Origin of the sequence: Bacteroides sp., assembly GCF_028690125.1 — a bacterium.
In the GTDB taxonomy this organism is placed as follows: Bacteria; Bacteroidota; Bacteroidia; order Bacteroidales; family Bacteroidaceae; genus Bacteroides.
Map to the genome: position 1 here is coordinate 1 of NZ_JAQVBV010000039.1, position 47835 is coordinate 47835.

Sequence of the window (47835 nt, forward strand, 5' to 3'; positions counted from 1 at the left end):
TATCTAATGTTTCATATCTTTTATCCATAATTTAAAATGTTTTATGCAAATATAAACATAAAGCGATAAATCCAATACGTCAAAGAACAATTACCGATTTTCAGAGGCTCGATTTACCTCATTACTTCTTTGTTATTAGTTAAACCTTCCCTCTTAGAAGTTTAAGGGCTGCTAACGGTTTTTTATTAGATAGTTGCATAATTGCTTTAAATAACTCGTCTTTTGCCGAATAATATCGACACATACGATCGTTCGCTTTATCTACCCTTCCGCTTCCATATATCCAAATCATGCCTTTATACGTTTGGACGTTTTTCATTATTTTTTTCGCTTGTCTTAATTTCATATCTACTTTTTTTATATCTTTGTCACGAATGCAAAAGAGCATTCTTTCGATTTAATTTTTTCGGTTTTGCGTAATCTTTGGAAAAGCGGCTAATTTTTTCTAAAAAGACATTACAGCGAAACCGGATGGTAATTCGTATGTTGTTTAACGACAATATACGTGCCCGTCCGGTTGCATGTAATGTCGGGTCGTTTAGCCGCTTCCTCAAAGATTCTGTAACTGGATTAGGGCACGTTTTTCGTGCCTGATCTCAACTTAAAAATAAATACTATGAGGTCTAAAGAAGCACACAATTGCCCCTGTTCAATGAAAATAGACATGGAATTATCCGAAAATGTCTATGAGTTTCTAGTAGTTTATTTTCCAGAGCTGGACTCTGAAAAAGACTGGAAAAACCTTCTCGACAAGAACCTGGAATGCTCTTTCTGCTTGTTAAATGCTGCTTTAAAAATCGCCAAAAGAAGCAAATATAATCCTGAAATAACGCTTAAATTAGCAAGGTCTAAATGCATTGTAACAAGGATGTATTACACACGCATAGTATTGAAATTCTTCCGCAGGCGAACGGATTAGCCTATATTCAAATGTTTTCATTATTGATCTTCATATTGATTAATAAACTCGTCTTTACTCTCTTCTTCGCTTCTTACAGGCTTCTTTACCGGAACGCGAATTGCCTTTTCTGTGAACTTACTCGATAGATACTGTTTCGCCTCGGTCCAACTTGAAAAATGCAAATCTGGATCAGTATAGAGCGACAGGATCGTTTCGTTTAGTTTATCTAACGCTCCGTATGAGCTCGAGTTTATCGTAACGTCCAAAGGTGAAAATTTGGCTACTAAGCCGTTATAATTCTCTGCAACGAATCGGTCAATATATCTCCGATTCTGTTCATTTACCGCGATGGGATTTACTAATACGTCGCGTAAATAATTTGTGTTTGATAGTTTTCTAATCATATTAAAATCCTCCTAATCGTAATTGTCCGTTCATTTCATCTACCTTGTATTGAGGTAGTTTTCGTTTTGGTTTAACATATTCGAAATGTCGTTCCGCCTCTGATAAGTCGTAAAACATTTCCTTGATTTCGTCCGGCAAAACTTCCTCGTCATCGTCGCCCGGTGTCGGATCGGCGACACGAAGGAAGCAGCCTAGAATGTACTGCATAATTTCATATGTGCTTTTGAAATGATAGTCAGCCCGTATCTTATCAAGCCGCCGCCATTGTTCCAGATCGACACGTACAGGAATCTTTTTGAAGTACACGAATTTCTTTTTTCTTCTTCGCATGGTTTATTATTTAAGTTTACCTTCTACTAGCTCCGTTCAAGTCTAAAACGTTGAACATCTCATTTATTCGATCCGCGATATACGCCCCGTAAATAGTCTGTATTTCCTTGATCGTTAGATTTGTTGTTACATGTGTTATCGCTTCATGTCTCAACTCGTACCGACATTGAAAAATATACTGCATCACGTTCAACTCAGTGCCGAAGTATTTCGCCGGGATTGGCTCGCGGCCTAATTCATCGAAACAGATCATTCGCGGCGAACCGTTGTTGTACGTGTACAACTCTAACGCATCCTTCCCACGCATTGAAAAGCTATTCGCAATGAAGGAGGCCGAATCTACCCTAAAACCGCCGATCGGATAACCGCCCTTCTCTTTACCGCGTGTGAAATACCCGTATCGGTTTAAAATCTGCATGATAGTACTTTTACCCGTACCGATATCACCTCGTAGCAATAGCCCTTTATTTGCGTCTAGCTTCTCGGAATGTCCTTCTGTGTACAAAAAGAGTTGATTCATTAGGTTCTTATTGGAGTCGTCAATCTTAAAACCGGGACAAACGTACTTACAACACGCTTTAAACCATTCCGGGCGTTTTCCTATTTCTATCGGCTCATCATAATACGGTAGTCCGTATGATAGTATCGCCGCTATCGATAGAGTTTGTTTGCTTCTTGTTTCCATATTCATTTTTATTGTTTTTCAGTTCAAAGAATCCCGCCCAATTATTTGCAATCGCCTCATTTATGATTTGAGATGCAATCGCCGGATTATCTTTGCTCAATTTCACTAATTTGCTGTAACACGCTTTAAGTGACTTTTCCGATTTGTAATTTTCCCGTCTGTCTTTTTTGTATTCAAGCCAAAGAATAAACGTCTCTAAAAACTCGTTAGATATAAAATCAAAATCTCCATGAGAGACTTTAGAGAGTATATTTTCGTTTGGTTTCTGTTTTAGTTTATTATAGTCCATACTATTGGTAGTACTATTGGTTGCCTTATCTCCCATCTTATCGGTTGGTTTATCGGGCGTATTATCTACCGTATTATTTACGGTAGATAATACGGTAGTTTTAAACTCCTTCACAAAAGAATAGGAACTAACAACACGTCTACTTTTACCAGATTTATAATAAACCAATCCTGCGTTTATCAAAGACTCGCGAGCTTTTACAAGTGTTCTCTCGTTCACGTTAAGCGCAAAACAAAGTTCAATGTTCGAGCAATCGAAAACGTCCCTCCAATCTTCGCCGTTACAAATAGCCACTAATTCGTAAAATAGGGCTTGTTCGGTGGCGGTAAATCTGAAACGTCGTCTCGCTTTTCTCATCTTCTCAGTTAGCGTATATCCGTCTATATTCATCACACTTATAAAGTCTATCGCGCTACATAATAACTACAAATCCTTATCCCTATGGACCGCCCCACTTTGAGGACGGAGCAATAGCAAATAAAATTCTTCTTTTCTCCGCCGTTGCGACACGTTCGACAATCGTGTTTTACTTGCGCCTGTGTTGTTTTCTTCGCCATTTTATACCTCCTTTATTTTTATCCCATGAATATAAAGCATGAGTTTTCGTTTAATTATATACTCCTTTGTTCGAACTCCTTTCGTATCCTCGACGACATATTCTCCGTCACGATAGTAAACGAAATCCGCGATGTAGTAAACACCTCGTTCGAGAAGCTCTTTTTTACATAACATCTTTCGCGCTCCCTGTACTTCGTAGAAACGATATTGAGGCGAAATAAGCTCGTATCTAACTTGTTCTTGTAGTCCGGTTATAATTCCCTTCTTTTCGAGTAGTTTCAACTCCTTAGCGCGTCGATACTCTTTTTTAGAATCGTATCCGTCTATCTTTACATTGTTATACTTTGCCATATTAATTAGGTTTGTGAATTGTGGATAAGCCCGATTCGAACCGGGATGAAAGCCGCCCGACTTTCTCTGCATAGCTTGTTATTTATTGCGTGGACTTACAAGCGCTTTAGCGTCTACCAATTCCGCCACTTATCCGATTTGCCGGGACTTTCACCCGGCTTGTTGTCAAAATTTAATAGAATCAGATATTAACGAATCGCATTTATATATACGATATCTATTACCCGAAATACTTCTTAGAAGGTATACGTTACCATTAGCGTCTTTAACCAAATGGTTATTTAACCTGTGTCGATCACATGCACATATAAAGAGAATCATTAAAACAAATAGTATCATCTTTTTCATACTTCGTCGTCTTTCTTTGCATCATACGGATAAACATCTACAATAGCCGTTTCTTTAAGAAGAATAGAAATATAATCCGCCATCGTTCCTTTCATACCTTCATCGAGTTTCTTCATCGCGTCGTGAATGTCTGCGGCTTGTACAAGTATATTCGTATAAGTCCGTTTTTCCTTGCCGCTCACCTCATCAAGTGTAATAAATGCGAGTCGCCCAGCAAACCATTTATCGGCGGAATCCTCTTCGCTCGTAAATATCTCGCTATAATGTGCGCGGGAAATGTCTACGACTGTAAACTCACCGGAAATAAACGGTGTCATTTCTTCAATTATCCTCGCCTCTGCTTCGGTAAAACTTAGCGCATCGACTAAGTACGGTTCAGTTACTTTCTTATTGCTTCCGTCCCCTACTACTTTCTCGTAACGGATTTTACATAAAAACCAAGTGTGCATAATAATTCGTGTTTATTAAAGTGTTTATAAAAAAATGTAATTAATCGTGTTGTGTTAGTGTTGTGACGGTACTTTCTTTGTCAGCTTTCGTAATTCTTTCTTTAATTTATAGATTTGATTCTGTACCGGAACGTTTCCTTTTGATTGAGGTTTTAACACCTCGATCTGCAATTTTAAATCTAGGACCGCCCCTGCCTTATCAACGCAATCCAGCAAATCCAGACCGGAACGAATTGATTCGTCTATCATTTCACTAGCTAACCGGATACGATCATAGAGCCTCTTTATATTTTCGACATGATCGGCGCGATTCATCTCTAGTATTCGCCCATCATTAACATATCCGTCATAAATAACATAGTACAACTTATCTACATCCGGGCGACCTAAAAAGTGTCCGAGAAACTGATAGTAATACTCGTCCTTTTCGTTAATAGTATTCCCGAATTGCAATGATTCAATTTTGCCCTGCGACATCGGACACTTGATCTCGCCCAGAGCGATAACTTTTCCGTCAAATCCATATACATAGAAGTCGGGCGAATCTCCGAAGCCTTCAAACGGTTCATTGAAAACGATGTCGTTAAAATCGGTTGTACACGACTTTATCTCATTCAGCAATTGACTGCGTACCCACTCTATTGCAAGTGGTTCGTTCTCATGTCCCCAATCAAACGCCTTATTACTTCCATTCTCTCGTATCATCCCGGTTCTGCGTTCATAGCGAACGATATACATCACATCTAAAGCAGCTTTACCGAACGGACAACCCTTGCCCGATTTCATTAGATCGGGAAGCGTAGAGGCGGTTATTTTTCCGCGTCTCTTTTCCCTCCATTCAATTTCTTTCTCTTCAATTGATTTCATGTGCTACTAATTCTTTGATTTGTTCTTTAGTTAGTTTATATTTCGTTTGAACCTGAGCGACTGTATAACCACCCGCGAGCGCATCGAGAATATTTTTCCAGACGGCGGACCCAGTTTCGACTACAGGTAATGAGTTTTCTATCTTCGGGATGAATGGACGAATACGGAGAGAATCAACTTTTTCGCCAAAAGCGTCCACAATTGCCGATCCAATTTGAATTTGCTTGTTTATCCATTCTTCAAAATTCGGAGTTTTGAAAATCTTCGTCATTGTCTTGCAATTAGTTCGATTTAGAATCATCGGTTTAACGTTCTCGTAAAAGTAAGCGACGAAGCACTCTTCTTTTTTCCCAGATGCGCCGACTACCTGCTCTTTTTTCGTTTCGCGGATGGTAAGAATTATATCTTTACCGTCCGGTAGGCTGTAAGCGCCTAAGTAGTCATAATTAAATTGAGTTTTCCAGTGTGTCATAATTGTATATTTAAAAATTATCTGATACATTTTGATAAAGCGATTCATAACAACGCGCACAAACAGTAATCATTTTTGTACCGCGTCTGCCACGTTCGTACGTCTCGACCTCTAACTCTACCTCTTCGCCCGACTCGATCTCTTCGCCGCAATCTTCGCAATGTAGAGTATCGGAAGGACATGCGCCTAACACTTTGCAAATTCGGCAATTACCGATACATTGAGGATTCGCCATGCTTTTTTACGTTTAAATAGTTACAGACTAGCACATATACAATCGTTAGAAATACGATCAATAGTGCGATAATTAATTTGCCTCGTTCCGGTTCACCCTCTGCGAGACTACACGCTAGAAGCATTAAGATTATAGCGATAGGGCTTTGTTTTAGTGTTAGCATAATATTTCGTTTTAAATTGGATATTCTTCGCTATAAGCGTACCGTAGTACATCGTCCGCCTTACACCGCCATTTCCCATGCTGGTGCGCTGTCGGTTTATCAACTTCAATTTTTCCATGTCCGACTAAATCCTCCAACCTTCGACGACCTCCAACAATTTCTGCCGCCATATTCTTACTAAAAGTTATCACTTTCGTAGCGGAATAAATTCGGTTTATTTCATCCGCTAGTATTTCATTGTAACGTTCTGGTGTTATCATTGCAACCTAGTTAAAAAAATTCCTAACTCTGTTGATTTTGTTTTAAACAGCGCTAAGCCTTTTCTTTTAAGTTGGCTTGCTGTCGCCTTTGCGGTATCTTCATGATCTTTAGTGAAGAAAACCGGATCACCTACGTTTAAATTAAGTAGGTTTTTACGCGTTGGTTTAATTGGTGTTGTGTTCATTGTTCATAATTCATTTATTAGCTTTATTTGCTGATATGCTGAAATGCTGATATACTGATTCATTTATTTGCTATTTATTCATTCATTTATTAACTTTGATGCGACAAAGATAGGTAACAAGAATCACCCAACAAAACAAATAGGTGATTTTTATCACCCAAAATAATAATTTAAAATCGTTCTAAATTATGATTTTAGCAGATAAGTTAAAGAAACTACTTGAAGAAAAGGAAGTTACAGCCTATAAAATTTGGCGAGATACAGGAATTGCAAAACAATCAATAATGCGGTATATGAATGGGACCGCCAAGCCAAGCGGTGATAATTTACACCTATTAGCTAAATATTTTAATGTACCAACAGATGTATTGATAAATGACGATATAGATTTAGATAGTCTTTTCAGTAAAGAAAGGTCTACTATTCACTATGACGATCTGAAAGGCAAGGCTATTCCACATATCGACATAGTAACCGCCTCATGTGGTTTGCCAAATGGGTTCAACTCGGCTATAATGAAAGGAGACTGCGAACGTTTCATCATTCCAGATATGCCCGGTTGTGATTTTACCATTCGTGCAGGTGGTCGAAGTATGATAAATCGGAATATTCCAGAACGGAGCATTAATGATCGTGATATTGTAGGGTGTCGCATTATAACAACTCGTTCACATGTGCGTTGGGGCGAAGTTTATGCCTTAGCAACACAAGACGGAATAATGATAAAAAGAATCGAAGAATCCGACAAAGAAGGGTGTATTAAATGTGTCCCTTTTAATAACGAAGAAGGATTTAAGTCTTATGATGTTCCAGTTAATGAAATATATGATTGGGCGTTAGTTGTAGGTGTGGTGAGCGTAAAGACTTGGATTTAAAATATAAAAAATGAAATAATATGAAGAAACTAATACTTTTATTTATTTTCTTATTGGCGGGATATACTATTTCAAATGCACAGGAAGTATTGACAAATCAATCTGTAATAGATATGTTAGAGATTGGGTTAGGCGAAGATGTTATTATAGCGAAAATAACAACATCGGAATGTGACTTTAGTATATCAATAAATGATCTTAAAGATTTAAAGGAAAAGGGTGTTAGTGATAATATCATAATAGCAATGGTAAAGCAAGAGAAGGACAATAACGAACAAAGTAAGACGCTTTTACCCGGTTTATATTTTAACGATAACGATAGCTTAATAAAAATATTTCCTACAACATTTTCAGGCACAAAAACCAATACATTGGGGTCTGCGTTTTCATACGGAATTGCAAGTGCAAAAATAAAATCAACCATGCCGGGAAGTTCTTCAAAAAATATAGTAAACACAGTTACCCCCGAATTTATATTTTTATTCGATAAAAAACAAGAGAACGCTCCTTTATCTGAATGGTGGTTTTCGGTTGCCTCATCTCCGAGTCAATTTGTATTGGTAAAACTAAATAAAAAAGAAAAAAGCAGGGAGCTAGGTACAGGAAAGGTGAATGTATATGCAGGGTCGTCTATGGGCATAGATGAAGAATCCATTATAAAATTCACCATATCAAAAACTAATGATTTTGAATTTAAAGTAATTCCCGAAGATATATTACAACCCGGAGAATATTGTTTTTTCTATCAGGGCGTAATCCCGCAAGGAGGATACACGAATCAATCTGTATTTGACTTTTCAATTCCTATGAATTGTAGATATCCATCAAAATTTAGACATGGCCAAAGAGTTTGGGTACAAATCGAAGGAAAAATAAAGAATTGCAATATTATTGACATTAAAATAAAGGATGGCGAAGTACATTATGAAGGAGAGATGACTAACTCTCTTAAAAAAGTAGAATGGTTAGAAACTGATTGCGCGAAGTCAAAAAAGGAGCTAGAAGAAATCTCATTAAATAATAACCACTAAAAACAAAACACCATGCAAGTATTCATTGGCTTAATTATCATTGTATTTGGAATTCTTCAAATCATCTTATTCTTCAAAATTTGGGGAATGACGAACGACATTAGGGAGATCAAAGAAAAATATCTTTCCTCGACTGATCCAAAGAAAAGCATATCACCTACTCAACTACCCGAATTTAATATAGGCGAATTGGTGACAGAGATAAAGGCAAATAAGCAAATGCGAATTAAAGAGATCACAAAGGACGGAAAATATAGCTGTTATACAAATGGCGGCGTTTCACATGAAGGTGATTTTGACGCTTCGGAAATTAAACGTTTCAATTAATAAAGTTATGAAGGATTGGATGAAGTCGTATTGGAGTAACTGCCTGTCGATTGCTGCGATAATATTTAGCATAGTCGCTATATGCGTTTCGTTGCCGTCATCACCGGAGTTAGGTATAGATTATATTGGGGTTATAGTAGGAATTTTATCATTTCTGGTTACATTATTGATAGGTTGGCAAATTTATAATGCGGTGACAATAGAGAAAAGGATAAAGAGTGAAGTAGAGCTAGTTAAAGATTTATTAAATAAAAGCATAGATAAGGCGCGTAAGGATTTATCCTTATCCAATTCTAGGGCTTTGACAGAAGCTCTCTTTAAACAAGAATCGAATTACTTGGATTCTTGTTTGGCGACAGATCAGTTTTATTATGTTGAACTAATTTTTGAAAAAATGTTCAAGTATGCAACATTACTAAATGATCCTCTATATTACAGAATCATAGCATCAGATATTTTGTATACTTATAATGTTTTTTTTAACCAACACGACAGTAACAAAGATTATCAATTTATAACTAAGCCACTTTTAGAAATTTCTCAAAAAATTCTAGCTCATTTACCTATATCAGAGGATCAAGATAACATTGTATTATTGATAAGCGAGCTTTTAAAAAATAAAGCTAAGAACCAAGATGACAAATGCGATGATAATGATACCAAACAAGAGTTATTTTTAAATGAATAAAAATGAACATTAAAACAACATTAAAAAATCGTTTTTTACTTCCGCCTGTCGGAGGCTTAAAAATCTATCGTTATAACTAATTAATTATTAACCAGATAAGCCCGTTTTTGAAATAACACTGGCAGTGTTAAGGTGATCGGTTCGAGTCCGATACGCTCCACAAATTCCACAAAAGCATTGACAATCAATCTGAAACCCTGATTATCAATGCTTTTCTCTTTCATCACCTGCTTCAGTTATTTCGCATTTTTAACGACAAATATATAACTTCCAGATTGTAACTCCAATACAGCTTGTCCTTTCATAAATGTAACGGAAGAAACGCCTTCTGATTTCACTGCCGCATGACCATTTTCTTCTATCACGTAATCAAGTGTAGGCAATTGCAAATGAAGTGTTGCAGTAGTATTTGCAGGAACTGTCACCTTATAGGTCACTGTCCCACCACTCTCTTTTTCCCATGCACTCTTAATATCTCCATAGTTTGAATGGAAAGAGGCGTCTACCCAAGTAACTCTTTCTTGTGCATCAGGCACTGTAGTACGATTATCCGGTTCCGGTCGCAATACAATATGCTTGAAACCAGGACAAGTTTCATCCGCGTCGATACCTGCCATAGTTTTATACATCCATTCAAGAACGGCACCATAAGAGTAATGATTGAACGAGTTCATGGTAACTGTATTAAAACCCTTCTCTTTCGTATAGGAATCCCAACGCTCCCAAATTGTTGTCGCACCTTGATCTATACTATAAAGCCAAGAAGGATTTTGTCTTTGCAACAAAAGATTATAAGCAATCCCTGTAGCTCCGTATTGACTCAAGGTTTGATTCAAAGTAGCCGTTCCAACAAAGCCTGTGCTAAGGCGATTACCATTGGCTATTATTTTATTGACAAGTTTTTCCAAACCTCTTTTCGTTGCTTCTTCCGTAGGAAATAAATCCAATTTTAAAGCTAGCAAATAAGCAGTCTGACTTTTTTGTATTAAGTCTCCTTGGCTATCTACATAACGTTTTTGAAATTCTTCTTTAATTTTTTGGGCTAAAGTTTTGTATTCTCGAGCTTTCAAGTCATATTTATCTCCACCAACCACACTTAAAGCCGAAGAAATCTTTGCCATTAACTGTGCAACATAAGCATAATAGCATACGCTGATATAGCGGTTTTCAGTTCCTTCATACGCCAACCAGTCACCAAAGCTGACTCCTGCACCATTATAATCAAATCCATCAGCTTTTTGGCGGGATAAAAACTCCATATATTTTTCCATGGAGTCATAATTATCTTTCAAAATACCTTTATTTCCATATACCAAATATATAGTCCACGGTACAATAATTCCTGCATCAGACCAGGCAGATTGCCCATGAGGCACTCCCCAACAATGAGGAGCTACACTTGGATAAGCACCGTCAGCTGATTGGCAATCACGCATATCGCCCATCCATTTTTCAAAAAATGAAGACACATTTGCATTATAGGAAGCTGCCCGGCAGAAAACTTGTGTATCCCCTGTCCATCCCAAACGCTCATCTCTTTGTGGACAGTCTGTAGGGATACTCAGATAGTTACCACGTTGTCCCCACAATACATTACTATAGAGCTGATTGATAAGAGAACTACTTGTAGCAAAAGAAGAACCTTCTTCAGTAGCTGAACCAAGAACCTGACCTTCAAAAGAAATAAGGTCTATATCTTCATCAGCTGTCACTTCACAATATTGGAAACCGAAAAAAGTCATAGAAGGATGAAATGATTCACCTTCTTTACTACCTTTCAAAATATATTTTAAAGTAGCTTTCGCCGAACGAAGGTTAGCAGTATAAACACTTCCGGCAGGTCCATCATCTCCACGGGACTTATCACCTGTATCATTCAGTATTTCGGCAAAACGAATCTTCATCTTTGCTCCTGAACTACCTTTAACTTTGAAATACACCCAGCCGACCATGTTCTGACCTAAATTATAAACAGCTGTCTCCCCTTTTTTTAAATGGATGGTAGCCGGCCCATCAGTCACATTGAGAATATTAATTTTATTATTTGTTTCACCATGATAAGTCGTGATACTCACCGGTATACGTTTCATTTCCGAACGTACTTGAACAGTGGGACCGGCAAAACCAATAATCTGCCCTTTAAAATAAGTATTCACAGCAGTCTTATTCCACTTGGATGTATTATATCCCGGTTTTGTCCACTCTGTTTCGCGACGCGCATCATAAGTTTCCCCATGATAAATATCTCCTAAACATATTGGACCGGAAGTAGAAGACAGCCACGAAGGATCAGTCACAACTGTTTCTGTACTTCCGTCTGTATAATTAATCACCATTTTAGCTATGAATCCTAAATCATGAATACCATATTCACCATGATTTACATCTCCTGTAAACCAGCCTGAACTTACCTGTGCTCCTACAGCATTTAACCCTTTATGTAGTAAGGAAGTCACATCATAAGTCTGATAATGAACGGTTTTTCTGTAATCTGTCCATTCAGGTTTCAATTCATCGTAAAGCATACTACCATCTTCTTGCGGTGTACCGACCCGCTGACCATTAATAAACAGATCATATATTCCTAATGCTGAACTATATATACGAGCCGAAACAATTTTCTTTCTCAAGTTAAAATCTTTTCGAAACATTGGAATGCCATCTAGGATAGGTTGTAATACTTTAAAATCACCGGAGGCAGAAACAATATTCAACTTATGATTTCCATCAATTGTTATCACTTCTCCACCGTCGAAAGCAGAAGCACCATTCTCAAAATCTTCATCGAGCACGACTTTTGATATAATCTTATCCCCTTTTTTCTCATACTCTGTAAGGACAACATTATCATAAACCGCTGTTTCATTGTCATTTCCCCTATAAGCACGGAAACCAACGGCACCATTTTTCAGTTTGGATTCTTGATCTACGTATGTATCTACCAACACATGATTGATAAATGTCTTAACAACACCATCTTTTGCATCAATTCTCAAATGGAACTCCTTGTTTAGCAAGTCCTTTTTTGAAAAATATTTCCCAATAGGCGTATCACTTGATTGTAATCTACCATGTTCGTAAATATGTCTTCTAATCAACGGTTCTTTCTCATGATCTAATGTATTGATAGACCACATAAATAAATTTGCAGTATTCTGAACGCCAAAAAGCACGGACGCATTACCGAAAGTCACTATCACATCAACATCCAATGTCATCCAGGCTTTTCCTATTTGCGAATTCTCAGGATCTATTTCGGAGTTTTTGTTTATGTTTGTAGCCTTAATCCATTTTGCATCCGCCCATCCTTCATCCAATAATCCGGTTTCAAAAAAAGCTTTTTCAATAGATGACTCTTCACCTGTTTTATTATTCCAAACAGTCACTTTCCAATAATAACGAGTTGATGGCAAAAGAGCCGGTCCTGCATAATCAATATGAACAGATTTATCAGTCTGAACTTTCTTGGAGTCCCACACTTGACTTATAAAATCTTTATCTTTGGCCACTGTTATTCGATATGCCAACTGCTTGATTCCTCTTTGATCAGATTGAAGTTGCCAACTAAACCTGGGAGTCTTCACATCCAAGCCAATAGGATTCGTCAAATACTCTACCTGCAATTTTTTTACTGTGGCATTTAAAGGTAATAAAAAGAAAAAGGATAAAAAGAAAAGTGCATAACGTATCATAATGTTCAAGTATTAGTTAGATCGTGTTTATTTTATACCCAACAGTTGCAAAAATAATAGTTATTTTGTTTTAACATAAAAAATATGATATTTATTATTTCAGAATAGACCTATTTTCATTTAATTAATAAAGAAAAAACCTATCAGAACAATAAATATCATATTTAAGATAAAGATTTATTCCAAATCTTTTTTTACGACTTCATCCATTTCTTTTAAACGTTTCTCACGCTCCTTTTTCGTTAGATGTTTTTTGTCTTTATACACATTATCCGCACGGCTGGAAACTTCTTCACTCCATTCACCAAATTGATTAGATGCTGGACGTCCATTCGGCTCGATGTTTTCTTCGGCAATCGAGTCATGTCTATTAATCATATCATCCATAATGTTATTACTTTAAATGATTTACCGTATTACTACAATAAAACAAATAGAAAAGTTTTCTTTTTTAATCATTTTTGAGAGAGTTTCTTTTGAATACACTCTCGATAAACTTGAGAACGGAATGGAACATAAAGAGTATAATTTGATTCAACCGCCTTACCTTCAGCTATTGCCGGTATCCAGTTCGGCATTTCTTTGACGATACGCAATACTTCTTCTGCAAATTCGGAATGAGTAGACTTTAGGATATGAGGACGAAGGATAGCTCCCGTTTTATCAATTGTAAATTCACAAAGTGCATAACCTTCTACGTTTTTTACCAACAAAGCCTCCGGATAAATCATCTCAGCTTCCACATACTTTTCCGGAGTACCTGAAGAAAACTTAGGCGTCTTTTCTACCAATTTACCCGAAATCGTGGCAAGTTGAGGTCCAACTTGATATATTCCAACATATACCGGACGTTTATAAGCCTCAGGCTGCTCTTTAGTACGTTTTTGCAACTCTTTCAACAAAGCCGCAGCTTCTTTTGTCAAGGTGTCTTCCGAAATATTTTCACCAATAGATAATAAATATGCCGATTGGGAAACTAACACAAGACGTTCCATCAAAGATCCTTTTTCGGACGACCACTTCCGTCCATTTAAAATATTACCTTTGCTATCTGTCGAAGCAAAGTAATAAGCTACGCCATCTAATCCAGCAGTAGAACCGTCCAAGTCTTGTATCTGACTAGTTACTAAACGGAAAATAGCTCCTAAAGACTGATATAAAGACGGATTGATAAAGGTTGATTTCTTTTCCACCTTTACTGTTCCTTTCTCTGATTGCCAATAAGTACGTGACAAAGTATTTGAAATCAGACAAAAACGCCCATTCTTCTTTTCAACTGACATCGCATATTCAGGTGAGAAAGAAGGAATAACTACAAAACGGGCATAAGGTTGTTGTTGAAAGTCTATATTTAATAAAGAGAATACATTTCTATAGTACTCTCCCAGTTCACCCGGATAAGTGCTGAAAGGTTTTACCGGCTCCAAATAATCAATCTGTGCCGAAAGGTGGAAAGAAAAAAACAAAAGTAAAAGAGAGACAACAATCTTTTTCATATATCGCCGGATTTTCGGTGTAAGTCGGCAACAAAGATACAAAATATTTCGAAGGTTCGTGATAAAATTATATCTTTGCACGGTTTTTACTAAGAAACTGAATAACAATATATCTAAAATATGATAGCTAAGATTGAACAACTTCTGAAAGAGGTAGAAACTATGCATGCCTCCAATGCTGAGGAACTCGAAGCTCTCCGCATTAAATACCTTAGTAAGAAGGGCGCCATTAACGACTTAATGGCTGATTTCCGTAACGTAGCTTCTGACCAGAAAAAGGTAGTCGGCATGAAATTGAACGAACTGAAAACACTAGTGCAGGATAAAATCAACGCGCTTAAAGAACAGTTTGAAAGTCAGGATAATGGTTGCGACGGAGTAGATTTGACTCGTTCGGCTTATCCCGTAGAACTTGGTACACGCCATCCACTTTCTATTGTAAGAAATGAAATTATTGATATTTTCGCCCGCTTAGGATTCAGTATTGCCGAAGGTCCGGAAATTGAGGATGACTGGCATGTATTCTCTGCACTGAATTTTGCAGAAGACCATCCGGCACGCGATATGCAGGACACTTTCTTTATTGAATCACACCCGGATATTTTATTACGTACGCACACCTCTTCCGTGCAAAGCCGTGTAATGGAAGTTTCTCAGCCTCCTATCCGTATTATCTGTCCGGGACGCGTATACCGTAACGAAGCGATCAGCTACCGTGCGCACTGTTTCTTCCATCAGGTAGAAGCATTGTATGTAGATAAAGAAGTATCATTCACTGACCTGAAACAGGTATTACTACTCTTTGCAAAAGAAATGTTCGGTGCAGATACAAAAATTCGTCTGCGCCCGTCATATTTCCCATTCACTGAACCTAGTGCGGAAATGGACATCAGTTGTAACATCTGTGGTGGCAAAGGTTGCCCATTCTGCAAACACACCGGTTGGGTAGAAATTCTTGGTTGTGGTATGGTTGATCCGAATGTATTGGATGCCAATGGAATTGATAGCAAAATATACAGTGGTTATGCGCTCGGTATGGGTATCGAACGTATCACTAACTTGAAATATCAGGTAAAAGACCTTCGTATGTTCTCCGAAAATGATACACGCTTCTTGAAGGAATTCGAGGCAGCTTATTAAAAAATCGGAGTGAATAAAACCTTAGTAAAATTTATCTAAGTTGAAGGTTATAACTAACAAGTAGGAAAATTTTGCATAAGTAATAAACAACTTTCTTTCAGGCATAGATTACGCGGATTTCACGGTTCTCGTTCTTACTCCTTAAAACCGTGAAATCCGTGTAATCTATGCCTCATTTTTTTATACGTTCTGCAAAGACGACTGAATACATTATTCATTATGGCAAAAGATAGACTCATTACTTCCAGTTACTGTTTCATCTTGGCAGCCAACTTCTTACTCTACTTTGGTTTCTGGTTGCTGATTCCTGTTTTGCCGTTCTACTTATCAGAATTCTTTCAAACGGGAAATTCGACTATTGGTTTGGTACTCTCTTGTTATACGGTAGCAGCACTTTGCATCCGACCATTTTCCGGTTATCTTCTTGACACGTTTGCACGTAAACCTCTTTATCTATTTGCTTACTTCATCTTTATGTTAATGTTTGCCGGATATCTAATTGCCGGCACTCTCACTTTATTCATTACATTCCGAATCATTCATGGCGTTTCTTTCGGAATGGTGACCGTAGGCGGGAATACGGTAGTGATCGATATTATGCCATCTTCACGCAGAGGAGAAGGATTGGGGTATTATGGGCTTACCAACAACATAGCTATGTCCATCGGCCCAATGTTCGGATTATTTCTACATGATGCAGGTGTAGCTTTTGCCACTATTTTCTGTTATTCACTAGGCTCATGTATCTTAGGTTTTTTAGCTGCAAATCTGGTTAAGACACCTTATAAGCCACCTGTAAAGCGGGAACCCATTTCACTTGACCGTTTTATTTTACTGAAAGGATTACCGGCAGGGTTCAGTCTTTTATTACTTTCAATTCCTTACGGAATGACAACCAATTATATTGCCATGTACGCCCGCCAAATAGGTCTTAATACTCAAACTGGTTTTTTCTTCACTTTCATGGCAATTGGCATGGCGATTTCACGAATTTTCTCGGGAAAAATAGTAGACCGGGGAAAGATTACACAAGTGATTGCAGCAGGACTTTATCTCGTTGTATTCAGCTTTTTTCTACTAGCCTCTTGTGTATATCTGATTCAATGGAACGATAACGCTTGCATGATTATCTTTTTCGGAATCGCGCTATTGCTTGGCGTCGGATTCGGAATCATGTTTCCGGCGTTTAATACATTGTTTGTCAATCTCGCCCCTAACAACCAGCGCGGAACGGCAACATCTACATACCTTACGTCTTGGGATGTAGGAATTGGCATCGGAATGCTGGCGGGAGGTTATATTGCCGAAATCAGTACTTTCGACAAAGCATACCTCTTCGGGGCTTGTCTAACTGTGGTATCCTCCATTTATTTCAATATAAAAGTAACGCCTCACTACCATAAAAACAAACTAAGATGAGAAAAACAGAACGTTATGAAAAGGTTATTGCCTGGTTTCAGGAAAATATGCCGGTAGCCGAAACAGAATTACATTACAAAAATCCTTATGAGTTGTTGATTGCAGTAATTCTTTCCGCACAATGTACGGATAAGCGGGTGAATATTATTACCCCTCCACTGTACAAAGATTTCCCGACTCCAGAAGTACTTGCCGAAAGCACACCGGAAGTGGTTTTTGAATATATCCGGAGTGTTTCTTATCCTAACAATAAAGCCAAACATCTGGTAGGTATGGCAAAAATGTTGGTAAATGATTTTAATAGTGAGGTTCCAGACAATCTGGAAGATTTGGTGAAACTACCCGGGGTAGGAAGAAAAACAGCAAATGTTATTCAATCCGTTGTGTTCAATAAAGCGGCAATGGCAGTAGATACGCATGTATTCCGTGTTAGTCACCGTATAGGGCTGGTTTCTGACAGTTGTAAAACTCCGTTTAGTGTAGAAAAAGAATTGATGAAAAATATTCCTGAAAGTCTGGTAGCAAAAGCTCATCATTGGCTTATCCTGCACGGTCGTTACGTTTGTCAGGCACGAACTCCTAAATGTGACACCTGTGGTTTACAATTGATGTGCAAACATTTCTGCAACACATATAAAGTTGCAAAAGAGACACCAAAAGCCAAGAATAAATAACGATTTAATAGTAGGAAACCGAAATAAATAGTAACTTTGCGGTCAATCAAAAAAACGATGAACTTAAACACTTTTAAATAAAATAGAGTATTATGCAGACAATTGACAAATTCAATTTTGCCGGTAAAAAGGCATTTGTTCGCGTGGACTTCAATGTACCTCTGGACGAAAACTTCAACATTACAGATGACACTCGTATGCGTGCAGCTCTTCCTACTTTGAAGAAGATTCTTGCAGACGGCGGTAGCATCATCATAGGTTCTCACTTGGGCCGTCCGAAAGGCGTTGCCGATAAATTCTCTTTAAAACATATCCTCAAACATCTGTCAGAATTGTTGGGCGTTGAAGTTCAGTTTGCTAACGACTGTATGGGTGAAGAAGCCGCTGTGAAAGCTGCTGCTCTGCAACCGGGCGAAGTTCTGCTGCTCGAAAACCTCCGCTTCTATGCTGAAGAAGAAGGCAAACCAAGAGGTTTGGCAGAAGATGCAACAGATGAGGAAAAAGCTACTGCTAAAAAGGCTGTAAAAGAAAGCCAAAAAGAATTCACCAAGAAATTGGCTTCTTATGCAGACTGTTATGTAAATGATGCATTTGGTACTGCTCACCGTGCTCACGCTTCTACTGCATTAATCGCTAAATATTTCGATGCAGATAAAAAGATGTTCGGTTACTTGATGGAGAAAGAAGTTAAAGCCGTTGATAAAGTATTGAATGACATTAAACGTCCATTCACTGCTATCATGGGTGGTTCCAAAGTTTCTTCTAAAATTGAAATCATTGAAAACCTGTTGAGCAAGGTAGATAATCTGATCATTGCAGGTGGTATGACTTATACATTTACCAAAGCTATGGGCGGTAAAATCGGTATCTCTATCTGTGAAGATGATAAACTTGACCTGGCTTTGGATTTGGTAAAAAAAGCTAAAGAAAAAGGTGTAAATCTAGTATTGGCTGTAGACGCTAAGATCGCTGATGCTTTCTCTAACGATGCTAATACTCAGTTCTGCCCTGTTGATGAAATTCCTGACGGATGGGAAGGTCTTGATATCGGTCCTAAAACTGAAGAAATCTTCGCTAATGTTATCAAACAGTCTAAGACTATCCTTTGGAATGGTCCTACAGGCGTATTCGAATTTGATAATTTTACTCACGGTTCACGTACAGTAGGCGAGGCTATTGTTGAAGCAACTAAAAACGGCGCATTCTCACTTGTTGGTGGTGGTGACTCTGTAGCTTGTGTAAACAAGTTTGGTTTAGCGAACGGTGTATCTTATGTTTCTACAGGTGGTGGAGCATTGCTCGAAGCAATCGAAGGAAAAATTCTTCCGGGCATTGCTGCTATTAAAGAATAAGATCAATTAGTTGAAATAATGTTAAGATCTAAAAGATAGATTATAAAGGGCAGTTCTTTGTGAAAAGAGTTGCCCTTAATTACAAATATGAAGGTATGAAAAAGCTGATACTTTTATTCTGTATCTTACTTTCTTTTCTTTCTTCTTGTCAAAGAAAAAAAGGAGAAAGTTCTTTTCTTACTCCAACAGAATTACAGTCTCTCAAATTAGGTGTGATGCCAACTTTAGAGGGAATTCCTTTCTACATCGCTCAAAAACAAGGTATCTATGATTCATTAAAGTTACAATTAAAGATTCTTCCCTTTTATTCTGCCAACGATCGGGATGCTGCATTTCAGGCTCAGCAAGTAGATGGCATAATTACCGATTATTCAAGTGCTGTAATTCTACAAGCCAACCACCACACAGATTTAGGACTTATTCAGAAAAATGACGGATATTTCTGCTTTATCGTATCCAAAGAAAGTGGTATCAACCAATTAAAAGAACTCAAAAATAAAAATATTGCCGTTTCGCGTAATACAATTATCGAATACGCTACCGATTTATTACTAGATAAAGCAGGAATTAAAACTACACAAATAAATAAACCTGAAATAGGTCAAATTCCTCTCCGTTCACAAATGTTAGACTTTGACCAATTGGATGCCTCTTTTTTACCCGATCCTGCTGCTACTATTGCCATGAACAATGGACATCGTTCTTTAGTAAGTACCCGAGAGTTAGGCATTAACTTCAGCGTCACTGCTTTTTCCCGTAAAGCTCTTAACGAAAAAAGGAAAGAAATCAAATTACTTATTATAGGATACAACCTCGGTGTAGATTATATGAAGACACATCCACAAAAAGAATGGGAACAAGTGTTGATAGAAATAGGTATCCCGGAAAATCTGACTGGATTAATTGCACTTCCTGCTTACAAAAAAGCGACACACCCTTCACCGGAAACAGCAATAAAAGCAATAAACTGGCTGAAAGCACATCACCGTATACCCGAAACATACAAAGGAAATAATCTGATAGACACCACGTATAGCCACCTCGGATTAACCACTATGCAATAAACAACAACTCATGAAAAAAAAAATCCTTCAAATCTCTATTATTGTATTAAGCATACTAAGTATGCAAAATACTATTAATGCTCAGGAAAACAGACCACTCAATCAAGTCGTCAATACTCTAAAAGAACGAATCAGCCTCGCTGGTTATGCACAACTTGGATATACGTACGACGATGCCACTAAACCAGACAATACATTCGACATTAAGCGCATCATCTTTATGGCCCATGGAAAAATCACAGACCGATGGACCTGCGACTTCATGTACGATTTCTATAATAGTGGTATGCTACTGGAAATCTATACAGATTATCAGTTTTTTAATGGACTCACAGCACGTATTGGAGAATTCAAAGTTCCCTATACCATTGAGAATGAATTATCCCCTACAACCGTAGAATTAATTAATTGTTATTCTCAATCAGTATGCTATCTAGCAGGCGTTAGTGGTAGCGACAAATGCTATGGCATGACCTCAGGACGAGATATCGGTTTAATGCTTTATGGAAAACTATTTAATGACTTTTTGCAATATAAAGCTGCTGTAATGAATGGCCAGGGACTGAATACAAAAGACAAAAACAGCCAAAAAGATATTGTCGGCAATTTGATGATTTATCCGCTAAAATGTTTATCTGTCGGAGGCTCGTTTATCCGGGGAACCGGACATGCCATAGCAGATTCCGAATATACAGGGATTAAAACCGGAGAGAACTATGCTAAAAAACGTTGGAGCATAGGGGGTATGTTTACTTCTACTATGATCAATTTCCGTTCTGAATATCTTGCAGGAAAAGACAAAGAAGTAAAAAGTGAAGGATTCTATGCTACAGGAAGCTTACGTTTAGTACAGAATCTCGATTTGATAGCCTCTTTTGATTATTTTAATCCTAACAAAGCAGCTGACTTCAAACAAAATAATTATATAGCCGGACTGCAATATTGGTTTTATCCAAGATGTCGTCTGCAAGCTCAATATACATTCTGTGACAAAAAAGGAAATGGACTGAAAAGCTCAAATCTAATACAAGCACAAGTACAAGTTCGATTCTAAAAGCTTTCTTTCATATCCTTTTTGGCATTCTTTTTGTTATATAACAAACTATATTTATTCATTTACGGATTGAAATAAATGATTGAACAATGATGAACGAAAAAACAATTAATGATCAATACGCATATATACGTACCCTTCTTGAAGATAAAAGACTCAAAGAGGCATTAATGCAGTTAGAGTCTTTACTCTGGCAATGTCCCGATTGGAACTTACGGACACAACTGGAACAACTTCAGACTTCCTACAAGTATATGCTAGACTATATGCGCCAAGGGATTAATGACCCTGAACGCTGGAATGTACACCGTAAATTAGTAGCTGATACATGGAGTATTGCCGATCAGTCACGTGTATTGATGTCGGACAATGCCTCTTCAAGATATTACCATGAGGTACGACGTACTCCTCGTACAGAAGAACTAGCAACTTACGATCTAAAAAGGTTGTTACACGTATTAGAATCTTTCAATGACGATATGGCAGTAAGCGGGCTTCTTTCTGAAGCTAAAACACTTGAAGTTATGAAACGTCATGAAGACACCCTCAAATTTTTATTTCTAGAAGGTTGGACTAATAATGCATGGAATCTCCAACAAGAAGAGGATGCCAAAGCTTTGCTTGTTTCAGAACAGCTTTCAATAGATGACTTATGTTTATACATCAGTGCAATCATGCTCAGTCTGATGGAGTGTTTCGATTTACGCAAAATCATGTGGCTACTAAATGCCTATCAACACTCAAATGTAAATGTGAGCCAACGGGCTTTGGTGAGTGTTGTTATTACCTTTCATATCTATAGGAACCGCCTTACTCTCTATCCGGAATTACTCAAAAGAATAGACCTCATAGCAGAAAACTCTTCTTTCCAAAAAGATGTAGCACGTATCTATCACCAAATGTTGCTTTGCCAAGAAACAGAGAAGATAGACAAAAAAATGAGAGAAGAAATTATCCCCGAAATGTTGAAGAACGCCTCATCCATACGGAATACTCGATTCGGCATGGAAGAAAACGAAGAAGAAAACAATGATACAAATCCGGATTGGGAGGAAGCATTTGAGAAATCAGGTTTGAGCGATAAGTTGCGTGAAATGAACGAATTGCAATTGGAAGGAGCAGATGTATATATGAGTACCTTTGCCGGTCTGAAAAGTTATCCGTTTTTCCGCGAAGTACATAATTGGTTTTATCCGTTCACTAAACAACAGTCTGACGTACATAAAATGTTGGAATCAAAAGCAAACGAAAAAAATAGTTTGTTAGACATACTCCTTCAATCAGGATTCTTTAGCAATAGTGATAAATATTCTCTCTTCTTTACTATTCAACAGTTGCCTAAAGCACAACAAGACATGATGTTAAGTCAGCTTAACGAGCAACAAATGGCAGAATTAACAGAAAAGTCGAATGCAGAAACGATGAAAAGATTCTTCGAACGACCGGGAACTGTCAGTAACCAATATTTGCACGACCTATACAGGTTCTTCAAACTTAGCCTACGTCGCCAAGAGTTTAGGGATATATTTAAAGAAAAACTCGATTTACATCATATCCCCGCCCTAGACAATGTGCTTTATCGGGAAGATATATTATTCCCGATTGCCGACTTTTACATAAAGAAAGAACGCTGGGACGAAGCAATTGAAATTTATGAAGAATTGGAAGTGATTGAAGCTTTAGACAAAAATGCAGCAGAATGCTATCAGAAACTGGGCTTTGCCTTACAAAAGAAGAAGAAGTATGCAGCAGCCATTGATGCCTATCTGAAAGCTGACACATTGAAACCTGACAATATTTGGAACAATCGTCATTTGGCGACTTGTTATCGTTTGAATAGAAATTATCAGGCATCACTCACTTATTATAAGAAGGTAGAAGAAGTAGCTCCCAAAGATACAAATGTCACTTTCTATATTGGCAGTTGTCTCACCGAACTCCGACAAAATGAAGAAGCATTAAATTATTTCTTCAAACTGGATTTCATGGAAAATAATAGTATCAGAGCATGGCGTGGGATTGGTTGGTGTTCATTCATCGGTTTGAAATACGAACAGGCAATCAAGTACTATGAAAAAATTATTGAACAGAAACCATTGGCTATCGACTTCATGAATGCCGGGCATGTCGCTTGGGTAATGGGAGATATTCAGAAAGCCGCCATATTTTATGGAAAAGCTATTACCATAAGTGGCAGTAGAGAACATTTTTTGGAAATGTTCCACAAAGACGAGGAATCTCTTCTTAAACTAGGCATTAGAGAGGAGGACATTCCATTAATGCTTGATTTATTGTAATATACTGTAATTAATGCGAGTGCTACAAAAGTGAACTGAAAGCTGAACCGAAAATAGCTCAGGATGGAAATAATATTCTGAGCTATTACACTTTAAAAGATATCCCTACAATATTCTTATCATCTCAAATTATTTTCCAGTAGGCTTTAATTTTAGAAAAGCAGTGATCGAATTACATTTTTAGCTTCTCTGTTAAACTGTCTATTTTCCGATTTAAAGTAATAAAACTTACATATTACATCAAATCCTAATTTTTGGTAAATAGAAACAGTCTTAACATTATGTTGCGATACTTCCAATAAACATTCTTTAACACCCACCTCTTTTTTTAGTCAAGGAATAGAATATTCAAACACTATAAAAGAAAGCTTAAGATCAAAGCCACGCCATTCTAAATTTGCTTTAAGTTCGACATTATTCAATTGAGCTTCATAATCAGAAAAGCTTGTCAGAACAACTCAAATACGTCATAGAAGTCTATATTATCCAAATATTTGATCTCCATAGCTATTCTATTTTACAGCTTCTTTAACTCTACGTATAGTTTCTGTATAGGGAGCCCCATAATATTGTAAAAACTTCCGGAAATAGACTTGACCCCTACATATCCAATCCACTCCTGTACCCCATATGCCCCTGCTTTATCCATTGGTTGATAACGATCAACATAATATTCAATTTCCTCTTCCAACAATTCGTCAAACTGAACATCGGAAGCTACGGTAAAGCTCTTTTGCCATTCTGTTGTAGTGAGACAGACACCCGTAAAAACTTGATGAGACTTTCCCGAAAGAGCACGCAACATTTCAATAGCTCCTTCCCGCCCTATCGGTTTTCCAAGCACTTGACCATCCAACCAAACGATTGTATCCGCAGTAATCAACAATTCACTTGGCTCCATCGTCGTTCGGTAAGCATCCGCCTTTTCCCGTGAAATAAATTCGGGGATTTCTGCTCCAATTAACGTTTCAGGATATGATTCATCAACATCGGGTAAAGTTCTTACTACATAATCAACACCTAACCCAGACATCAATTCTTTCCGGCGGGGAGAATTAGAAGCTAATATAATATTGTATTTCTTTAAATTATCAAGCATATCAACCTTATTATAAAAAACAATTTGCTAACATTCCATTAACACAGAATCTATTATTCTATTCTTACCAGCCAAAAGCATCTTGTGCCATCCATTTGCCATGTGCTTTCAACACTTGCTCTATTACGTCACGTCCGCAACCACGACCGCCATCAGCATAAGAAATATATTTCGCAATGGCTTTTACTTCCGGAACAGCATCTTTTGGACAGCAAGGCAATCCGCATTCACGCATCACCTCTATATCCGGTATATCATCTCCCACATACAAAATCTCGTCATCAGATAAACCATACTTATCACGAAAATCACGGTAATCATGAATTTTCACAGCCGATCCCATATATAAATCTGTTATTCCCAATGCTGCAAAACGAATACGCACCGCTTCCGTTCGTCCTCCGGTAATGATGGCAAGATGGATCCCTTTTTTAACAGCCAACTGCAAAGCATAACCATCCTTTATATTCACGGTGCGCATCGGTTCTCCCGAAGGATGCAACGGAACGGTGGTCGAACTTAAGACACCGTCTACATCAAATGCTAGTGCCTTGATACGAACTAAATCGTAATTAATGGTGCTCATGAATACTTTTACTGATTAATTTATATATTTCTTGCAAATCCGAAGTATCCTCCAGCATAGCAAGATGGTTATTGATCACATTTTCGTCATAACGTACTGCAGGACCCGTTTGTGCATCATGAGGGGCTAACTCATGAACTTTGCGCGCTGTTTCATCGATTAACGGCAACATAACATCAAAAGGTAGATGATACTTATTAAGCAACTCGGCAGCTAAAGTATACATATGGTTCGTAAAATTACATGTAAAGACAGCAGCCAAATGCAAACTCTTCCGTTGCTCGGAAGTAGCTTCGTATACTTTCTCAGAAAGAGTCCCCGCAACAGCCTTCAGCAACTCGACATCTTCGTGACTCTTAGCCTCAATAAAAAAGGGAATTTCTTCAAAATCGACTTCGCGTTGCTTACTAAAAGTTTGCATTGGATAAAACACACCATAACGCTCCGTATAACCTTCCCAGACACTCATAGGAATGCTTCCGGCTGTATGTACTAATAACGGTCCGTGTTTTCCTGCTGTTATCTGAGGCAACAACTCTACGAAAGCTGCATCTTTCAGCGAAACGATATAAAGCTTTGCTTCTTCGGATATTTCCTGTAAATCTGTAGTAAATCCGGCTTCTACTTCTCTTGCCAATGTATATGCAGCCTCTTCTGTACGGCTATATATTTGCTCAATACGGAATCCTTTGCGATAAAGCGCTTTCGCCAGATTAGTAGCAAGATTGCCGGCACCAATAAATACTATCGGAGTATCTTCAACACTTCTTTTCATCTTTTTTCAATATTATCGTCTCGAAACAAACAACAAAATACCTCCTATAACCAGTAACGCCAATGGCAATAAATAACCGGACAAGGAACCGAGCAATGACATCACTAAACCAATATTCATAACTAGCCAAAGCGCCAAAAGTACAAATCCTACCGACTTGTCCCGTTTGAATATCAGAAAACAAATAGAAGCATATAACAATAAATTGTCTTTATTCATCACCCAAGGCAATCCGATAGAAGCGAAATGAATCAACTTGTCTATCAAAAAAAGCACTCCGATTACAATCAGAGAAACAGCAGTTGCTTTGTAAGTATCCTTGTGATTATTTGCTTTTGCAGTAGCCATTCTTATTTTCCTCCAAACTTATTGATATGAATTTTTTCCCATTGCAAATGTTCTTCGTTAAAAGGCTTCCGTTCCATTCCCTTATGACCAATAGCTACTACAGAAAGTATTTGAAGTTGCAAAGGAATATCAAGAATACCATGAATAAATTCATCCGAAGGCATTCCGGTCGCAGTAAAACGCTCACGAACCTGTACCCAACAACTACCCAGTCCTAAATCTTCTGCCTGTAATTGAATAATAATAGAAGCAATAGCAGTATCTTCAATCCAAACGTCACTTGCCAATGGGTCTGCCATCACAACAATTGCCAAAGCTGCATCTGCGATAAAGCTAGAAGCCTGCTCTTTACAATGTGATAATTCTTTCAATATCTCTTTATCATCTACTACAACAAATTGCCAACTATTACTGCGTTTGGAAGTAGGCGCCATCAAAGCTGCTTTCATCAAAGTTACTACCTGATCCTGAGTCAGTTCTTCTTCAGTAAACTTGCGGATACTGCGACGATTCTTTATCAACTCACTGAATTTTTCCATATCGTTTTGCGATTACATAATAATTAATGTATGCAAAGATAGTGTAAACTAAGCGGAATAAGAAATAAAACTCTGTTTTTCATTTCTTATAGCTAAGGTAAAAGTCATCGACCAAAAAATAGAAAAAGTCTCTAAAATAGAGAATAAATTGTATTTTTGCATTGTAAAATATTATATTGATTATGAGAAAACGAATTACGCAAGACGATTACATTAAAGCAAATCGCAAAGCAAGCCGTGAGGCCGAAATTAAGATGTATGGACATCTCATTTGTCATAAGAGAGACACCATCAAAGAAAGTATATAACCGCAAAAAAATAAAGGCAACCCCAAATGAGCTGCCTTACTTATTATATCAAAATTTATGATATTATTTGATAGAATCAAATAATTCTGGACAATTTACCAGTGGTAGAATCAATAATAAAACCGTACACTTTCACATCCGAAGGAATCAAAGGGTGACGGATTATGAAATCGACTGTACCGTGCACTGATTTTTCTGTATCTTCAAAGCCATCCAGCCATGAATGAAAATCGACACCACAAAATCGCATCATATCAATATAATCAGCATTGACTCCACGTGCTTCCATTTTCTGTACCATTTCTTCACTATGCATATGACAAGCACCGCAGTCGGAGTGGGCAATCACCATAATCTCTTCTACTCCCAGTTCATAGATAGCCACTAATAAACTACGAATAACACTACCAAATGGATGCGAAATAACACCTCCTGCATTCTTAATCATTTTCACATCTCCATTCTTTATACCCAATGCAGCAGGTAGCAATGCTGTCAGCCGAGTGTCCATACAAGAAAGAATTGCTATCTTTTTATCAGGGTACTTATTAGTAATATATTCCTTATATCCCTCATTTTCTACAAACTGTTTATTGTAGGCTAACATTTCTTCAATCATAAATTAATCTGTATTTAAAAGTTAGTAGACACACAAAGATAATGAAAAATATCTTTTTCATTTATGACATTTTCAACAAAAATATTCTACTTTTTGTTGAAAGACAAATAAAAAGTGTAAATTTGTACTTATATGCCACTTAAATTAACTACATATTATCGCGGAAAGGATATTCCCGATTTACCGGGGAAAAACACATTTCATTCGAAAGAGTTGTTTCAAATATATGAAGCAACTCCCGGATATGTACCTCTACTGATTGTAGCAACCTTGGACGATAGACCTGTAGCACGTCTGCTGGCAGCCATTCGTAAAACCAGAAAGTGGCTTCCCTCCTCTCTAACAAAGCAATGCGTTGTATATGGTTCTGGTGAATTATTGATTGAACCTTCATATTCAAACGAGGAAGAAGAAATTTTCGGAGAGATTTTAGAACACCTAACCCAAGAAGCATCCCGCACTTGCCTCCTCATCGAATTTAGAAACTTGGAAAATTCGATGTTCGGATACCGTTTCTTCCGAAGTAATGGATTCTTTCCTGTCAATTGGCTGCGAGTTCGGAACTCTCTTCACAGCATGAAAAGGGTAGAAGACAAATTCAGCCCATCTCGTATTCGTCAGGTTAAAAAAGGACTTCACAACGGAGCCATAGTGAAAGAAGCTCATGCTGTAGAAGAAATAAAAGAATTCTCACATATGCTACATAAAATATACTCATCCCGCATACGCCGCTATTTTCCGAATAAAGATTTTTTCAGCCACATGAACAATTTGCTTATCAAAGGGAAGCAAGGCAAAATATTTATTGTTAAATATAAGGAAAAAATTATTGGAGGAGCTGTCTGCATCTATTCGGGGGATAATGCCTATCTCTGGTTTTCTGGAGGAATGCGGAAAACTTATGCACTACAATATCCGGGTATAATAGCTGTATGGAAGGCATTAGAAGATGCGCATGAACGTGGTTTCCGACATATGGAATTTATGGATGTAGGACTTCCTTTCCGCAAACATGGTTATCGTGATTTTGTGCTCCGCTTTGGCGGCAAACAAAGCAGTACCCGCCGTTGGTTTCGCATCAATTGGCCTTGGCTTAATGAGCTAGTAGTTAAATTCTATGTATAAATGCAATCTCAGGATTACAAAATCTCCTCTATCTTCCAATCTTATCACTTTGAATCCTTTATCCTCCAATAATAAAATGCTGAAAAATTTCTTTATTAGGTAAGAAATGTCTTTCTTTGTGCTTGTTTTATGCTATGCAAAAACTGATTTAAAACCAATTTAAAATAAATTCGTTATGAAGATTTCACACATTGAGCATCTGGGCATTGCTGTAAAAAGCATCGAAGAGGCCCTTCCTTACTACGAAAATGTATTAGGTCTAAAATGTTACAATATTGAGACAGTTGAAGACCAAAAAGTAAGAACCGCTTTCTTAAAAGTAGGTGAAACAAAAATCGAGTTATTGGAACCAACTTGCCCTGAAAGCACGATTGCTAAATTCATTGAAAACAAAGGAGTGGGTGTGCACCATGTTGCATTCGCAGTAGAAGACGGCGTGGCTGGTGCTTTGGCAGAAGCAGAAGGCAAAGAAATCCGCCTGATTGACAAAGCTCCCCGTAAAGGTGCAGAAGGATTAAATATCGCTTTCCTTCACCCGAAATCGACTTTGGGGGTACTGACAGAACTCTGCGAACACTAATCTATAAACTCTAAAAAACTACAAGAACTCATGAGTAATCAACTTGACAAAATTAAAGAGCTTATTGAACGCCGCGCCATAGCGCGTATTGGAGGTGGTGAAAAAGCAATAGCCAAACAACATGAAAAAGGTAAATACACAGCACGTGAACGTATAGCCATGTTGTTGGACGAAGGTAGCTTCGAAGAAATGGATATGTTCGTAGAACATAGATGTACAAACTTCGGCATGGAAAAAAAACATTATCCGGGTGATGGCGTTGTAACCGGTTGCGGAACAATTGAAGGTCGTCTGGTATATATCTTCGCACAGGACTTTACTGTTTCTGCCGGTTCATTATCGGAAACTATGGCACAGAAAATCTGCAAAATTATGGACCAAGCTATGAAAATGGGTGCTCCTTGTATCGGTATCAACGATTCAGGTGGCGCACGTATTCAGGAAGGTATCAATGCATTAGCCGGATTTGCAGAAATTTTCCAACGTAATATTCTTTCTTCCGGTGTAATACCTCAGATTTCCGGTATATTCGGTCCTTGTGCCGGTGGTGCGGTTTATTCTCCGGCACTGACTGACTTCACTTTAATGATGGAAGGGACTTCTTATATGTTCCTTACCGGACCGAAAGTTGTAAAGACTGTAACAGGTGAAGATGTATCTCAGGAAAATTTAGGTGGCGCAAGTGTTCACTCTACGAAATCGGGTGTTACCCATTTTACAGCTACTACCGAAGAGGAAGGTTTGGCTCTAATCCGCAAATTACTGGGTTACATTCCTCAGAACAATCTAGAAGAACCTCCTTATATTGATTGTATAGACCCTATCGATCGTCTGGAAGATTCATTGAACGAAATTATTCCTGACAATCCGAACAAGCCATACGATATGTATGAAATTATCGGTGCTATTGTCGATAATGGCGAATTCCTTGAAGTTCAGAAAGATTACGCTAAAAATATTATCATCGGCTTTGCACGTTTCAACGGACAGTCTGTTGGTATAGTTGCCAACCAGCCAAAATATCTGGCTGGTGTACTCGACAGCAATGCTTCCCGCAAAGCTGCGCGTTTCGTTCGTTTCTGCGATGCATTCAACATTCCTATCGTATCTTTGGTAGACGTACCGGGATTCCTTCCGGGAACAGGACAGGAATATAACGGTGTAATCCTGCATGGTGCTAAATTGTTGTATGCATATGGAGAAGCTACTGTACCTAAAGTAACTATCACATTACGTAAGTCTTATGGTGGCTCACACATTGTAATGAGCTGTAAACAACTTCGCGGTGATATGAACTATGCATGGCCTACAGCTGAGATCGCCGTGATGGGTGGTGCCGGTGCTGTAGAAGTTCTTTATGCAAGAGAAGCCAAAGAGCAGGAAAATCCGGCTCAGTTCCTTGCAGAAAAAGAAGCAGAATACACGAAATTATTTGCTAATCCTTATAATGCAGCTAAATATGGTTATATTGATGATGTGATCGAACCGCGTAACACTCGTTTCCGTATTATCCGTGCACTGCAACAGTTGCAGACTAAGAAATTAGCCAATCCTTCCAAGAAGCATGGTAATATTCCATTGTAAACATTAAAAAGAAAAACGATTATGAATAAAACCAAAATCGGAATATTCCTTTCCTTGTTGATGTTGATTGGTTTGTGCTCTTGCCAGGAACAGAAATCGAACAATAAACTGGTATTAAATGAAGTACTGATTGATAATCAAAATAGCTATCAGGACGACTACGGAGTACACAGTGCATGGATTGAAATATTCAACAGATCATATGGTAGTGCCGATCTGGCTGGCTGGTTGCTGAAAGTAAGCAATCAACCTGGGGATACTGCTACATACTTTATCCCTAAAGGTGATGTGCTAACTCTGGTAAAGCCACGCCAACACGCTCTTTTTTGGGCAGACGGCGAACCTAACCGTGGAACATTCCACACCAACTTCAAATTGAATGCACAGACTGACAACTGGATCGGCTTATTCGATTCAGGTCGTAAGTTGATTGACCAGATTGTAGTTCCTGCAGGAACTCTCTCTGCTGACCAATCGTATGCACGTGTTAGCGACGCTGCCAACCAATGGGAAGTAAAAGGTGGATCTCCCGACAAGTATGTGACTCCAAGTACCAATAACAAAACGATCAACAGTAATGCAAAAATGGAGAAATTCGAAGAGCATGATGCTGTTGGTATTGGTATGTCAATTTCTGCTATGAGCGTCGTATTCATCGGTTTGATTCTTCTTTATGTTTCTTTCAAAATTGTTGGTAAGATTTCTGTTAATCTGAGCAAACGCAATGCGATGAAAGCTAAAGGCATCAACAAACACGAAGCGAAGGAATTAACCCAAGCTCCAGGTGAAGTTTATGCAGCTATTTCTATGGCTTTACACGAAATGCAAAATGATGTACACGACGTAGAAGAAACTGTACTAACCATCACTCGTGTAAAACGTAGCTATTCACCATGGAGTTCGAAGATTTATACACTGCGTGAAACTCCTAACAAAAAGTAAGTCACTCAATAAAAAGATAAAACGATGAAAGAATACAAATATAAAATCAATGGTAACTTATATAAAGTAACGATTGGAGATATTGAAGATAATATCGCTCATGTAGAAGTGAACGGTACTCCTTATAAAGTAGAAATGGAACACCAACCTGCGAAACAGACTGTAGTGAAACCGGTTGTTCGTCCAGTAGCAACTACTCCTGCGGCTCCTACTACACAAGTAGTTAAACCGGCTACTGCTTCCACTGGCAAATCAGGTGTTAAGTCTCCACTTCCCGGTGTGATCCTCGACATTAAAGTAAATGTAGGTGACACAGTAAAAAAAGGACAGACTATTATCATCCTGGAAGCCATGAAAATGGAAAATAACATTAACGCTGATAAAGATGGTAAGATCACCGCTATCAACGTAAATAAGGGAGATTCTGTTCTTGAAGGTAATGACCTCGTAATTATTGAGTGATATGGGAGATTTTATTAACTTTTTAGGAAACAACCTAGCTGACTTCTGGACTTATACGGGATTTGCGAACGCAACCCTAGGACATATCGTCATGATTCTGGTAGGTTTGTTCTTTATCTATCTGGCCGTAGCCAAGGAGTTTGAGCCAATGTTGCTAATTCCTATTGGATTCGGTATTTTAATTGGTAATATTCCCTTCAACATGGAAGCCGGACTAAAAGTCGGTATTTATGAAGAAGGTTCTGTCTTGAATATATTATATCAGGGAGTAACATCCGGTTGGTATCCACCACTCATATTTCTGGGTATCGGTGCCATGACAGATTTCTCGGCATTGATCTCCAATCCGAAATTGATGTTAATTGGTGCAGCTGCGCAGTTTGGTATCTTTGGTGCTTACATGATTGCACTGGAAATGGGATTCGATCCGATGCAAGCGGGTGCTATTGGTATCATCGGGGGAGCTGATGGTCCAACGGCAATCTTCCTTTCGTCCAAACTAGCACCTAACCTGATGGGAGCGATTGCTGTGTCCGCCTATTCTTATATGGCGTTAGTACCGGTGATACAACCACCTATCATGCGTCTGTTCACCACGAAACACGAACGTTTGATCCGTATGAAACCTCCTCGTGCCGTTTCGCATACAGAAAAGGTGATTTTCCCAATCATCGGTTTGTTGCTAACTTGCTTCCTGGTTCCCTCAGGTTTGCCTTTATTAGGTATGTTGTTCTTTGGTAACTTATTGAAAGAAAGTGGTGTAACTCGCCGTCTTGCTAATACTGCAAGCGGTCCGCTGATTGATACAATCACTATCTTGTTAGGTTTGACCGTAGGTGCTTCTACACAGGCATCAGAATTTCTAACTCTGGACTCTATTAAGATTTTTGCACTCGGTGCATTGTCATTCATCATTGCTACTGCTTCGGGAGTGTTATTCGTTAAGATCTTTAATGTCTTCTTGAAGAAAGATAACAAGATCAATCCGTTGATCGGTAACGCAGGTGTATCTGCTGTTCCCGACTCTGCACGAATTTCACAGATAGTCGGTTTGGAATATGATCCAACCAACTATTTATTGATGCACGCTATGGGGCCAAATGTAGCTGGTGTAATTGGTTCAGCAGTTGCTGCCGGTATCTTGCTTGGATTCTTAATGTAAACCATTTATTATTTTATAAAAGAAAGCCTCTCTCAACTTTGAAAGAGGCTTTCTTTTTACCACTTTACACATTCAAATAACTTTATTTATCCTTTCTTATCACGTTAATCTATCTAAAAACTTCTACGATTATTTCGTAAATACTATTATTTTAGTAACTTGCATTTGCATAAACAATTAATTAAAATAATCATTTATGAAACACACTCTTCTTCTATTATTTCTCTGTTTTAGTGCCCTACTAAAAGCACAGCATATGGATCGTATCCAGGAGGCAATGGCCAATTATGATTATGAAACAGCCCTTACCCTCATTGATCAAAAGGAGCAGACCGTTCCACTACTCTTGCAAAAAGGAAAAGCCTTACGAGGATTAGGATTAAATAGAGAAGCCCTCTCTACTTATCAGGAAGTGATATATAGTGACACCACCAACACTTGTGGATTTATCGAAGCAGCAGATTGTTGCCGAAAACTTGCTCAATACAATCAAGCACTAAAATACTATGAGCAAGCAATCCGCCTAGCTCCTAAAAACAAATATGCACACATTCAATACATCACTCTACTTTTGTCTCAAGAGAAATATCAGAAAGCATTAAAAGAAAGTAATGTGATGACAGAAACTGACAGTTCTGCTACTGTCTTACACCTACAGGCACAATGTTATGAAGGAATGAAACAAATTTCATCTGCGATAGATTGTTACCGTCATATTCAAGACAAATACCCACTCGACTATTTATCGGCAGCAAAGTTAGGTGCCCTTTATGTGACCGATTCTTCTTATGATAAAGCCCTTGAAGTAACAGAGAAATACCGCCAAATTGATACTACAAATATTGCTATCAATCGGCTAAATGCTTTAGCTTATTGTTTAAAGAAAGATTATCCCAATGCTATCCGGCGTTATAAATATCTCGTCAGTCAAGGAGATAATGCTTACTTCACTTGTTTTTACTTGGGAATTAGTTACTATGCAGTCGAGAAGTATTATGAGGCCCATGACGCTTTGGAAGTAGCCTATAGATACGAACCGGAAAACATTGACCTACTTTATTATTTGGGACGTGCCTGTGCCAAAACATCATGGAAAAAACAGGGAGTAGAACATTTGGAAAAAGCAATTAATCTGGCCATACCCAAAGATAGCATGATGTCACGGCTTTATATCGGAATGGCAGATTGCTACAAAATGTCACAAATGTACAAAGAACAAATAGGGTCCATTAAAGAACGCTATCAGAAATATGATAAAGAGAACCACAAATTATTATATGACATAGCCTATATATACTTTCATAATCTAAAAGACAAAAAGAATACGGAACGATATTTGGAAGCATTTCTAAAAACACATCCCAAGAATGAGAAAGAAAATCAAACGGAAGAATATGTGCAGGAAGGTCGTATATTGGGAGAAGCCAGTTATTACAATGCCGCTGCCAACTGGTTGAAAGACCTCCAAAACAAACAAAAGATAGAAGATTTTTTCCAAAACGGAAAGCCCATGTCTACCGGAAACAAATAAGAAAAGGCTGCAGCCTATTTAAAGATTGCAGCCTTTCTTTATAATAGAAAATTCTGATTACTTAGCCAATTTATTGTCTGAGCCTAACACATTGATGATTTTGTGCTTGTACAGTTTTTCCATATTGTCACGAGCCGGACCAAGATACTTACGTGGGTCGAATTCAGCTGGTTTTTCAGCGAATGTCTGACGGATAGCAGCAGTCATAGCCAAACGAGAGTCTGAGTCGATGTTGATCTTGCAAACTGCAGAAGTAGCAGCTTTACGTAACCACTCTTCAGGAATACCAATAGCAGCTTTCAAGTTACCACCAAATTTATTGATTGTTGCAACTTCTTCCTGAGGTACAGAAGAAGAACCGTGCAGAACGATAGGGAATCCCGGAAGTTTTTCCATAACAGCATCCAAAACTTCGAACGCCAATGGAGGAGGAACCATAACACCTGTAGCAGGATCAATATGACATTGCTCCGGAGTAAATTTGTATGCACCGTGAGAAGTACCGATTGAGATAGCCAATGAATCGCAACCTGTACGAGTAGCGAAATCAATTACTTCTTCAGGGTCAGTATATGTATGGTGTTCAGCAGAAACTTCATCTTCTACACCAGCCAATACGCCAAGTTCACCTTCTACTGTTACATCGAACTGATGTGCATATTCTACAACTTTCTTAGTCAAAGCTACGTTTTCTTCGTAAGGCAAGTGAGAACCGTCAATCATTACTGAAGAGAAACCAGAGTCGATACAAGATTTACAAGTTTCGAAAGTATCTCCGTGGTCAAGATGAAGAACTATTTCAGGATGAGCACAACCTAATTCTTTTGCGTATTCTACAGCACCCTGAGCCATGTAACGCAATAGAGTAGCATTAGCATATTGACGAGCACCTTTAGATACCTGAAGAATCACGGGAGACTTAGTTTCAACAGCAGCCTTTACGATAGCCTGCATCTGTTCCATATTGTTGAAGTTGAAAGCCGGAATAGCATATCCGCCTTTAATAGCTTTAGCAAACATTTCTTTAGTGTTTACCAAGCCTAAGTCTTTGTAATTTACCATTTTGTTTAAAATTTATTGTTAGTGAATAAAAATTCTATGCAAAAGTAAGCATTATCCTGTTAATAACGAACGCTGGAAAAGAAAATATAGTCGAAATGAGTTAAATAAATATAGAATATGGCAGGAAGAAAACGGAAAAATACTTTTTGTAATGTCTACCTTACAAACTAATTCGTATCCCTAATATTTTCCACTCCAGCCTTCAGTAAATCATAGGAAATTAAAAATATATCATAATAAAACAACAAAAACTATTTTTTATGATATATTCTTTTATTATATTTGTACAATATAATTATAGATAAAAAATAATTGTATCTATTTACTTATAAAAAAAAATGTACTTATGAAAAGACACACAATTCTCATGGCTATTTTCACCATAGTAATCCTTGGATGTTACTGTAAATACCATTTTTAAAATCCTCTACTCATTTCTGATTTAACATTAGCCCATATTGAAGCATTAGCTGGTTCACCAGAAGATTATCGATGCCGTGAATGAGTAAAGAAGAACTGTTATAATTTTTCACAGATAAGTATAAACCTGATTATTATACTTCATGTGCAGGTGGTTCTTCTGTAGTTGGCGGTTTAGTTGAATGCGGAACGGTAGATAGCAGATTACTTACAACACCGTGGGGGCTCGTGAGTGTTTACAATGTATTCGTGAATGGTAAAATGAACTTTATGAAATTCTCATTATATTTATGTATTACTTGTTTTATTCTATTTTCAACTTCTTGCAGAAAAAATAATCAGAGAGGTATAAATAGTCAGAATAAAACAACCGACTATATAGAAGCAATTCCCACAACGAAAAGTGCATTAGAAGGAGATACTATGCTTTATAACGCTCTGTATCCCACAGGAATTTGTATTGTCGATACCTTCCTTTTAATTGCTCAACATAAAGACAAAAATTTAATTCATGTTTATAGTCTCAATGATACTACATTTTTAGGCTGTTTTCTAAACAAAGGTGGAGGTCCAAACGAAGTAGCAATATGGTCTAATTTTACTCAAGTATGGAAAGAAAATGATGGATGCAAAATACTCATACAATCTTATCCAACTTTTATTGCCATTCTAAATTTGGAGCAATCCCTCAAAGAAGGAAAAGCAGTATTTGATAGCCGAGACTCCTATGAAACAGGTTCAAATCATGACATCATGCTCAGTTCAAATATTGCTTATAGGATTAACAATGATACCATACTATTCAATAGAGCTCCTCAAAGAATAAAAGACTGCAATAATTACAATATATTTGGCACTTTGTACGATATAAAGCAAAAGAAGGAGATAAAATCCTTCCAATACACTAATTTACCTTCATCAAACTATTTTTTGCTATATTCCGGACGAACAGCATTGCATCCCAAGCAAACAAAAATTTGTTTCGCTGGCTCTTTTCTAAATATAATTAGTATTACCGACCTTAAAACAGGAGAATTGTTACAGATCTTTCCTGATGGAGAAAAAACAAACATTGATAAGATTGTAAGCCAAATGGAAGACCAAAGCTACTACCAAGATTGCTTAGCTACCGATGACCGAATTATCTTACTAAGTAATAAAGGACAAAGTAACACTTCACTTTTTGAAGAAAAGTATAAATCTTATTTGGAAATTTATGACTGGAACGGTAAACATCACCATAGTCTAATCATTCCAGAATCTATTTATTACATAGCATTGGATTCTAGAAAAGGTCACATTTATGCAATTTTAGAAGATGGAGGAGTAAAGCGATATAATATAAATTCATTCTTATAGCATTCTCAATTCAAAGTCATAAAGTTATTAGCCAAAGTTTTTTCGCAAAACCTTTTTCTATTTCACAGAAAAGCTTTATCTTTGCGCACTGAAAATGACCATTACACTATTTTTTACCAAAATAGTAACCAAATATAATAATTTTAAAAATAGATACTGAAATGAAAAAAGGTCTTCATCCAGAATCATACCGTCCGGTAGTATTCAAAGATATGTCAAACGGTGATATGTTTTTGTCTAAATCAACTGTAGCATCTAAGGAAACCATCGAATTCGAAGGTGAAACTTATCCGTTGCTGAAGATTGAAATTTCAAACACTTCTCACCCTTTCTACACTGGTAAATCTACACTGGTGGATACAGCTGGTCGTGTTGATAAGTTCATGAGCCGTTACGGTGACCGTAAAAAGAAATAATCTAATCTTTCTTTAAGATGAAAAATAGGGTGTGTTCCAATCGGGAGGCAGCCCCTTTTTGAGATATACATAGTAAGTATATCGTAAACAGCAGTAACATAGCGTATTAGTTTAATTTAATCATACAGGGTTAGAGCTAAAGAGGTCAATCTCAAGGCAAAAATAACCTTTTTTTGGCAAAAGACACTATTCGGATGTAGTGGTTCATGTAGTCCGGTTTCGGGCCTTGAATTGTCGAAAAAGAAATGTATAACAATTAAACTTGTACGCTATGTTTACAATTAACATCAAAGGGAAAGAAAACCCTAAAACACCTCAGTTGGTGAAGCTTGAAGCCGTATTCTTCAAAACCGGCTATGCGAGAGTCACTAAGGCTCTAAACATCACAGGTCCCATTAAAGATTGGGATAATCAGACTCAGCAATTCAAGACCAAAGGTGTTGAAGCTTCCGAGAAAAACAAAAATCTAATTGAATTCAAAACCAAGTATCTTAAAGTAGCGGAGGACTGGGAAGCAGAGGGAAAACAATGGGCTCCCGTGCAATGGTCGCACTGCTTCGATAACGTTGATAAAAAACGTCAAGCCACAAAAGTTATTTCTGTTTGTCAGATGTTTGATATACTCGACGATAAACTCCGTAATCGCGAACGAATCAAAAACGGTGCTGTTTTGACAAGCGCAAGTACAGCCCGGAGATATAGATGTTCGAGACGTGTAATGGAAGAATTTACTCTTCAAAAATATGGTCGTGCACTATCCTCTTTCTATTTCAACGACATCACTGAAGAGTTTGCGGATGATTTTAGTTTCTTTATTCAAAAGCGTGGTGCAGAACGAGGTAATGAAGGTAACCTGTATGGCAATTTGAAAGTTCTGAGAGGTCTTGTTTATTATGCAAAGAATTTAGGTGTCCCTGATGCTGACCTGACAATTTTTCAACGTGTCCAACAAAAGATGAAACCTAAAAAGTTTGAGCCAAAGACAATACCCTTGGATATTATAAGGAAGATTGAGGATTTTGATAAAAGTGTATTTTCACGCTTAGAACAATTTCACATTGACTTATTCCTATTTAGTTTCTACACAGGAGGTATGGCAAATGTTGATGTTTGCTATTTAACGTGGGACTGCATCGATAAAGATGGGCGATTGAGTTATGAGCGAACAAAATTTCCCAAAAGAGCTTCTATTATTTTTCACCCTAAAGCAAGAGCTATAGCGGAAAAATACAAAGTTAAATGCTTTGGGAACTATGTTCTGCCTATTTTTACTTTCAGACACACAACAGAGTCAAAGAAAAGAAGCCGAATGAATAAGATCCGAACAAAGGTAAATGCTACTTTGAGCAAATTATCAAAAGAGATTAAGTATAACGAAAAGATAACTTGGTATTCCGCCAGAGGTACATTTATTACAACTATGATTGCTGAGAATGTACATCCTGCTATTGTGGCAGAAATGGCGGGGAATAGTCCTCAAACAATATTTAAACACTACTTTAAAAATACCAGCCAAAAAGAAACAGACAATCAGGTAGTAACAATAATCTAAGAATTCTGATTATCTTTGTCTTCAAATATGTATAAACTAACATTATAAGAAAAATGAAAGAACTAATTGAAAAGCTCGAAGCCGCTTTTACGGCTTTCAAAAATGATGCGGTAGCTCAGGCAGAAAACGGAAATAAGGCAGCAGGAACTCGTGCTCGCAAGTCTTCTTTGGAGATTGAAAAGACTATGAAAGAGTTTCGCAAAGTATCATTGGAAGAGTCTAAGAAATAAGGCTCGGAATATATCCAAGAACAAGAAAGGACATCAATCGATGTCCTTTTGTTATTTTATTAGCTTCCGTGCAATCCAGAGAAAGGCGACAAATAATAAAAACGAAAATAGTCCGATTGTGATGGCTGAAAGCCATATCGGAAAACCCAATCCAAACCCCAAAGCAAAAGTCATCCCTTGCAGAAAGCTCCACGGATTGATGGAACTAAACAGGAATGTGTCACTCTGAGGAGCGTTCAGATATGCCAATACACAAAACACCAATATCAGACAGAGCAGGGATATTAGTGTCGCTTTCAGATTATATTTCGTGATATTATTCAATTACTCTCCTTTCACTGCTTTCTGAAACTCCTTAGCAGGTTTGAATGCCGGAATGTTGTGAGCCGGAATGGTAATCGTTGTATTCTTGGAGATGTTGCGCGCCACTTTTTCGGCACGTCGTTTAATCAGGAACGTTCCGAAGCCTCTCAGGTAAACGTTCTCACCCGAAGCCATAGAGCCTTTTACGCTCTCCATAAAGCCTTCGATTACTGAGGCAACCGTAGTCTTGTCTACTCCGGTCGATTTAGCTATTTCGCTAATGATGTCTGCTTTAGTCATAGTTTATGCTTTTAATATGGTGCAAATATAGCACAACTAACTGAATAACAAAAAGCCGAGCTATGCCTGAGCCGTAGTTTTGTTGAAATCCACGAAGCATTCATCGGAATAAATAGACGCTCTGTATGTAATATCGTTTGCCAGTGTAAACACTAAATATTCACCGGATATTTCTATTCCCTTGATGTTTGTAAATGGCACTGGGATAAACTGTTGATTGCCGCAAAACAACAATCCTTCACGTCCATAACGGAAGCTTGTAACAAATGGAAATCTCTGTAAATACCGTTTTGCAAAATGAGATATGGTGAAATAATTTTTCAATTCGTCATAAATATTGAGAACTTCCACTCCAGAAAGCCGTGCTTTCCTTACGGTTGAAGCAGTGCCGCTACGAGGTCTGCCGCTATCGTATGCGATAATCTCACTGCTACCAGCTATCATCCAGTCATTGCGTTTGTGATAGGCATCTTTGTCGTAATCACCATCTGTGATAAACTCTTTATGGTCGGCAGCCTCAAAAATAGCTTTGTAACGGTGCTTATCCTTCTCGTTATATAGAAGTTCCTGTCCTTGAAACGGAATAGCTATTATCAGGCGTATATCCGAGTGCTGCTCTCGAAGTTTCAGCACCTCTTCGGCACAAAGCATATCCCAGCCGATTGCCATTCCTGAGATAAAATTTGTCTTTCCTTCTCGATAGCAATCCTCAAGACAAAGAGAAAGTTCTGTTCGTATTACGTTTTCAAGGTTTGCATCAGGCTGATTGTCTGATGTTGTGAGTGTGCGATTTCCAGTGAAAGACACTGTCTTTTCTTTAATAATATCCATAAAATTATTGGGGTGCTTGGTTAAATTTAGCTGTCGTTAAACCGCACACCATAAAAAGAAGCACGGAAACCGACAAGACCTCCCAAGGTGCGACCAAGCAACCTACAAGACACAAGCCAGCCCCGTGCTATATTAGCTCGTGCCGCTTAATGTCTTGTTGCTATTTTATTTCTCTCAATTCTTGGTCGCTTCTGGGAGGTTTAAACAGCAAACGATATGTTTTAATGAATATTCTACATAGGTATTTTCTCTTCTATTGAAGTACAAAGTTAATCAAATTTTCTGATTTATCGTCGAGTTATCAGATAATTACGTCAGCCACGGATTTTTGTAGGGGTCGTAATCGGTCTGAAAAGTCGATAGTTGCCAATCCGTCACTGGTTTGTTATCCTCCGCCAGTTTTCGGGGTATCTGAGGATTGAGTCGCAACTTCGAAGCATCATTCAGCCACTTCATCGACTCCTCATGGTCTTTCAACCGTACCGTACTTACATTGTTTGGAGCGATCAACTTCGTGAGTTCATAGATTGCCAGTCGCACCATATGTTTTTTGAGGTTGTAATTGCGAGGGTCGTTCAAGGCTATGTTGTGCCCAACGATAGGCACATCGGCATTTACGTCCATTCCCGGATAGAATACTTTGTCCCCATAGACCACATACTCGTGACTCTCCAGCTCATAATTGTTGTAAGCCGGGTCATAGTCGGCAATAGCACCCCAACAAGGAGAGTCAAACGGGTTGATATTATTATCAAATTCGTCCAGTGTGGTCAATGTATAGAATGCTCCGTTGAACGATACGACCTCCCAAAGGTTATACTCAATCGGTAACCATTCGGCGGTCTCTTTCTCCATCCAAGCTACCACCATCGGAATGCGGATATCGCCGAATTTATAACCATTGTCGGCTTTACAGATATATGCCACATCGTTGTACATCGCAATATCGCCCTCATAATATGTACCGAACTGGGAATATTGTGTGATAGGCTTTTCTTCGGGATTCAACGATACATATTCTTCCCAATACATCAATGTTGAAGGTACTTTGTAGCCACTTATCGAACGAATAACCTCATATATTCGCCCTTCCAGATAGATGAACGCACCCACAGGGAAGGTAATCCGCCGATCGTGCTCGGCAATATATTTCCCCTTACTGAGCTCTTTTTCTATCTCGTAATTCTCGCTGAGATTTTCGATGATGCTCATCTCAGCTGATTCCTCTGCCTGAGCAAACCGATCGGAATTGCCTCGTGTCATTTGCGCAAGGGCATCGACGGTAATCACGCCCAAGTAATCATTATCATTTAGAAATCGTCTGTACATATTCGTCTTTTAATAGTTAAATCCATCATATACTGCGGGAGTGGTCGCAATGATACTTCCGTTGCTATCTCCACTCTTGAACTTATACCAGCTATCCCTGAGATAGTAACAAAGCAGATAGTCTAAACAATCCGACAAGTGACCGTACTTCTCATACTTTACACCAGTCTTTGGGTCTGTTACTTTCTGCTTACACTTGGTGCCGTCTTCGTTTTTTAGTTGGTAAATCAAGTCTTCGGTCAGCTTTCGGCATTTCAGGTCTATCTCAATCGTCCAGCCGTTGTAGCCCGTGAATAGTTCATTTACAAATTCACATCTCGTTACTTGTGGTGGTTGCTTTCTCAGCAGCTTCAACTTTGGTCTGAGAACACCTTTACCGAACGTATCAAGAATCACCGTATAGTTATTGATGCCATCTTCGGTAGTTGTCGAGCGTTGCAGTCCTGATGGATCGCCCGTCACATCCACACCCCCGATATGTTTCTCTCGATAGAGTTTCTGTTGAACTCTGCGAGACAACGCCGGAGTATTATTCTCCTTGTCCTGCGGCTTTCCAAGTATCTCTTCCAGTACATAGACCTTCTTGTTTTCGTAGTCTATCTGAGCCGACAGAACCGACATCTGGGGAGCCACGTTAAAGTCCCATACCGTGATGAGCGGTTTGGTCGGGTCATACGCACGCTCTTTCAGTCCTGAGATAAGATGCTTCGCTCCATCAAAGCGATTGTAGATTGCCATATCGTTGGCCTCCACAAAATCCCAGTTACCATATAGCAGACGTTCCTTGGTAGCTTGGTCTGAAATCTTATTCAGAGCCGCCTCGTATGTCTGACGAAACCCGATATCGGGATTATCAAACACACTGAAAGGAATGTAATATTCTCCTTCTCGTGTTTCCACCTTATCGCCATTGTCGTCCTGCACAAAGCGACTACGTACCCAGTTGGTAGTTGGGTTTGTAGTGAGTAGCATTTTAGAGACCATAAACGTCTCGTGAGTACGCCAACGCAAACGGGAGAACAACACTTCTATGGCTTTCTGACCAATCTCCGACACCTCATCGACTGCGCAGATCGTCGCTTCCATCGAACCGAACCGTTCAAAATTCGGGTCAGATGGCAAGTCGGCCATCTCTAACATCAAGATGATAGAATCGTTCCAAAAGGTCAGTGTTCCGGCAAGGTTATTCACCCTGTAATGAACATCTTCTATCAGCCCCCAACGCTTGATGACAGCACGTATCGTATTCCACGTGGACTCTTTCAAAGACTTCAATGTCTTACGAGCCACAATTGCTCGAATCTCCGGAAATCGGATACAACTACTCACCAGCCAAACGCTTGAAACAAAACTTTTTCCACCCTAACAAATTCATTATCAATCGCTACTTGATAATCGCTTCCGCAGCCTTATGTTTCCATAAGGAGTAGACTATATCTTCATCCTTATTTCTAAGGAGTCTCCCGTTTCCGACCGCTTGGCCGTACTCCCCGCAGGGATAGTCGTTGAGCCTTCCGTTTATCCGGCTTGGTTGCTGATTGTCTTCGCCATAACACGGTCAGAGTTCCCAGCAGTTAAAGAGATTTATTGTCAGTGCATTACTGCACAGGCCGGCAGTGGTGTCGTTTACCGGCTGCTCCGCCACCCAAAATCAGTTGCGGAATATTAGAGTTGCCACACTGGTAACAGAATGGTTTGTACTGAGGATTTTTGTTGGCATCGTAGCCTATCAACTGCTGTTGGATGACGCCCCCGCACTTTGGGCACTCCGGTTGCAGCAGCTTCCAGAGCTCGTATTGCTTGGGTGAGGGGGTGAAATCGATGTGCAGGTTTTCGGGAGCCCTTAGTTTACGAAGTTTTCCCATAGTGTTGCTTCATTTGGTTTGAGCAAGAGTGGTTGATATACACAGGGACATCATTTGGCGAATAAGTAAACATATACCCTTTGTGCGAATTGTAATGCTTGCGTTTCTCCAAACATCGTTGTACTGTTCTTCTGTCGAAGTTCAATGTAGAGCACATTGTTCTAATACTTTGCCACGAGTCAATAAGGTTGCCATTTTTATCGAATCGAAAAATATCCTTTCTATTACTCTGATTAATCTTCATGTTGTACATGTAGTTCTCAGTATAACAGCCACTCAACCCTCGATTCCACGGAGTAGCTTTGTCACTCTCATAGGAGCCACCTCGTTGTACATTATAAAGTGTTCCACCATCGCATTGGCGACCATAGATGGCAATGATGTTCTTTTCAACCTGAATGCCAACCTCTTTACTCACTTGCTTAGCAAGACACACAACTATTGGACTTTGATTAATCGCAATCAAACGCAACAGCCACTCTTCTTTAGTGTTTAGATTTCGCTCTTGCCTTAGCTTAGTTTTGGCATCTTTGATGTGCATACGCATCCTATGTAAAGGGGATTTAGAAGTTAACCCCACATACCTTACTGTAAGGTCGTTGGGGTCTTTAAGGATATACACATTCATAGCTACTCAATCTCTATGGTGATATTCTTCTCTTTACCAAGTATCGCATTGAGGCGGTCAGAAGTTACACGAGATTCTGTAACTTTCCCCTTAATGGTATTTCGTCCCACGAGAATGCATCCTGCCGAATCAGCATCCGTATTGCCGCTATGAATAAGTACGCCCAAGAAGTGAGGCACATCGTGCAGATACGGCAACACCCGTTTGAATCGAGGGCTGTGAGCCATCGTGATTTTATATGTACCGCAAGGAATAGCTGTCCGTGCATAAACCTTTTCCTTACAGCGGCAACCAATACCCTGTGGTGTATCGGGGCAAGGTAAAGGTAGTATGCGTACAGTGTCTTCCAGTGTATTGCAGAACCACACACCATCAATATAGAGATCACCTATCGTATAGGTCTCTCCTTTGAATTTTCGTTTCAGTAATAGTTTCATCTTCGAATGTTTTTGAATTACACTCGAAGAATAGGGTTATACTATTGTTGAAGTTTGAATTACGCATAAAAACAAAAAGCAGAGGCACTTGTGATGTCTCTGCTTAAATAGTAGTATGTAGGCTATGTTTATTTGTCGGCTTGCTTTCGTAATGCCTCTATGGCTTCGTCCGTTGGTTTGAACATTCGAGTCTGAGTGAAAACGATAGAAACTTTTTCCGGGATTTGAATACGTTGACGAGTCTTGGGGTGAAGCGTCTCTTTGGGTTTATGGTACTTGAGTGTAAACTTTCCGAAGTTATTAATATGTACTTCTTCACCACGTTCCAAAGCCTTAATGATAGTCTCCAACAAAGGATCTACAAGAAGGTTTATTTCCCATTTTTTGAGAATGGTGTGTTTTGCTACTTCTGCGATAATAGATCTTTTATCCATGTTCATCCTTTATTATAGCTAAATTCCAAAATTCGGCCAAAGCAATCTTGTTTCAAAACCTTTATCAAACCGCATTGTTCAAATTCAAACATCAAGTAGTGAAATCTTAATGGATCGCCTCCATAACAAGTTCTAACCTCTTCATAATTCAAAATATTACACTTGTTATTACATAGATATTCGATTAATATTTTAGCATCTATGAGTTTATAACCAAAAGCATGAAACATCAATTCGTAGGTATTAAAGAGTTCTAATCTATTCATTTTACGTATGGATTGATGAAACCATTTTTAAATCGACATTAAATTCTGAAACTGTTTTTTCGACAATTTAATTTCACGTATATGGTCTTTAAATATGTCCAAATCATGCATGTCACTACCTATTAAATCGTACATGTTTTTTTCTAATAAATACAGAGCACGATGTTTCACTTGACTCCCATATATACCCGACAATGATAATAAGTTTAATTGAAATAGATAGTCACAATTTTTTAGTTCTTGGTAATTATCTCTGTTCATAAAAAGATATCTTTCCGGATGAGCTATGATTGGCGTATATCCTTCATTTGCAATCAGGAACAACGTTTCATCAAAGCCGGTAGATTTATTAAAGTAAGAGCTCTCTACAAGTACCCTGTTATTTTCCATGCACCTTAATCCTTGCTTTATTTGCACTACGAACCCCGAATCGAGTAGGTATTCGGCGGCCAACTGGAGTTCAATAGTGCCTTTATATCTATTTTTTAAAGTACTAAGATTAGTCTCTATTATATTCCAATCATTATATGTTAGGTTTACATGAGGGGTAAGATAAACTTTTTTTACCCCTAATGATTCATAATAACTAAGAGTTTTCAGGCTTTCAGACAATTCCTTTAGTCCATCATCAACTCCAAAAAGAATATGGCAATGATAATCAGTGAAGCCATCGAAAAAAGCAGAGTCAGTCAATCTTTTTTTTCTCTCAAAAAACATCTTATTATCATTAAATTCCAAGTACTAATCTTATGTAATGTCGCAAATTTTTTGTAACTTTATTGCCGTAGCCGTAGCCGTAGCCGTAGCCGTAGCCGTAGCCGTAGCCGTAGCCAACCTTATTAATATCTATTGCATTAAGCAATACGCTAAGATTCTTTAAATTCCCTGATTTGTATAATTCAGCTAATGCAGATAATTGTCGTTTGTCGAATCTTCCTGAGCGTACAACAAGAATTGATAAGTCCGCATATTTAGCAATTATGCTCGTATCGGTAACCAATCCATATTGTGCAGAATCTATAATGATGTAATCATACCTTTTTCTTAATTCTGTTATCAATACTTCAAGCTTTCCCGTTTTAAGTAATTCAGCCGGATTAGGTGGTAAGGCTCCCGATGAAATTACATCCAAACTG

57 protein-coding genes, 1 tRNA gene and 1 pseudogene are annotated in these 47835 nt (G+C 38.2%); 25 read left to right on the forward strand and 34 right to left on the reverse strand.

The window, feature by feature from the left end:
* Positions 1–139 precede the first annotated feature (139 nt).
* Positions 140–346 carry a hypothetical protein gene (locus PHO71_RS20015; protein WP_300206747.1) on the reverse strand — a complete coding sequence of 69 codons (207 nt, stop codon included), beginning with the start codon at positions 344–346 and terminating at the stop codon, positions 140–142.
* 125 nt (positions 347–471) lie between these two features.
* On the opposite strand from PHO71_RS20015, the gene PHO71_RS20020 reads away from it, so the two are divergent.
* On the forward strand, positions 472–594 hold the full coding sequence (locus PHO71_RS20020; protein WP_300206749.1) for a hypothetical protein: 123 nt from the start codon (positions 472–474) through the stop codon (positions 592–594).
* Between the two features lie 22 nt (positions 595–616).
* Complete coding sequence (locus PHO71_RS20025) at positions 617–919, forward strand: hypothetical protein (protein WP_300206751.1); 303 nt, start codon at positions 617–619, stop codon at positions 917–919.
* Between the two features lie 20 nt (positions 920–939).
* Here PHO71_RS20025 and PHO71_RS20030 read toward each other — a convergent pair whose 3' ends face one another.
* The 12 genes from PHO71_RS20030 to PHO71_RS20085 all read right to left on the reverse strand — a co-directional run bounded on the left by PHO71_RS20030 (position 940) and on the right by PHO71_RS20085 (position 6498).
* Positions 940–1305: a hypothetical protein gene (locus PHO71_RS20030; RefSeq protein ID WP_300206753.1), complete on the reverse strand. Its 366-nt coding sequence runs from the start codon at positions 1303–1305 to the stop codon at positions 940–942.
* Position 1306: 1 nt separating this feature from the next.
* Positions 1307–1636 carry a hypothetical protein gene (locus tag PHO71_RS20035; protein WP_300206755.1) on the reverse strand — a complete coding sequence of 110 codons (330 nt, stop codon included), beginning with the start codon at positions 1634–1636 and terminating at the stop codon, positions 1307–1309.
* Between the two features lie 16 nt (positions 1637–1652).
* Positions 1653–2321: a hypothetical protein gene (locus tag PHO71_RS20040; protein WP_300206757.1), complete on the reverse strand. Its 669-nt coding sequence runs from the start codon at positions 2319–2321 to the stop codon at positions 1653–1655.
* Positions 2254–3000: a hypothetical protein gene (locus PHO71_RS20045; protein WP_300206858.1), complete on the reverse strand. Its 747-nt coding sequence runs from the start codon at positions 2998–3000 to the stop codon at positions 2254–2256. Before PHO71_RS20045 ends, PHO71_RS20040 begins: the two co-directional genes overlap by 68 nt.
* Positions 3001–3168: 168 nt before the next feature.
* On the reverse strand, positions 3169–3519 hold the full coding sequence (locus tag PHO71_RS20050; protein WP_300206759.1) for a DUF1064 domain-containing protein: 351 nt from the start codon (positions 3517–3519) through the stop codon (positions 3169–3171).
* Positions 3520–3540: 21 nt separating this feature from the next.
* Positions 3541–3654: transfer RNA gene (locus tag PHO71_RS20055), tRNA-OTHER, on the reverse strand.
* Between the two features lie 209 nt (positions 3655–3863).
* Positions 3864–4322: a DUF4494 domain-containing protein gene (locus PHO71_RS20060; RefSeq protein ID WP_300206860.1), complete on the reverse strand. Its 459-nt coding sequence runs from the start codon at positions 4320–4322 to the stop codon at positions 3864–3866.
* 48 nt (positions 4323–4370) lie between these two features.
* Positions 4371–5183 (reverse strand): YqaJ viral recombinase family protein, encoded by an 813-nt coding sequence (locus PHO71_RS20065; protein WP_300206762.1) that lies wholly within the window; start codon positions 5181–5183, stop codon positions 4371–4373.
* Positions 5170–5655 carry a hypothetical protein gene (locus PHO71_RS20070; protein WP_300206765.1) on the reverse strand — a complete coding sequence of 162 codons (486 nt, stop codon included), beginning with the start codon at positions 5653–5655 and terminating at the stop codon, positions 5170–5172. The genes PHO71_RS20065 and PHO71_RS20070 overlap by 14 nt, the downstream gene beginning before the upstream one ends.
* 10 nt (positions 5656–5665) lie before the next feature.
* Positions 5666–5890, reverse strand: coding sequence for a hypothetical protein (locus PHO71_RS20075; RefSeq protein ID WP_300206767.1), 225 nt, complete (start codon positions 5888–5890; stop codon positions 5666–5668).
* Positions 5891–6064: 174 nt separating this feature from the next.
* A complete protein-coding gene (locus tag PHO71_RS20080) occupies positions 6065–6313 on the reverse strand; it encodes a hypothetical protein (RefSeq protein WP_300206769.1) in 249 nt (82 codons plus the stop codon).
* The gene (locus tag PHO71_RS20085; protein ID WP_300206771.1) at positions 6310–6498 is read right to left on the reverse strand and encodes a hypothetical protein; all 189 of its coding nucleotides are present in this window, start codon (positions 6496–6498) and stop codon (positions 6310–6312) included. The genes PHO71_RS20080 and PHO71_RS20085 overlap by 4 nt, the downstream gene beginning before the upstream one ends.
* 188 nt (positions 6499–6686) lie before the next feature.
* Between PHO71_RS20085 and PHO71_RS20090 the strand changes: the two genes are divergently transcribed.
* Genes PHO71_RS20090 through PHO71_RS20105 form a run of 4 tightly spaced genes read left to right on the forward strand, consistent with a single transcriptional unit; the run spans position 6687 to position 9419 of the window.
* Positions 6687–7373, forward strand: coding sequence for a helix-turn-helix domain-containing protein (locus tag PHO71_RS20090; protein ID WP_300206773.1), 687 nt, complete (start codon positions 6687–6689; stop codon positions 7371–7373).
* A 20-nt stretch (positions 7374–7393) separates the two neighbouring features.
* The gene (locus PHO71_RS20095) at positions 7394–8404 is read left to right on the forward strand and encodes a hypothetical protein (protein ID WP_300206774.1); all 1011 of its coding nucleotides are present in this window, start codon (positions 7394–7396) and stop codon (positions 8402–8404) included.
* A gap of 12 nt (positions 8405–8416) precedes the next feature.
* Entirely contained in the window at positions 8417–8731 is a 315-nt protein-coding gene (locus PHO71_RS20100; protein ID WP_300206776.1) for a hypothetical protein, read from the forward strand.
* A gap of 7 nt (positions 8732–8738) precedes the next feature.
* Positions 8739–9419: a hypothetical protein gene (locus PHO71_RS20105; RefSeq protein WP_300206778.1), complete on the forward strand. Its 681-nt coding sequence runs from the start codon at positions 8739–8741 to the stop codon at positions 9417–9419.
* Positions 9420–9499: 80 nt separating this feature from the next.
* Here the strand turns inward: PHO71_RS20105 and PHO71_RS20110 are convergent, their stop codons facing one another.
* From PHO71_RS20110 to PHO71_RS20125, 4 genes are all read right to left on the reverse strand, one after another.
* A complete protein-coding gene (locus tag PHO71_RS20110) occupies positions 9500–9643 on the reverse strand; it encodes a hypothetical protein (RefSeq protein WP_300206780.1) in 144 nt (47 codons plus the stop codon).
* A 12-nt stretch (positions 9644–9655) separates the two neighbouring features.
* The gene (locus PHO71_RS20115; protein WP_300206782.1) at positions 9656–13111 is read right to left on the reverse strand and encodes a glycoside hydrolase family 78 protein; all 3456 of its coding nucleotides are present in this window, start codon (positions 13109–13111) and stop codon (positions 9656–9658) included.
* A gap of 177 nt (positions 13112–13288) precedes the next feature.
* Positions 13289–13498, reverse strand: a complete 210-nt coding sequence (locus PHO71_RS20120) for a hypothetical protein (protein WP_300206784.1) — start codon at positions 13496–13498, stop codon at positions 13289–13291.
* Positions 13499–13566: 68 nt separating this feature from the next.
* A complete protein-coding gene (locus PHO71_RS20125; protein ID WP_300206787.1) occupies positions 13567–14607 on the reverse strand; it encodes an energy transducer TonB in 1041 nt (346 codons plus the stop codon).
* Between the two features lie 120 nt (positions 14608–14727).
* On the opposite strand from PHO71_RS20125, the gene pheS reads away from it, so the two are divergent.
* From pheS to PHO71_RS20160, 7 genes are all read left to right on the forward strand, one after another.
* Positions 14728–15747: a phenylalanine--tRNA ligase subunit alpha gene (pheS, locus tag PHO71_RS20130; protein WP_300206790.1), complete on the forward strand. Its 1020-nt coding sequence runs from the start codon at positions 14728–14730 to the stop codon at positions 15745–15747.
* 219 nt (positions 15748–15966) lie between these two features.
* Positions 15967–17166: an MFS transporter gene (locus tag PHO71_RS20135; RefSeq protein WP_300206792.1), complete on the forward strand. Its 1200-nt coding sequence runs from the start codon at positions 15967–15969 to the stop codon at positions 17164–17166.
* Positions 17163–17840, forward strand: coding sequence for an endonuclease III (gene nth / locus PHO71_RS20140; RefSeq protein ID WP_300206794.1), 678 nt, complete (start codon positions 17163–17165; stop codon positions 17838–17840). The genes PHO71_RS20135 and nth overlap by 4 nt, the downstream gene beginning before the upstream one ends.
* A gap of 92 nt (positions 17841–17932) precedes the next feature.
* Complete coding sequence (pgk, locus tag PHO71_RS20145; protein WP_300206796.1) at positions 17933–19192, forward strand: phosphoglycerate kinase; 1260 nt, start codon at positions 17933–17935, stop codon at positions 19190–19192.
* Between the two features lie 95 nt (positions 19193–19287).
* Positions 19288–20256: an ABC transporter substrate-binding protein gene (locus PHO71_RS20150; protein WP_300206798.1), complete on the forward strand. Its 969-nt coding sequence runs from the start codon at positions 19288–19290 to the stop codon at positions 20254–20256.
* A 61-nt stretch (positions 20257–20317) separates the two neighbouring features.
* Positions 20318–21310 (forward strand): porin, encoded by a 993-nt coding sequence (locus PHO71_RS20155; RefSeq protein ID WP_300206862.1) that lies wholly within the window; start codon positions 20318–20320, stop codon positions 21308–21310.
* An 89-nt stretch (positions 21311–21399) separates the two neighbouring features.
* Positions 21400–23607 (forward strand): hypothetical protein, encoded by a 2208-nt coding sequence (locus PHO71_RS20160; protein ID WP_300206800.1) that lies wholly within the window; start codon positions 21400–21402, stop codon positions 23605–23607.
* Positions 23608–24124: 517 nt separating this feature from the next.
* Here the strand turns inward: PHO71_RS20160 and PHO71_RS20165 are convergent.
* The 5 genes from PHO71_RS20165 to PHO71_RS20185 form a co-directional block, all read right to left on the reverse strand.
* On the reverse strand, positions 24125–24706 hold the full coding sequence (locus PHO71_RS20165; protein WP_300206802.1) for a Maf-like protein: 582 nt from the start codon (positions 24704–24706) through the stop codon (positions 24125–24127).
* A 64-nt stretch (positions 24707–24770) separates the two neighbouring features.
* Positions 24771–25292, reverse strand: coding sequence for an HAD family hydrolase (locus PHO71_RS20170; RefSeq protein ID WP_300206804.1), 522 nt, complete (start codon positions 25290–25292; stop codon positions 24771–24773).
* Entirely contained in the window at positions 25279–26067 is a 789-nt protein-coding gene (locus PHO71_RS20175) for a Rossmann-like and DUF2520 domain-containing protein (protein WP_300206806.1), read from the reverse strand. Before PHO71_RS20175 ends, PHO71_RS20170 begins: the two co-directional genes overlap by 14 nt.
* Positions 26068–26079: 12 nt before the next feature.
* Complete coding sequence (locus PHO71_RS20180) at positions 26080–26415, reverse strand: hypothetical protein (RefSeq protein WP_300206807.1); 336 nt, start codon at positions 26413–26415, stop codon at positions 26080–26082.
* A gap of 2 nt (positions 26416–26417) precedes the next feature.
* On the reverse strand, positions 26418–26954 hold the full coding sequence (locus PHO71_RS20185) for a nitroreductase family protein (protein WP_300206809.1): 537 nt from the start codon (positions 26952–26954) through the stop codon (positions 26418–26420).
* Positions 26955–27136: 182 nt separating this feature from the next.
* On the opposite strand from PHO71_RS20185, the pseudogene PHO71_RS20190 reads away from it, so the two are divergent.
* Positions 27137–27323 (forward strand): annotated as a pseudogene (locus PHO71_RS20190) (hypothetical protein).
* 15 nt (positions 27324–27338) lie between these two features.
* On the opposite strand, the gene PHO71_RS20195 reads toward PHO71_RS20190, so the two are convergent.
* On the reverse strand, positions 27339–27881 hold the full coding sequence (locus PHO71_RS20195) for a carbonic anhydrase (RefSeq protein ID WP_300206812.1): 543 nt from the start codon (positions 27879–27881) through the stop codon (positions 27339–27341).
* 132 nt (positions 27882–28013) lie between these two features.
* On the opposite strand from PHO71_RS20195, the gene PHO71_RS20200 reads away from it, so the two are divergent.
* The 7 genes from PHO71_RS20200 to PHO71_RS20230 all read left to right on the forward strand — a co-directional run bounded on the left by PHO71_RS20200 (position 28014) and on the right by PHO71_RS20230 (position 35267).
* On the forward strand, positions 28014–29006 hold the full coding sequence (locus PHO71_RS20200) for a GNAT family N-acetyltransferase (protein ID WP_300206814.1): 993 nt from the start codon (positions 28014–28016) through the stop codon (positions 29004–29006).
* 175 nt (positions 29007–29181) lie between these two features.
* Complete coding sequence (gene mce, locus PHO71_RS20205; RefSeq protein ID WP_300206816.1) at positions 29182–29586, forward strand: methylmalonyl-CoA epimerase; 405 nt, start codon at positions 29182–29184, stop codon at positions 29584–29586.
* A gap of 30 nt (positions 29587–29616) precedes the next feature.
* Positions 29617–31170 carry an acyl-CoA carboxylase subunit beta gene (locus PHO71_RS20210; RefSeq protein ID WP_300206819.1) on the forward strand — a complete coding sequence of 518 codons (1554 nt, stop codon included), beginning with the start codon at positions 29617–29619 and terminating at the stop codon, positions 31168–31170.
* A gap of 21 nt (positions 31171–31191) precedes the next feature.
* Entirely contained in the window at positions 31192–32112 is a 921-nt protein-coding gene (locus PHO71_RS20215; RefSeq protein WP_300206821.1) for an OadG family transporter subunit, read from the forward strand.
* Between the two features lie 24 nt (positions 32113–32136).
* Positions 32137–32574, forward strand: a complete 438-nt coding sequence (locus tag PHO71_RS20220; RefSeq protein WP_300206823.1) for a biotin/lipoyl-containing protein — start codon at positions 32137–32139, stop codon at positions 32572–32574.
* A 1-nt stretch (position 32575) separates the two neighbouring features.
* The gene (locus tag PHO71_RS20225) at positions 32576–33736 is read left to right on the forward strand and encodes a sodium ion-translocating decarboxylase subunit beta (RefSeq protein WP_300206825.1); all 1161 of its coding nucleotides are present in this window, start codon (positions 32576–32578) and stop codon (positions 33734–33736) included.
* A gap of 196 nt (positions 33737–33932) precedes the next feature.
* The gene (locus PHO71_RS20230) at positions 33933–35267 is read left to right on the forward strand and encodes a tetratricopeptide repeat protein (protein WP_300206827.1); all 1335 of its coding nucleotides are present in this window, start codon (positions 33933–33935) and stop codon (positions 35265–35267) included.
* A gap of 57 nt (positions 35268–35324) precedes the next feature.
* Here PHO71_RS20230 and PHO71_RS20235 read toward each other — a convergent pair whose 3' ends face one another.
* Entirely contained in the window at positions 35325–36329 is a 1005-nt protein-coding gene (locus PHO71_RS20235) for a class II fructose-bisphosphate aldolase (protein WP_300206829.1), read from the reverse strand.
* Between the two features lie 690 nt (positions 36330–37019).
* Between PHO71_RS20235 and PHO71_RS20240 the strand changes: the two genes are divergently transcribed.
* From PHO71_RS20240 to PHO71_RS20255, 4 genes are all read left to right on the forward strand, one after another.
* Complete coding sequence (locus tag PHO71_RS20240) at positions 37020–38108, forward strand: hypothetical protein (protein WP_300206831.1); 1089 nt, start codon at positions 37020–37022, stop codon at positions 38106–38108.
* 161 nt (positions 38109–38269) lie between these two features.
* Positions 38270–38524, forward strand: a complete 255-nt coding sequence (locus PHO71_RS20245) for a type B 50S ribosomal protein L31 (RefSeq protein ID WP_300206833.1) — start codon at positions 38270–38272, stop codon at positions 38522–38524.
* 271 nt (positions 38525–38795) lie between these two features.
* Entirely contained in the window at positions 38796–40076 is a 1281-nt protein-coding gene (locus PHO71_RS20250) for a phage integrase SAM-like domain-containing protein (protein ID WP_300206835.1), read from the forward strand.
* A 53-nt stretch (positions 40077–40129) separates the two neighbouring features.
* Positions 40130–40306, forward strand: coding sequence for a histone H1 (locus PHO71_RS20255; RefSeq protein ID WP_300206838.1), 177 nt, complete (start codon positions 40130–40132; stop codon positions 40304–40306).
* 51 nt (positions 40307–40357) lie between these two features.
* On the opposite strand, the gene PHO71_RS20260 is transcribed toward PHO71_RS20255, so the two are convergent.
* The 10 genes from PHO71_RS20260 to PHO71_RS20305 all read right to left on the reverse strand — a co-directional run.
* Positions 40358–40630, reverse strand: coding sequence for a hypothetical protein (locus tag PHO71_RS20260; protein ID WP_300206840.1), 273 nt, complete (start codon positions 40628–40630; stop codon positions 40358–40360).
* Positions 40631–40909, reverse strand: a complete 279-nt coding sequence (locus PHO71_RS20265) for an HU family DNA-binding protein (RefSeq protein ID WP_300206842.1) — start codon at positions 40907–40909, stop codon at positions 40631–40633.
* Between the two features lie 60 nt (positions 40910–40969).
* Positions 40970–41740 (reverse strand): SLOG family protein, encoded by a 771-nt coding sequence (locus PHO71_RS20270; protein ID WP_300206844.1) that lies wholly within the window; start codon positions 41738–41740, stop codon positions 40970–40972.
* 309 nt (positions 41741–42049) lie between these two features.
* Positions 42050–43069 (reverse strand): hypothetical protein, encoded by a 1020-nt coding sequence (locus PHO71_RS20275; protein WP_300206846.1) that lies wholly within the window; start codon positions 43067–43069, stop codon positions 42050–42052.
* Positions 43070–43078: 9 nt separating this feature from the next.
* Positions 43079–44359, reverse strand: coding sequence for a phage terminase large subunit (locus tag PHO71_RS20280; RefSeq protein ID WP_300206847.1), 1281 nt, complete (start codon positions 44357–44359; stop codon positions 43079–43081).
* Positions 44360–44917: 558 nt separating this feature from the next.
* Positions 44918–45562: a hypothetical protein gene (locus PHO71_RS20285; protein ID WP_300206849.1), complete on the reverse strand. Its 645-nt coding sequence runs from the start codon at positions 45560–45562 to the stop codon at positions 44918–44920.
* A gap of 2 nt (positions 45563–45564) precedes the next feature.
* On the reverse strand, positions 45565–45999 hold the full coding sequence (locus PHO71_RS20290; protein ID WP_300206851.1) for a DUF5675 family protein: 435 nt from the start codon (positions 45997–45999) through the stop codon (positions 45565–45567).
* A gap of 128 nt (positions 46000–46127) precedes the next feature.
* Positions 46128–46433, reverse strand: a complete 306-nt coding sequence (locus PHO71_RS20295; RefSeq protein WP_300206854.1) for an HU family DNA-binding protein — start codon at positions 46431–46433, stop codon at positions 46128–46130.
* A 293-nt stretch (positions 46434–46726) separates the two neighbouring features.
* Positions 46727–47437 carry a CpsB/CapC family capsule biosynthesis tyrosine phosphatase gene (locus tag PHO71_RS20300; protein WP_300206856.1) on the reverse strand — a complete coding sequence of 237 codons (711 nt, stop codon included), beginning with the start codon at positions 47435–47437 and terminating at the stop codon, positions 46727–46729.
* On the reverse strand, positions 47427–47835 hold a 409-nt coding region (locus tag PHO71_RS20305), incomplete at its 5' end, for a tyrosine-protein kinase family protein (RefSeq protein ID WP_367279917.1). The genes PHO71_RS20305 and PHO71_RS20300, both read right to left, overlap by 11 nt.

Coding starts and splice junctions, on each gene's coding strand:
- PHO71_RS20275 (WP_300206846.1), bottom strand. CDS start 43,069: ATGTACAGACGATTTCTAAATGATAATGATTACTTGGGCGTGATTACC.
- PHO71_RS20120 (WP_300206784.1), bottom strand. CDS start 13,498: ATGGATGATATGATTAATAGACATGACTCGATTGCCGAAGAAAACATC.
- PHO71_RS20135 (WP_300206792.1), top strand. CDS start 15,967: ATGGCAAAAGATAGACTCATTACTTCCAGTTACTGTTTCATCTTGGCA.
- PHO71_RS20065 (WP_300206762.1), bottom strand. CDS start 5,183: ATGAAATCAATTGAAGAGAAAGAAATTGAATGGAGGGAAAAGAGACGC.
- PHO71_RS20115 (WP_300206782.1), bottom strand. CDS start 13,111: ATGATACGTTATGCACTTTTCTTTTTATCCTTTTTCTTTTTATTACCT.
- PHO71_RS20175 (WP_300206806.1), bottom strand. CDS start 26,067: ATGAAAAGAAGTGTTGAAGATACTCCGATAGTATTTATTGGTGCCGGC.
- PHO71_RS20245 (WP_300206833.1), top strand. CDS start 38,270: ATGAAAAAAGGTCTTCATCCAGAATCATACCGTCCGGTAGTATTCAAA.
- PHO71_RS20150 (WP_300206798.1), top strand. CDS start 19,288: ATGAAAAAGCTGATACTTTTATTCTGTATCTTACTTTCTTTTCTTTCT.
- PHO71_RS20255 (WP_300206838.1), top strand. CDS start 40,130: ATGAAAGAACTAATTGAAAAGCTCGAAGCCGCTTTTACGGCTTTCAAA.
- PHO71_RS20040 (WP_300206757.1), bottom strand. CDS start 2,321: ATGGAAACAAGAAGCAAACAAACTCTATCGATAGCGGCGATACTATCA.
- PHO71_RS20215 (WP_300206821.1), top strand. CDS start 31,192: ATGAATAAAACCAAAATCGGAATATTCCTTTCCTTGTTGATGTTGATT.
- PHO71_RS20015 (WP_300206747.1), bottom strand. CDS start 346: ATGAAATTAAGACAAGCGAAAAAAATAATGAAAAACGTCCAAACGTAT.
- pheS (WP_300206790.1), top strand. CDS start 14,728: ATGATAGCTAAGATTGAACAACTTCTGAAAGAGGTAGAAACTATGCAT.
- PHO71_RS20110 (WP_300206780.1), bottom strand. CDS start 9,643: ATGAAAGAGAAAAGCATTGATAATCAGGGTTTCAGATTGATTGTCAAT.
- PHO71_RS20220 (WP_300206823.1), top strand. CDS start 32,137: ATGAAAGAATACAAATATAAAATCAATGGTAACTTATATAAAGTAACG.
- PHO71_RS20160 (WP_300206800.1), top strand. CDS start 21,400: ATGATGAACGAAAAAACAATTAATGATCAATACGCATATATACGTACC.
- PHO71_RS20100 (WP_300206776.1), top strand. CDS start 8,417: ATGCAAGTATTCATTGGCTTAATTATCATTGTATTTGGAATTCTTCAA.
- PHO71_RS20290 (WP_300206851.1), bottom strand. CDS start 45,999: ATGAAACTATTACTGAAACGAAAATTCAAAGGAGAGACCTATACGATA.
- nth (WP_300206794.1), top strand. CDS start 17,163: ATGAGAAAAACAGAACGTTATGAAAAGGTTATTGCCTGGTTTCAGGAA.
- PHO71_RS20180 (WP_300206807.1), bottom strand. CDS start 26,415: ATGGCTACTGCAAAAGCAAATAATCACAAGGATACTTACAAAGCAACT.
- PHO71_RS20075 (WP_300206767.1), bottom strand. CDS start 5,890: ATGGCGAATCCTCAATGTATCGGTAATTGCCGAATTTGCAAAGTGTTA.
- PHO71_RS20240 (WP_300206831.1), top strand. CDS start 37,020: ATGAAATTCTCATTATATTTATGTATTACTTGTTTTATTCTATTTTCA.
- PHO71_RS20030 (WP_300206753.1), bottom strand. CDS start 1,305: ATGATTAGAAAACTATCAAACACAAATTATTTACGCGACGTATTAGTA.
- PHO71_RS20210 (WP_300206819.1), top strand. CDS start 29,617: ATGAGTAATCAACTTGACAAAATTAAAGAGCTTATTGAACGCCGCGCC.
- PHO71_RS20025 (WP_300206751.1), top strand. CDS start 617: ATGAGGTCTAAAGAAGCACACAATTGCCCCTGTTCAATGAAAATAGAC.
- PHO71_RS20045 (WP_300206858.1), bottom strand. CDS start 3,000: ATGAATATAGACGGATATACGCTAACTGAGAAGATGAGAAAAGCGAGA.
- PHO71_RS20165 (WP_300206802.1), bottom strand. CDS start 24,706: ATGCTTGATAATTTAAAGAAATACAATATTATATTAGCTTCTAATTCT.
- PHO71_RS20225 (WP_300206825.1), top strand. CDS start 32,576: ATGGGAGATTTTATTAACTTTTTAGGAAACAACCTAGCTGACTTCTGG.
- PHO71_RS20070 (WP_300206765.1), bottom strand. CDS start 5,655: ATGACACACTGGAAAACTCAATTTAATTATGACTACTTAGGCGCTTAC.
- PHO71_RS20085 (WP_300206771.1), bottom strand. CDS start 6,498: ATGAACACAACACCAATTAAACCAACGCGTAAAAACCTACTTAATTTA.
- PHO71_RS20265 (WP_300206842.1), bottom strand. CDS start 40,909: ATGACTAAAGCAGACATCATTAGCGAAATAGCTAAATCGACCGGAGTA.
- PHO71_RS20230 (WP_300206827.1), top strand. CDS start 33,933: ATGAAACACACTCTTCTTCTATTATTTCTCTGTTTTAGTGCCCTACTA.
- pgk (WP_300206796.1), top strand. CDS start 17,933: ATGCAGACAATTGACAAATTCAATTTTGCCGGTAAAAAGGCATTTGTT.
- PHO71_RS20235 (WP_300206829.1), bottom strand. CDS start 36,329: ATGGTAAATTACAAAGACTTAGGCTTGGTAAACACTAAAGAAATGTTT.
- PHO71_RS20250 (WP_300206835.1), top strand. CDS start 38,796: ATGTTTACAATTAACATCAAAGGGAAAGAAAACCCTAAAACACCTCAG.
- PHO71_RS20080 (WP_300206769.1), bottom strand. CDS start 6,313: ATGATAACACCAGAACGTTACAATGAAATACTAGCGGATGAAATAAAC.
- PHO71_RS20050 (WP_300206759.1), bottom strand. CDS start 3,519: ATGGCAAAGTATAACAATGTAAAGATAGACGGATACGATTCTAAAAAA.
- PHO71_RS20020 (WP_300206749.1), top strand. CDS start 472: ATGGTAATTCGTATGTTGTTTAACGACAATATACGTGCCCGTCCGGTT.
- PHO71_RS20090 (WP_300206773.1), top strand. CDS start 6,687: ATGATTTTAGCAGATAAGTTAAAGAAACTACTTGAAGAAAAGGAAGTT.
- PHO71_RS20170 (WP_300206804.1), bottom strand. CDS start 25,292: ATGAGCACCATTAATTACGATTTAGTTCGTATCAAGGCACTAGCATTT.
- PHO71_RS20105 (WP_300206778.1), top strand. CDS start 8,739: ATGAAGGATTGGATGAAGTCGTATTGGAGTAACTGCCTGTCGATTGCT.
- mce (WP_300206816.1), top strand. CDS start 29,182: ATGAAGATTTCACACATTGAGCATCTGGGCATTGCTGTAAAAAGCATC.
- PHO71_RS20035 (WP_300206755.1), bottom strand. CDS start 1,636: ATGCGAAGAAGAAAAAAGAAATTCGTGTACTTCAAAAAGATTCCTGTA.
- PHO71_RS20155 (WP_300206862.1), top strand. CDS start 20,318: ATGCAAAATACTATTAATGCTCAGGAAAACAGACCACTCAATCAAGTC.
- PHO71_RS20270 (WP_300206844.1), bottom strand. CDS start 41,740: ATGGATATTATTAAAGAAAAGACAGTGTCTTTCACTGGAAATCGCACA.
- PHO71_RS20095 (WP_300206774.1), top strand. CDS start 7,394: ATGAAGAAACTAATACTTTTATTTATTTTCTTATTGGCGGGATATACT.
- PHO71_RS20285 (WP_300206849.1), bottom strand. CDS start 45,562: ATGAATGTGTATATCCTTAAAGACCCCAACGACCTTACAGTAAGGTAT.
- PHO71_RS20200 (WP_300206814.1), top strand. CDS start 28,014: ATGCCACTTAAATTAACTACATATTATCGCGGAAAGGATATTCCCGAT.
- PHO71_RS20185 (WP_300206809.1), bottom strand. CDS start 26,954: ATGGAAAAATTCAGTGAGTTGATAAAGAATCGTCGCAGTATCCGCAAG.
- PHO71_RS20125 (WP_300206787.1), bottom strand. CDS start 14,607: ATGAAAAAGATTGTTGTCTCTCTTTTACTTTTGTTTTTTTCTTTCCAC.
- PHO71_RS20195 (WP_300206812.1), bottom strand. CDS start 27,881: ATGATTGAAGAAATGTTAGCCTACAATAAACAGTTTGTAGAAAATGAG.
- PHO71_RS20295 (WP_300206854.1), bottom strand. CDS start 46,433: ATGGATAAAAGATCTATTATCGCAGAAGTAGCAAAACACACCATTCTC.